The sequence below is a fragment of the Streptomyces sp. NPDC104761 genome, assembly GCF_055583445.1.
In genome coordinates this window covers 1-57671 of sequence record NZ_JBVJNZ010000008.1, presented here as the reverse complement: position 1 = coordinate 57671, position 57671 = coordinate 1, and the positions used below count along the sequence as shown (strand labels likewise).

Genomic DNA, 57671 nt, shown 5'->3' with positions numbered 1-57671 from the left:
GGCCGGTGCCGGGTCGGGGGCGAGCAGCGCGCCGACGCCCTCGGCGGCCGCGATCTGCGCGGAGTTCGCGTGCACGCCGACGCCCTCGGCGACGACCCGCAGGCCGCGCGCGAGGTTCTCGGCGCTGGGGCGTTCGTCGGGGTTCTTGCGCAGGCAGCGTTCTATGACCGTCCACAGCGGGTCGGGGACGGTGGAGGGGCGGCGGGGCTCGGCGCTGAGGTGCTGGTGGAGGACTTCCAGGGCGCTGCCGCCGGAGAACGGCGGGCGGCCGGTGACCAGCTCGTACAGCAGGATGCCGGCGCCGTAGATGTCGACGGCGGAGGTCTGCGGGCGGCCCTCGGCGGACTCCGGGGCGACGTACGCGGGCGTGCCGACGAACTCCTGGGTGCGGGTCAGACCGGGGGAGTCGGCGAGGCGGGCGATGCCGAAGTCGGTCAGCATCGGGTGCATCTGGCCGTTGTACTGGGCGAGCAGCACGTTGGCGGGCTTCAGGTCGCGGTGCACCACGCCGTCGGCGTGGCTGGCGGCGAGCGCGTCGGCGACCTGGGCGGTGAGCAGGGCGGCGGCGACGGGTGTGAGGGGGCCGTTCTCGCGCAGGTAGCGGTGCAGGTCGGGGCCGTCGACGAGGTCCATGACCAGGGCGAGGAGATCGCCCTCCACGACGAGGTCCCGGACCCGGACGATGTTCGGGTGGGTGAGCCGGAGCAGGACCGAGCGCTCCCTGAGGAAGCGCATCACGATGTCGGGGTCGCTCGCGAGCTCTTCCTTGAGGACCTTGATGGCGACGGTCTCGCCGGGCTGGCCGGGCACGGCCGCCTCGGCGCCCGCGGTCTCCCGCTGGCGGGCACGCCAGACGGTACCGGTGGCGCCGCGTCCCAGCGGCTCCTCCAGGAGGTACTTGCTGCCTACCGGCCGCACGTCATGCGCTCCCTGCTGCTTGCTGAATGGCTGGCTGCTGAATGTCTCCGACCCATGTGTCCGACCCACTGTAGTGCCGTGGTGCCTGGGACCGGGCTGTCGTCCGGCTGTGCTTTCCCCTCCCCGGTAGGGGGGCGATAAGCGTTCCCGACGTATCCCCATACGTTGGCGTTCCGGCCTGCGTTCGATGGAAAGACGCTTGCTTCGGTCCGCCGGTTGCCGGGCTCGGACGTGACCGATCTCAAGTGATCGCGCGCACGGTATTGGTCAGGCACTTTTGGGGGCAGAGCTGACCAATCAAGATCACTTACCATCGGGGCGTGGGCGCGTTGTCAGTGGCAGGTGCGAGGATGCGCTTGACAGCAGAACTGGCCGACGTGCTCGTGGCGGTGGGGGGAATTCCGCGCCCGCGCAGAAGGGACCGCTGACGGCGATGCAGATCCGGCTGACCGTCGTAGACCCGCTGGGCCCTGCCGCGCAGCGGGGCCGGGCCGCGAGCCGGGACGTGCTGGTGACGGCGCCCTCGGGCACGGACCTGGCCGCGGTGGCGTCGGGGCTGGCCTCGGCGGTCACCGGGGACGGCAGCCTGGGCGGCCGGGAGCCGAGCGGCGCCCCGGTCGTGCTGTACGCAGGGACGGAGCGGCTGGACGCCCGCCGCCGCATCCTGGGCGAGCCCCCGCTGGTCGACGGCGCCGTGCTGTCCCTGGGAGCGCCCGCGGCCCCCGAGCCGCACCCCGAGCTGGACGACGCCCCGACCCAGCTGCACGTGATCGCCGGCCCGGACGCGGGCGGGGTGCACCTCCTGCACGGCGGCCAGATCACCATCGGCCGCTCCGCCGACGCCGACGTCCCGCTCGACGACCCCGACGTCTCCCGGCTGCACTGCGCGGTCACCGTCGCCGCCGACGGCCGCGTCTCGGTCGCCGACCTGCACTCCACCAACGGCACCGTCCTGGACGGCACCCGCGTCACCGACCGCCCGGTCCGCCTCACCCCGGGCTCGCTCCTGCGCATCGGGGAATCGGCCCTGCGGCTGACGCCGTCCGGGGGACCCGGGGCCCGCGTGGGGACGGCACCCGACGGAGACGGGTGCGTGCGGGTGCTGACGGACGGCGGGGAGACCCACGGCGACGGTTCCGCCGCCGCAGGGAGCGTTGCGCCCGCACCGGCCGGCCGTACCCACCACGCCTACGGCACGGCGGGCTGGGGAGCCGCGGGTGCAGCGGCCGGCGGCCAGGATCACGGCCTGGCGGAGCCGCCGGTCGTACCGGCTCAGGGGGACGCGCCGAGGATCGAGAGCCGGGGCGGGCAGCAGCCGTCGGCCGGCCGTGCCGACGGGCCGCCTCGGAGCGGACGGGCAGGCGGGGCCGAGGCCGGCGGGCACGCGGGCGGGTTCCCGCCGTCCGCAGGGCAGCGGACCGAGCCACCGCCGGCCGACCGCGGGTACGACGGCGACCCGCACGGACACCCGTCGACCGGAAACCGCGGCACGCTGCCGGGCCCGCGCGGCGCTGCCGCCGCCGCATACGACTCGGGCACCGCGCCGCACCGATCCGAGGCCGCCTACGGCGCCGGTGCGCCCCACGGACCGGGAACCGCGTACAGCGCCGGTGCGCCCCTCGGAGCAGGCGCCGCGTACGGCCCCGACGCGGCGCAGGGCCCCGGCACCGCACCCGGCTCCCCCGTCAGGCACGGCGTGGGCGACACGCACGCCGGCCGAGCCGGAGTGCTGGGCGACCGCCCGGGCCCCTCCGACCCCTCCGACAGTGCCGGAGACGTCGGAAGCAGCCGAAGCTCCACAGGCGCGGGAAGCACCGCCCCCCGCCCCACGACCCCCGACCCCGTCGACGGCAGCACTCTCGCCTCCGACCCCGCCGACGCCCCGGCCCCCGCCGGCAGGCGCAAGGGCACCCCCCTCCGCGGTACCGAGGCCCCCGCCCTGCCCGGCGCCCGCAGGCGCGGCGGGCTCGGCGCCTGGGCGCGGCGGCTGGCCGGCGGCCGCGGTGAGCCCCCGTCGGCCGCCGACGGCGAGACGGCGCCGCAGGACGGCACCGCAGCGTCCACCGGTGTGCCCGACCGGCCCGAGACCTGGCCCGACCCCGCCGCCCTGCTGCTGACCGCGCTCGGCCCCGGCCCCCGCCTCTGGGAGCGCGGCCCCGGCCACCCGGAGGCGCTCACCGTCCGGCTCGGCACGGCGGACCGCCCGGCGCCCGACGGCTCGGGCCTGCTCCCCGCCGTCCCGGTCACCGCCGACCTGCGCGAGGCCGGCGCCCTTGGCCTCGCCGGTCCGCGCGCCCGCCTGGCCGGCCTGGCCCGCGCGGTCCTGGCCCAGCTCGCCGCGCTGCACTCGCCCGACCTGCTGGAGATCGTCCTGATCAGCGCGGACCGGGCCCGCCCCGTGGAGGAGCGCACGGCCGAGTGGTCCTGGCTCGGCTGGCTCCCGCACGTCCGCCCTGGGCACGGCCAGGACTGCCGCCTGCTGCTGGCCTACGACCGTGAACAGGCGGCGGCCCGCGTGGAGGAGCTGCTGCGGCGGACGGAGGAGCTGCCCGCCGCCCGCAGAACGGCCACCCCGTCCGACCGCCCCGCACCCGCGCCGGTCCCCGCCCCGGCCCGTACGGCGGCGGACGGCGCGTCCCCCGAAGCCGCCAAGGGCCCCTCCTGGGCCCGCCACGACCTGGGCGCCGACGACGGCAGGGGCGGTTTCCCGGGCCCGTACACGGTCGTCGTCGTGGACGGCGATCCCGGTGGCTCCGCGCTCCGCGAGGCGGTGGCACGGCTGACCGTGGCCGGACCGCGGGCCGGAGTGCACGTCGTCTGCCTGGCGGAGACGGCCCCCACCTCGCCCACCTCCCCGGTCGACCGGACCTACGAGGAGGCGTGCGCGGTGACGCCGACGTTCCGGGAGTGCGGGGCGGTGGCCCTGCTGAGCGGCGACGTGGCGACGGCGCTGCACCTCCTGCGGGTCTCCGCCGCCGGCCGCACCGGCCAGGCCGGTCCCGCCGGCCCGGTCGGCCCCGGCACCCTGGCCGCGGTGGACGCGGTCTCCCCCGCCTGGGCCGAGCGGTTCGCGAGGGCGCTGGCCCCGCTGCGCCCCGACGGCCCCGGCGCCGACCGGCACCCGCGCATGGCCGCCCCGCTCCCCCAGTCCGCCCGGCTCCTTGACGAGTTGGGGCTGGCGCGGGCCACCCCGGCCTCGCTGATGGCCCGTTGGGCGGACGCGGCCGACGACACCGAGTCGCTGGGCGGCCGGGCCCGGGCGGTGCTCGGCGCCGGACCGCGCGGCCCGCTCACCGCCGACCTGGTGACAGAGGGACCGCATCTGCTGATCGAGGGCCCGCCCGGCAGCGGCCGTACGGAACTGCTGCGGGCGGTGGTCGCCTCGCTGGCCGCCGCCGAGCGCCCCGACCGGCTCGGGATCGTCCTCATAGACGGCCGCGACGGCGTCGGGACGGGCGCCGGGCACGGCGAGGGCCTGCGGGTCTGCACGGACATACCGCATGTCACGACCCACCTGACCGCCAACGACCCGGTGCGGATGCGGGAGCTGGCGCAGTCCCTGAGCGCCGAGCTGAAGCGGCGGGCCGAGTTGCTGGGCCGTGCCGGCTTCACCGACTGGCACGCGCAGCGGGAGATCTCCGGCCGTATCGTCCCGCAGCGCGCCCGGCCGGCCGCCTCGGGCGCCGCGGACATAGAGGCTCCGCCGAGTTCGACGCTCCGGCTGCGACCGGCGGCCGGTGCCGCGGCCCGTGGCCGTACGGAGGCGCCGCCGCCCCCGCTCCCCCGGCTCGTGGTGGTGGTCGACGACCTGGACGCCCTGGTCTCCCCGGCGCTCGGTTCACCGGGCCGCCCGGCCGCGGGCTCCGTGATGCGGGCGCTGGAGGCGGTGGCGAAGGAGGGCGAGCGGCTCGGCGTCCACCTGGTCGCGGCGGCCGGCACCGGCGGCCGTACCGCGGAGACGGAACCGGCCAGGCAGGCCACCCTGCGCATCGCCCTGGACACCCCGGCCGAGGGGCCCGAGGAACCGGCGCCGGGCCGTGGCCGTCTGACCACCCCGGACGGCCGCACCACGGCGTTCCAGACGGGCCGTGTCACGGGCCGCATCCCCCGCACGGCGACCCAGCGCCCCACCGTGGTCCCCCTCGACTGGCAGCGGATGGGCGACCCCCCGACCCGCCGCCCCGTCCGCGAACTCGGCAACGGCCCGACCGACCTGGCCCTGCTGGCAAGCGCGGTGGAGCGGGCGGCCAAGGAGGTTTCCGCGGCGGAGGTCCCTTCGCTCTTGTGACCGGGGGCACAATCCCGGGTCGCTGATCACAACGTGATCACGATCCCCCGCGCTGACCTGTCGGCACACTTGCCGCGTGCGCGGCCCCCGCGTACACCGGAGCGCACGGGACAGAGTTCTGACGTTCAACGAAGAACGACGAACGGGGAAGTGATGCGCGCTAACAGCAGCACCATCCGGACACACAGGGCCATCGCCACACTCGCCGCCCTGCTCGCGGGATCCCTCGCACTGGCCGCGTGCGGAAGCAACGACAAGAAGTCCGACGGCGGCACCGGCACCGGCGCCACCCAGTCCAGCACCCTCAGCCTCCCGAAGCTCGACGGCACCACCCTCGAAGTGGCCGCCGTCTGGACCGGGCAGGAGCAGAAGAACTTCAAGCAGGTGCTCGCGGAGTTCGAGAAGCGCACCGGCGCGAAGGTCACCTTCGTGCCCGCCCAGGATCCGATCATCAACTTCCTGGGGTCGAAGATCGCGGGCGGCCAGCCGCCGGACATCGCGCTGCTGCCGCAGCCCGGCGCGATCAAGCAGGCCGTGCAGAAGGGCTGGGCGAAGCCGCTGAGCGCCGACACGGTCACGGAAGTGCAGAAGAACTACTCGCAGGGCTGGCAGGACATCGGCAAGGTCGGCGGCAAGCAGTACGGCGTCTATTACAAGGCCGCCAACAAGTCGCTGATCTGGTACAACGCGAAGGTCTTCGAGAACGCGGGCGCCAAGGAGCCCAAGACCTGGCAGGACCTGCTGACGACGGCGCAGGCGGTGTACGACTCGGGCGTCACCCCGTTCTCGGTCGGCGGCGCCGACGGCTGGACGCTGACCGACTGGTTCGAGAACGTCTATCTCTCCCAGGCGGGCCCGGAGAAGTACGACCAGCTCGCCCAGCACAAGATCAAGTGGACCGACCCGTCGGTGAAGCAGGCGCTGACCACACTGGCCCAGGTCTGGGGCAAGAAGGGGTACGTCGCGGGCAACGCGTCCGGCGCGCTGCAGACGGAGTTCCCGGCCTCGGTCACCCAGACCTTCACCGGCGGCGACCAGCCGAAGGCGGCCATGGTGTACGAGGGCGACTTCGTGCAGGTCAACATCGGCGAGACCAAGGCGAAGGTGGGCACGGACGCCAAGGTGTTCCCGTTCCCGTCGGTCGGCTCCACGGCCCCCGTGGTCTCCGGCGGTGACGCGGCGGTGATCTTCAAGGACTCCAAGGGCGCCCAGGCGCTGGCGAAGTTCCTGGCCTCCCCGGACGCGGCGACGATCCAGGCGAAGCTCGGCGGCTACCTCTCGCCCAACAAGAGCGTGCCGAACTCGGCGTACCCGAACGAGGTGCAGCGCACGATCGCCAAGTCGCTGATCGCGTCCGGTGACGACTTCCGCTTCGACATGTCCGACCAGGCCCCGCAGGCGTTCGGCGGCACCCCGGGCAAGGGCGAGTGGAAGGACCTCCAGGACTTCCTGCAGAACCCGACGGACGTCGCGGGCACCCAGGCGAAACTGGAGAAGGACGCGGCGGCCGCCTACGGCAGCGGAAGCTGACCCGGCGATGGCCGCACCCTCGACCACGGCCCCCGCTCCACCGGGCCGCCGCAGAAGCGTGACCGGCACCCGCAGGAGCGTGGCGGTTCTCTTCCTCCTGCCCGCCCTGGTGCTGCTCGGCGCGCTCGTGGTCTACCCGATCGGGTACTCGCTGATCCGCAGCTTCTACAACGCGAACGGGGACGGGTTCGCCGGCTTCGACAACTACAAGGCGATCTTCACGGACGACGGCATCCGCACCGCCCTGAAGAACAACGTCATCTGGGTGGTGTTCGCGCCGACCGTCTCCACGGCCCTCGGCCTGATCTTCGCGGTGCTGACCGAACGGGTCCGCTGGGGCACGGCGTTCAAGCTGGTCGTCTTCATGCCGATGGCGATCTCGATGCTGGCCGCCGGGATCATCTTCCGCCTCGTCTACGACCAGGACCCGGACAAGGGCGTCGCCAACGCGGTCTGGGTCGGTGTCCACGACACCTTCGCCCAGTCCTCCGCGTTCCCGAACGCCCACCCCGGCCGCGAGTCACCCCTCAAGCCGGACCGGGGCGGCTTCATCACGGCGGCGACCGTCCACACCGGGCAGGCCGTCACCCTCCCGCTCGTCGGCGTCGCCCCCGACCAGATGCCCGACGGCGCGAAGAAGGCCGTGGCGGCGAAGGCCGACCCGGGGAAGATCACCGGCACCGCCTGGCAGGACTTCACCCGCGGCAAGGGCGTCGGCACCCTCGGCGCCCCCGACCCGTCCGAACTCGGCTACGACGGGATGCGGATCGAGGCGGTGAAGAACGGCAAGGTGGTGGCGTCGACGAAGGCGGCGGCCGACGGCACCTTCACGCTGCCCGCGGCGGCCGACGGGGCACAGCTACGGCTGCCCGCGAGCAACTTCAAACAGCCCTACAACGGCGTCGACTGGCTCGGCCCGTCCCTCGTCACCCCGGCCATCATCGGGTCGTACGTGTGGATGTGGGCCGGCTTCGCGATGGTGCTGATCGCGGCCGGTCTGGCCGGGGTGCCCCGGGAGCTCCTGGAGGCCGCGCGGGTCGACGGGGCGACGGAGTGGCAGGTGTTCCGCAAGGTCACCGTGCCGCTGCTCGCACCGGTCCTGGCGGTGGTCACCGTCACCCTGATGATCAACGTGCTGAAGGTCTTCGACCTCGTGTACATCATCGCGCCGGGCTCCTCGCAGGACGACGCGAACGTGCTGGCCCTGGAGCTGTACCGCAAGGGCTTCTCGGAGGGCCAGCCGGGCATCGCGAGCGCGATCGCGGTGTTCCTGCTGCTGCTCGTGATCCCGGTGATGTGGTTCAACGTGCGCAGGCTGCGGCGGGAGGAGCGGCGATGAGCTGGCTGCTGGACAAGATCAACGGCGGTCTGGTGCGCGTCTTCCTGATCGTCGTCGCGCTGTTCTGGCTGGTGCCGACGATCGGGTTGCTCGCCTCCTCGCTCCGGTCTCCGGACGACATGAGTGCGAGCGGCTGGTGGCACGTCTTCAGCAAGCCGTCCCAGCTGACGTTCGACAGCTACCAGAAGCTCCTGGAGAACAGTGACATCACCAGCTCCCTCTGGAACACGGTCCTGATCACCGTCCCGGCGACGGTCCTGGTCGTGATCATCGGGGCGCTGGCCGGTTACGCGTTCGCGTGGATGGAGTTCCCGGGCCGGGACTGGTGGTTCCTGGTCGTGGTCAGTCTCCTGGTCGTGCCCGTCCAGGTCGCGCTGATCCCGATCGCCGAACTCTTCGGGAAGATCGGCCTGTTCGGGACGATCTTCGGGGTGATCCTCTTCCACGTCGGCTTCGGGCTGCCGTTCGCGGTGTTCCTGCTGCGGAACTTCTTCGCGGAGATCCCGCGCGAGCTGCTGGAGGCGGCCCGCCTCGACGGCGCCGGTGAACTGCGGCTGTTCACACGGGTGGTGATGCCGCTCGGCGGGCCGGCGATCGCGAGTCTGGGCATCTTCCAGTTCCTGTGGGTGTGGAACGACATGCTGGTCGCGCTGGTGTTCACCAAGTCGGGCACCCAGCCGATCACGGTCGCGCTGCAGACCCAGGTGCGCCAGTTCGGCAACAACGTCGACGTCCTCGCGCCCGGTGCCTTCATCTCCATGGTGATCCCGCTGGCGGTGTTCTTCGCGTTCCAGCGGCAGTTCGTGTCCGGGGTGATGGCGGGCGCGGTCAAATAACCGCACAAAGGGTCGTCAGCAGGGGCGGGCCGGCCACCGGCTCGCCCCCGCCCGTTCACGGAACGTAACCCACATGACGTAACGAACCGTAACCAAATCATTCCATTGGCCGTTCCCGGGCAGAACGCCCGCGCCGACCGACCCATGGATGCCCCTTGCCCAGGTTCAGTGTCATTGTCCCCGCGTACCAGGTCCAGGCGTATCTGCCCGAGTGCCTGGACTCGGTGCTCTCGCAGTCGTACCCCGATCTGGAACTGATCGCCGTGGACGACTGCTCGCCGGACGCCTGCGGCACGATCATCGACGAGTACGCGGCCCGGGACGCGCGCGTGCAGGCCCTGCACCTGCCGGAGAACCAGGGCCTGGGCGGGGCCCGCAACGCCGGGACGGCTCGGGCGCGCGGCGACTACCTGCTCTTCCTGGACGGCGACGACACACTGACGCCGGACGCGCTGCGGGCGATCGCCGACCGGATCAAGGAGACGGGTGATCCGGACCTGCTCGTGTACGACTACGCGCGGACGTTCTGGACCGGCCGGGCGGAGCGCAACAAGCTCGCGGCGCAGCTGGCCGAGGAGGGTCCGGCGCCCTTCCGGCTCGCGGACCGGCCCGGTCTGCTCCGCGTGCTCATGGTGGCCTGGAACAAGGCGTACCGGCGGGAGTTCGTCGAGGAGAACGACCTGGTCTTCCCGCCCGGCTTCTACGAGGACACGCCGTGGACCTACCCGGCCCTGCTGACCGCGAGGTCGATCGCGACCCTCGACCGGGTCTGTGTGCACTACCGGCAGCGGCGCCAGGGCAGCATCCTCGGCACCACCAGCCGCAGGCACTTCGACATCTTCGAACAGTACGACCGGGTCTTCGCGTTCCTCGCCGAGCGGCCCGAACTTGCGAGCTGGCAGCCGGTGTTGTTCCGCCGCATGGTCGACCACTTCACCACGGTGTTCACCAGCCGGAACCGGCTTCCGAAGGGCAGCCGCGGGGAGTTCCTGCGCACGGCCCGCGCCCACTACCGGCGTTACCGGACGGGCGGCTCGAACGTCCCGCTCCGCACCCGGCTCCGCCACGGCCTCGTCCACTACGGCCTGCACCGCACCTACGGCGCCCTGCAGGGGGCGATGTCCGCCCGCCGCCGTGCGGTCAAGGCCGGCGTGAAGTCCCTCCGCGGTCTGCGCTCGGCCCTGCTCCAGCTGCACTACCGGATCCAGCTGCGTCTCCCGCTGCGTGCCGACCGCGCGGTCTTCGCCGCCTACTGGAACCGTGGGCACGGCTGCAATCCGGGTGCGCTGGAGGCGGCGTTCCGCGCCCACGCCCCGCACGTCCGCACGGCCTGGATCGCCCGCCCTGAACACCACCACACGATCCCGCCGGGCCCGCGCCGGCTGCGGCCGGGCACCTTCGCCTACTGGACGGCGCTGGCCCGCTCCAAGTACCTGGTCAACAACGTCAACTTCGACCGGCGGCTGAAGAAGCGCCCGGGCCAGGTGTTCGTGCAGACCCAGCACGGCACCCCGCTCAAGCACATGGGCCTCGACCTCCAGGAACGCCCGGCGGCGGCCGCGGGCATGGACTTCGAGGAGTTGCTCCGGGGCGTCGACAAGTGGGACTACGTCCTGTCCGCCAACCGCCACACCACCCTGACCTGGGAGCGCGTCTATCCCGGCGGATACCGGACCCTCGAATTCGGCTACCCGCGCAACGACGTCTTCCAGTCGGCCACCTCGGCCGACGTCACCCGGATCCGGGAGTCGCTCGGCGTCCCCGAGGGCGCGGTCGCCCTCCTGTACGCCCCCACCCACCGCGACTACCGGCGCACCCAGCGGCCGGCCCTCGACCTGGACCGGATCGTGCGCCGCCTCGGCCCGCGCTTCGTGATCCTGGCCCGCGCCCACTACTGGAACGGCGGCCAGTTCGCGTCCGGGACCCGGGTGATCGACGTCAGCGACCACCCCAGCGTGGAGTCGCTCTGCCTGGCCGCGGACGCGCTGGTCACCGACTACTCCTCCCTGATGTTCGACTACGCCAACCTGGACCGGCCGATCGTCGTGCACACCGAGGACTGGGACGCCTACAGCGCGGCCCGCGGCACCTACTTCGACCTGCGCTCCAGCCCGCCGGGTGCGGTCGCCCGCACCGAGGACGAGCTGATCGACATCTTCGCCAGCGGCCACTGGCGCGGCTCCCGCTCCGCCCAGCTGCGCGCCGCGTTCCGCGAGCGGTTCTGCCCGTACGACGACGGGCGGGCCGCCGAGCGGGTCGTACGGCACGTGGTGCTCGGGGAGACGGCCGGGCTGCCGGAGTTCGTCCCGCTGGCGGACCGGCACCCGGTGCCCTCGGCGGCCGCGGGGCTCGCCCACCCCCCGCTGGCCACCGTTCCGCAACCTTCCGGACATCTGCCCGTCACCGAGAGCCGTTGATCGCCGTTTGCCTTGCAGGGAGCTCTCTCATGCCCCCCAACACCTCGCGGCCCACCCCGTCCCGGCCGTCCACCTGGCGGCCGACGGGAAGGCCGGGCCGCATGCACCCCTGAGAAAGAGCAGCATGCCCCGCTTCAGCATCATCGTCCCGTCCCACGGGGTCGCCGGCCGGCTGTCCCAGGCACTGGACTCTGTCCTCGCCCAGTCCTTCGGCGACCTGGAGCTGATCCCGGTCTGCGACGCGCCCGACGCCCCGGCCGCCTCGGTCGCCGCCGCCTACGCCGAACGGGACTCCCGGGTGACCCCGGTGCACTCCCCGCCCTCCGCCGGGCTGAGCGGGGCCCGGAACACCGGGATGCGGGCGGCGCACGGCACGTACCTGCTCTTCCTCGACGGCGACGACGTCCTGGTCCCGGGCGCGCTGGCGCTGCTGGACGCCCGGCTCGCCGAGACCGGTGACGTGGACGTCCTGTACGCCGAGCACGAGCGCGCCCCCTGGTGGGAGGGCGAGCCGGGCAACCCCGCGGCGCCCTTGCTGGCGGGCGTCCCGAGCGGCGCGTTCGCCCCGGACCGGGCGCCGCGGCTGACCGGCGTGGCCCTGCCGGCCTGGAGCGCGGTCTACCGCCGGTCCTTCCTCACCGAGCGGCGGCTGAGCTTTCCGGACGGGCACTTCACGGACCTCGGCTGGGGCGGGCTGACCACCGTCGCCGCCGAGCGGATCGCGGTGCTGCGCTCGGTGGTCGTACGGCACCGGCTGCGCCGGCAGGGCAGCCGGCTCAACCTGCCGGGGCCGCACCAGCACGAACTCCTCGACCAGGCGGAGCTGGTCCTCGAGCGCGCCGCCGCACTGCGGGGCGACCGGGCACGGGCGTTGTTCGAGCAGGTCTTCGCGGTGGTGCTGCGGACGGCCGCGCGGCCTGAGCGGATGCCGTCCGGGCACCGGGCGTTCTTCCGGCGGGCGGCCCGGCTGCACCGCGCGCACCGCCCCGAGGGGTTCCGGATGCCCGGCGGGAGCGTGGGTGTCCAGCACCGGCTGCTCGCGGCGGGCGCGTACACGGCGTTCCGCGCGCTGCGCGGCGCCAACCGGATCGCGGCCGGCGCCGCCGGACGGCTGCCGCGCCCGCACCTGCCGCTCACCCGGCTGCGGTACGCCCTCGATCTGCGCCGCCCGCTGGACCCGAACCTCGCCGTGTACTGCGCGTACTGGGGGCGCGGCTACGTCTGCAACCCGGCCGCGATCCACGCCGTGGCCCGCGAACTCGCCCCGCACCTCCACTCGGTGTTCCTGGTCGAGGCCGGCCAGGAACACAGCGTGCCGGACGACGTCGAGTCCGTGGTGATCGGCAGCCGCCGGTACTGGGAGGTGCTGGCCCGCGCCAAGTACCTGGTCAACAACGCCAACTTCGCCGAAGGCGTCGTCAAACGGCCCGGCAGCGTCCACGTGCAGACGCAGCACGGCACCCCGCTGAAGAAGATGGGCGTCGACCAGTCGACGTACCCGGTGGTCGCGGCACAGACCGGCAGCTTCACCAAGCTGCTGGGCCGCGTCGACCGCTGGGACTTCAACCTCTCCTCCAACCGCCACTCCACCCAGACCTGGGAACGCGCCTTCCCCGGCTCCTACCAGACCCTGGAGTACGGCTATCCGCGCAACGACGTCTACTACACGGCCTCCGGTCACGACGTGGTCCGGGCCCGCCGCAGGCTGGGTGTCCCCGACGGCAGGACGGCCGTGCTGTACGCCCCCACCCACCGCGACCACCACACCGGCTTCGAACCCGGCCTCGACCTGGAGGCGTTCTGCGAGGCGGCCGGCGAGGACGTCGTCGTGCTGCTGCGCGCGCACTACTTCTACGACCGGGGCCGTGCGGCGGGCACCGGCCGGGTCATCGACGTCACCGCGCACCGCTGTGCCGAGGACGTCTGCCTGGCCGCGGACGCGCTGATCACCGACTACTCCTCCATCATGTTCGACTACGCCAACCTGGACCGGCCGATCGTGATCTACGCCGACGACTGGGAGGTCTACCGGCAGACCCGGGGCGTCTGCTTCGACCTGATGGCCGAGCCGCCGGGCCCGGTCGCCCACACCCCCGAGGAACTGGCCCGGATCTTCCGCGACGGCTCCTACCGGGGCCCGGAGTCCCGGCGGCTGCGCGCCGAGTTCCGTTCCCGGTACTGCCAGTTCGACGACGGCCTGGCCGCCGAGCGGGTGGTACGGCGGGTGTTCCTCGGCCGGCCGCCGGAGGAGATCCCGAAGGTGATCCCGCTCGCCGAACGCCTGCCCGCCCCGGCCGTGACCCTCGTCAGGAGCTGACCGTGCCCCGACTCAGTGTGATCGTCCCCTGTTTCAAGGTGCAGGGCTTCCTCCGCGAGTGCCTCGACTCGGTCCTGGAGCAGTCCTTCCACGACATCGAGGTGATCGCCGTCGACGACCGCTCCCCGGACGGCAGCGGTGCGATCCTCGACGAGTACGCGGCCCGCGACCCGCGCCTGAGGGTCCTGCACCTGCCCGAGAACGTCGGCCTCGGCCGCGCCCGCAACGCCGCGCTCCCGTACGCCACCGGTGACTTCCTCCTCTTCCTCGACAGTGACGACACCCTCACGCCGGGCGCGCTGCACGCGGTGGCCGACCGGCTGGCGGAGGCCGGCGACCCGGACGTGCTGGTCTTCGACTACGCGCGCACCTACTGGTGGGGCGGGACCCGGCGCAACGCCCTGGCGGAGGTGCTCGGTGCCACCGACGGCGTCTTCACGGCGGCCGAACGTCCTGAGATCCTCGATCTGTTGATGGTGGTGTGGAACAAGGCCTACCGGCGTGACTTCGTCGAGGAGAACGGCTTCCGGTTCCCGCCGGGCTACTACGAGGACACCCCCTGGACCTTCCCGGTCATGCTCAGCGCGGGCCGGATCGCCACCCTCGACCGGATCTGCGTCAACTACCGCCAGCGCCGGCAGGGCAGCATCCTGTCCACCACCAGCCGCAAGCACTTCGACGTCCACGAGCAGTACAAGCGGGTCTTCGCCTTCGTCGACGCCCACCCCGAGCTGGCCGGCTGGCGGCCCTGCCTGCACCGGAGGATGGGCGAGCACTGCCTGGACATCCTCGCCAAGCCGGACCGGCTGCCGCCCGCCGCCAGGGCCGAGTTCTTCCGGCGGACGGCGGAGCTGTACCGGGCGTTCCGGCCGGTGGGGGCCGTTGCCGGTGACCTCGGTGACCTTGACGCGCTGACGGGGTCGTACGCGTCGTACCGGCTGCGGGAGCAGGCCGGGCGGGCCGGACGGGCGGCCGGCAGGCAGGCGCTGCGGGTGCGGCGGGCGGCGGCGGTCCGGGCCCGGCGGGCGCTGACCGGGCTCCGCGGCCGAGGCCCGCTGGACGAGGACCTGGTCCTGTACTCGGCGGCCTCGCACCAGGGGCTGCGCGGCGACCCGGCGGCGGTGTACCGGGCGGCCCTGGAGATCGCCCCGCGGCTGCGCGGCGTCTGGGTGGTGCGGGACGCACAGGTCGCGGCGGAGCTGCCGGCCGGCGTCGACCACGTACTGCTGGACTCCCCGGAGTACCTGCGGCTGACCGCCCGCGCGAAGTTCTTCGTCAACGACGTCAACTGGCCCGGCACGCTGGTGAAACGGCCCGGCAGCGTGCACGTCCACACCCACCGGGGCACCCCGCTCAAGTACCTGGGCGCCGACCTGCTGGGCAAGCCCGGCGCCCGGCTCGGTCTCGACGTGCCGCAGATGCTGCGCCGGGCCGACCGCTGGGACCACAGCCTGGTCGCCAACCGCCACTCGGAGCTGGTGTGGGAGCGGGCCTACCCCTGTCACTTCGCCTCGGCCCGCACCGGCAGCCCGCGCAACGACGTCCTGGTTGCGGGCGGCCCGACGGAGTTCCGGGCCCGGCACGGCATTCCGGCCGACCACACCGTGGTGCTCTACGCGCCGACCCGCCGCGACTACGTCCGGGGCGGCCACGTCGACCGGATCGACCTGGCCCGGTTCGCCGCCGACCTCGGGGAGGGGCACACGCTGGTGGTCCGGCTGCATCCGGCCCTCGCCACCGGTCCGGCGCGCGGGCTGGGCCTGGCCGAACTGCACCGGCGCGGCATCGTGGTCGACGCGACCGGCGAACCGCACGCCGAGGAGGTCATGCTGGCCTCGGACGTACTGGTCACCGACTACTCGTCGATCATGTTCGACTACGCCAACCTGGACCGGCCGATCGTCGTGCACGCCGACGACTGGCCCACGTTCACCGCGAGCCGGGGCGCCTATCTCGACATCACCGCCGAGGCGCCGGGCCATGTCTCGCGCTCCTACCGGGAGCTGGCGTGGCTGTTCGCCTCGGGCGGCTGGCGGGACGAGGAGTCGGCGCGGCTGCGGGCCGACTTCCGGTCCCGGTTCTGCGAGTTCGACGACGGCAGGGCCGCCGAACGGGTCGTACGGACGCTGCTGCTCGGCGAGGCGATGCCGGAGCCGCCGGGCCGGGTGCCCGGTCCGGCCGGTGCGCGTGACCTGCTGGCGTCGACGTGAGACCGCGCACCTGGGTGCTGGTGCTGGCCGCCGTCTTCGCCCTGCTGCAACTCGCCGATGTCACCGGCCGGGACACGCCGGACTCCAAGAACTACGTGTCGTACGCGCTGACCCTCGCCGGGGCGGGCCAGCGGGAGGCGGCGGCCCGGACGGTGGACTGGGTGTGCGCCGGCAAGGCGTCGGCGGCGGAGCGCGCGCGGCGCGTGGACGTGCTGCGCTTCCACGCGCCGAGTCCGGCGGGCCGGGTGTTCGCCGCGTGCCGGGCCGGTGAACTGCGCCGGGTGGAGCGGCGGTTGCGGGCCGGGGGTGCGCAGACGGACGGGCACGTCGTGCCGTTCGTGGCCCCCCGGCTGCGGCGGATCTTCGAGGTGCGGCCGGGGTATCCGGTGTTCCTGGTGCCGTTCGTCACCGCGTTCGGGGTGACGTGGGGGGTGTGGCTGGCGAGTGTGCTGGTCGCGGGCGCGGGCGGGGTGCTGGCGTTCCTGGTGCTGCGGACGGTGTCCGTGCCGGTGCCGCTCGCGCTGACCGGGCAGGGCCTGTACTACGTCCTGCCGGTCGGCACGACCGCGATGCGGCCGATGGCGGAGGGCCTGATGCTGGCCCTGACCCTGACGGCGCTGTGGGGGTGCGCGCTGGTCCTGACCGGGCGGGTGAAGGCGGGGACGGCGTCGGCGGCGGGCGCGTTGCTCGCGCTGTTCGCCGTGAAGCACTCGCAGGCGCTCTTTCTCGGTGCGTGCCTGGCCGGGGCCGCGGCGGTGGTCGCGTTGTGGCGGCGCCGCGGGCACGCGCGCAGTCCCGGCGGCGGACGGAGTCCCGGGCGCGGGGTGGCCGCGATCGCGGTGGTGGGGTGCGGGGCGGTGGCGGGCACCCTGCTCCTGGCCCGGCTGCTGCGCTACCCCTCCGAGGCGGAGAGCGTGCAGGACCTGCTGACCGGCCACTACACCCACCCGGACCGGGCCCACCCGTGGCGGGAGTTCCTCCATCTGGAGTTCGGCTTCTGGGTGGAGTGGCTGCGGCGGCAGCTGACGGAGCCGCTGTTCCCGGCCCTGCTGGCGGCCGGGGCGTGGGGAGCGCGACGGCGGCCCGCCTTCGGTGTCTTCCTGCTGGCGGCCGCCGGAACCGGCATCCTCACCCAGGCCGCGCACCCCGACATCACCGTCTTCGGCGACCGGATGATCGTGCTGGCGTGGCTGCTGCCCGTGGTGGGCGTGCCGCTGCTCCTCGAGCCGCTGGTGCGCAGGCCGGTCCCGGTTCCCGTGCAGGGGCCGGCCAGGGCGGTCGGTGTCACTCGATGAGGTGATGGACGGCAGCGCGGCCGGGGCGGACGGGAACACTTGGCAAATGGTCCGTCCCGTCCGTTTCCTCCGGTGAGCACCGGCGCCCTGCTCCGGCGCGCCACGCCCGGCTGCGCCGCCCTGCGCGGCGGCCGCGCCCGCAGGCTCACCCCGTACCAGGTCTTCGGCTTGCTGTTCTGGCTGCTGATGACCCTGGCGTACTGGCGGGTGCCGCCCTGCTGCGAGGCCGGACTGCACGCGGCGGCGGTGGCCCGGCTGCGGGCCGGCCTGACGGACACCGCCGTCTCCCCCTACGTCCTGGCCCAGGGCGCGCTCGCCCGGCTGACCGGGCTGACGGGGTGGCAGCTGCTGCGGGTGTGCGGTCCGCTCCATCTGCTGGTCCTGCTGACGGGCCTCGGCCGGCTGGTCCGCGTCCTCACCCCGCGCCCGTGGGCGCCGGTGCTGGCGCTGGGCTTCGTGTCCGTGCTGTGGGGCACGCGGCCGGCGTGGGGCGGCGGCTCGCTGGCCCTGCTGCCGCTGACCGGCAGCCTCGGCTACCCGTCCGCGTTCGCCCTCGGCCTGACCCTGTGGGCCTGGGCCCTGACCGGTGCCCGCGCCCGCGATCTGCGCCGGGTGCGCTATGTCGGCCCGAGCGGCCTGCGCAGCCTGTCCGGCTACGCGGCGCTCGGCCTGCTGTACGGGACGGTGGCGCTGGTCGACCCGGTGACCGGGGTGGGCGCGGCGGCCGGGGCGGTGGCGTTCGTGGCGGGCTGGCAGCGGGGGTGGCGGGCCGCGGTGTGGGGACGGTGGGCGCTGTTGTGCGCGGTGGCGGCGGCCGTGCTCGCCTTGGGGACGCACGCGCGCGTGCTGCCGCCGTCGGCGTACGGGTCGTACACCGGCCTGGGCGGGTGGGCCGGCCAGTGCTGGCTGGCGCTGCTCGGGCTCCCGGCGCTGTGGCTGCGGGCCCGGCGGGCGGGCGGGCCGGTGGGCCGGGGGGCGGGTCCCGCGGCCTGGCGTGACCCGCTCGTGCTGCTGTTCGCCCTGGAGTGCCTGGTGCTGGTGTGCGGGCGGCTCGCCGGGCTGCTCGGGCTCGTTCTGCTGGCGCCGCAGTGCGCGCTCGCCCAGGAGCTGGCGGCGGAGCGGCCCTGGTGCGGGTGGCGGTGGATGCTGGGCTGGGCCGCGGCCGGCGGGGTCTGCCTGGGCTTTCTGGGCGCGCAGGCCGGGGCGGTCGTACCGCGCTCGGTGGACCCGGTCGGCTTCGTGCAGCCGCCGCGCTGGCCGTCGTACGACTGGGCGGCCCGGCACATCGGCCCGGGGGAAGCGGTGGTCACGGACGCCTACTACGCCGTGCGGCTGCTCCCCGGGTACGGCATCGCCCTGACCGACGGCCACGACCACCGCCCCCGGGTGCGCTGGCTGCTGCTGACGCGGCAGGAGCGGCTGCCCGCGGGGGCGGTGGTCGTGGACTGGAGCCGGCGAACCGGGGAGGTGCTCGCGCGGCTCACCCGAACGGGTGCGGCGTCGCGGGTACCGCTGGTCACCCGATCGGTTACTCGATGACGAGCTCGACCGGGATGTTGCCCTTGGTGGCCTTGGAGTAGGGGCAGAAGGCGTGGGCCTGGTGGACCAGCTTCTCGCCGGTCTCGTTGGCGAGCGCCTCCGGCAGCTCGACGCGCAGGGTGACCTTGAGCGCGAAGCCGCCGTCGGACTCGTCCTTGCCGATGCCGACCTCGGCGGTGACGGAGATCTCGCCGGTGTCGACCTTGGCCTGGCGGCCGATGGCGCCGAGGGCGCTGGCGAAACAGGCGGCGTAGCCCGCGGCGAAGAGCTGCTCGGGGTTGGTGCCCTGGCCGTTGCCGCCCAGCGCGGGCGGGAACGCCAGCGTGAGGTCCAGCTGGCCGTCCGAGCTGACCGCCCGTCCTTCCCGGCCGGTGGCGGTGGCGGCTGCGGTGTAGATGGCGTCCATCGAAGACCATCCCTCTCGAATTACTCGACGTATCGGTGTCCGGCGGCTCCCGTTCCCGCCGCCCTCACGACCTCAAGTAGAGCACACAATTCAATTGCACACAACTAAATGACCCGCGAGCGCTACGCTTGAGCCATGACCGCGACGACCTCGACCCCCGGCCCCGCCCCGAGCCCCGCCCCGAGCCCCGCCCCCGAGGTGGAGTGGCTCCGCCTGGACCGCCAGATCTGCTTCTCCCTGCACGCGGCCTCCCGCGCCTTCAACGGCGTCTACCGCGTGATCCTCAAGGACCTCGGGCTCACCTACCCGCAGTACCTGGTGATGCTGGTGCTGTGGGAACAGGGCGACCTCCCGGTCAAGAAGCTCGGCGAACACCTGCGTCTCGACTCCGGCACCCTGTCCCCGCTGCTCAAGCGCCTGGAGACGGCGGGCCTGGTGCGCCGCGAACGCAGCACGCACGACGAACGCTCGGTGGAGGTTCGCCTGACGGAGGAGGGCACCGCGCTACGCGAACGGGCCCTGGAGGTGCCGCGGCGGATCGTGGCGGCGACGGGCTTCGACGTGGAGGAGATCCGGAACCTGAAGGAGCGCCTGGACCAGCTGACGGGGACCCTGGACGCGGCGGCCGCCGAGGCGGCCCTCTAGGGGAGCGGGGCTGTCGCCGATGTGCGGCTGCCGCCGCGTGGGCGCGACCAGCCCCCACCGGCCTGCAGTGCGGACTCGGATGCACCCACCCGGATCGGCCGCACGTACAACCGCAGCGCGATCCGGTCGATCACCATCTCCTCCCGCAACACGAACTGCTGGTTGAGCACGGCCCACTTGGCCCGCTCCGTCGGAAGCCGCGGCCGGTACCCGCTCACCAGCGCGTACTTCTCCATCACGGCCCACACCTCGTCGGCCCCCGCCAACCGGCGCCGCAGCGTCCCCGCCCCCACCTCACGCCCGTACAACGTCCCCGACACCGGCCCCGGCTCGGCCAGTGCCACGTCCCTCGTGGACTTGAAGTCGGCGGGGTACGCGAGTTCCGCCCCGCGCGCGTGGGCCGGCAGGAACAGCACGGGGTCGCCGGGCCGCAGCACGCGGGCCACGGCCGCCGCGACCGCCCCGAGGTCGTCGGGACGGGTGCCCGGCACCCGGTCCGCCCGCAGCAGCGGCACCTGGTGGGTGAAGGCGAGGAGCACCGCCAGGACCCCGGCCAGGGTGAGCGCGGGCGACCGGAGCACCGGCTGTGTGCGGCGGGACCAGAGCCGGCCGAGCACCCGGGCGACCTGGTCCGCGCCGAGCGCCACCAGCAACGGCGCCCCGGCCAGCGCGTACAGCACGTACCGGTCGACGTACAGCGGGGTGAACTGCGAGGCCAGCATCAGGGCCACCGGCGGCAGCACCGCGAGCGGCAGCGCGACCGCCGCGAGGGTCACCTCGCCGCGCCGGCCCACCAGCCGCGTCAGCCCCAGCAGTCCGAGCGCCAGGCACGCCCAGTACACCCGGTCGGTCGGTCCGAGGTACTGGCGCAGCAACTCCTGGGCGGTCTCCACGTCCGGCTCCCGCAGCCAGGCCACCTGGGCCGACTGCCCGCGCGAGACCACGACCATCGGAAGCAGCGACAGCGCCACGCCCCCGGCCGCGCAGCCCCACCTGCGCCACACCCTTCCCGACGAACGGGCCAGCGCCAGGGTTCCCGCGTGCGCGAGCAGCAGCAGGACGGCGAACTCGTGCAGCCAGCAGGTGAGTCCGAGGACGGCGCCGTACCACCACCAGAGCCGGCGCCCCTCCTCCCGCACCGCCCGGACGAGGAGCAGCGTCGCGCCGGTGGCGCCCGCGGCGACCAGGGCGTACGAGCGGCCCTCCTGCGCGTAGTGGCCGACCAGCGGGGTGACCGCGTACAGCAGCCCGGCCCACAGACCGACGCGCGGCCGGGCCAGCCGCATGCCGAGGGCGGCGACCAGGCCCGCGGTGCAGGCCGCCGCGCACACCGAGGGCAGCCGGAGGACGACCTCGCCGGGGTGGCCGGGGTCGGCGGCGAGGACGACGTGCATCAGCAGGTAGTACAGGCCGTGCACGGCGTCGACCTCGTGCAGCAGCCGCCAGATCTGCGGCACCGTGCGCCGGGCGACCTGGTAGGTGACGGCCTCGTCGCGCCACATGCCGCCGCGGTGCAGCCCCCAGCACCCGACGGCGAGCATCACCGCGACCGGGGCGGCCACGGCGAGGAAGCGGGCGGCCCGCGGCCACCGGGGCGGACCGCCGAACGGGCGCGGCCGACTCCGTGGAGCCGGCCGGCTGTCGTCTTCTGTTCGTGTCATAAGCGGATGTGCTTTTACGAGAGGCCCGATACTCACCACGGCCCGATCTTTTGCGATTAGCCAACCTTTGCCGGGTATTGACGGCGTATCGGCATGGATACACCATCCGCGCGGCTTACGCTCGCGGTCGATGAATCGCCACCCGTACACTCCGCTTCCGCGCGTCCCGTTCGCCTCTCCTGTTCGACTCCCGCGTCTGCGCCGCCCGTCCGGCGCCTCGCGTCTCGCCCCGCGGCTCCCCCCGCGCGTCCCGCCGCTCCTCCGCCTCGCCGTCGCCTGGGCCGCCACGCGCGCGCTGATGCTGTGGCTCCTCGCCCACAACAACGAGCGAAGCCTGGGACACGGATCGGTCGCGCGCGAAGTGTGGCGGCTCTACTTCCACTGGTACGGCGTGCTGTCGCACGGCGCGTTCCCGGCGCACGACACGCTGTGGCAGTACCCGCCGGGTGCGGGCGCGGTGCTGCTGGCGCCGGGGCTGGTGCCGGAACTGAGCTACTTCCAGGCGTTCGTGGCGCTCACCCTGGCCACCGACGCCCTGGTCACGGCGGCACTCGCCCGCGCGGGCAGGCGTCCCGGCCGCACCCTGCTCGGTGCGGCCCTGTGGACCGGCGGCCTGCCGCTGCTGCTGCACCTTCCGCTGGCCCGCTACGACGTGGAGGTCACCGCCTTCGCCGTGCTCTCCCTGCTGGCGCTGCAGCGCTCCACGCGCGCGTGCGGTGCGCTCGCGGCTCTGGGCGCGCTGGTGAAGGTGTGGCCGACGCTGGTGCTGCTGGGCCTGGAGCGCGGGCGCCCCACCCGCAGGGCGTGGCTGACCGCGGCCCTGACGGGGACCGTGACCCTGGCCGTCTTCGTGGTGTCGTTCCGCAACCCGCTCGCGTTCCTCCGCCAGCAGGGCGGCCGGGGGGTTCAGATCGAGTCGCTCGGCGGGACCGCGCTGAGCCTCGCGCGGCACGCCGGCTGGCCGGGCACCTCCCGCTACCAGTACGGCGCCATCGAGCTGGTAGGCCCGCACGTGCACGCGGTCGCGACCGCGTCCCTCGCGCTCACCGCGGCCGCCTTCGCACTGCTGCTCGTGTGGCGGATCCGGGCCCGGCACTGGACGCCGGCCACCCCGTACGACGCGGCGCTGAGCGCCGTGCTCCTGTTCACCGTCACCAGCCGGGTGATCAGCCCGCAGTACATGATCTGGCTGCTGGGCCTGGCCGCCGTCTGCCTGACCTCACGGCACACCACCCAGCGCCCGGTCGCCGCGCTGGTCCTGGCGGCGACCGCGCTCAGTGCCGTCGCCTACCCCGCGTTCTACGCCGAGGTCGTCCACTGCACCTGGACCGGCTGCCTGCTGATGCTGGCCCGCAACGGCCTGCTGGCCACCGCCGCCGTACTCTCCCTGACCCGGCTGTGGCGCGCCACCCGCCGCCGCGAGGACACTGCGGGTGTCCGCATGACCGCGGTGCGTCAGGTGGCCCGTCCGCGGATGTCGGCGGCACCTGGTTCACTGAGGAGTGACCGCGGCTGACGAACCCGCGGCGGACGAACACCACGGGCCAACTCACGGAGGGGACGGCCACACATGACCTGGCTGATCACCGGCGGCGCCGGTTACATCGGGGCGCATGTCGTACGCGCGATGGCGGAGGCGGGCGAGCGGACGGTGGTCTACGACGACCTGTCCACCGGCATCGCCGAGCGCCTGCCGGAGGACGTGCCGCTGGTGACGGGCTCCACACTCGACGGTGAGAAGGTCGCGCGGGTCCTGGCCGAGCACGAGGTCACCGGCGTCGTGCACCTGGCGGCGAGGAAGCAGGTCGGCGAGTCGGTGGAGCGCCCGCTGCACTACTACCACGAGAACGTCGAAGGCCTGCGCGTCCTGCTGCAGGCCGTGACCGAGGCCCGGGTCCCGTCCTTCGTGTTCTCCTCCTCCGCGGCCGTCTACGGCATGCCGGACGTCGAGCTGGTGACGGAGGAGACGCCGTGCGTGCCGATGTCGCCGTACGGCGAGACGAAGCTGGCGGGCGAGTGGCTGGTCCGCGCGACGGGCCGGGCCACCGGCCTCGCCACGGCCTCGCTCCGCTACTTCAACGTGGCCGGCGCGGCCCGCCCCGAGCTCGCCGACGTCGGCGTCTACAACCTCGTCCCGATGGTCTTCGAGAAGCTCACGGAGAACGCCCCGCCGCGCATCTTCGGCGCCGACTACCCGACCCCGGACGGCACCTGCGTCCGCGACTACATCCACGTGGTGGACCTCGCCGAGGCCCACGTGGCCGCGGCCCGCGCCCTCCAGGCCGAGCCGGGCCGCGCGCTCACCCTCAACATCGGCCGCGGCGAGGGCGTCTCGGTCCGCGAGATGATCGACCGCATCAACGCCGTCACCGGCTACGACCTCCCCCCGGCCGTCACCGCCCGCCGCCCGGGCGACCCGGCCCGCGTCGTCGCCTCGGCCGACCGCATCACCACCGAACTCGGCTGGAAGGCCAAACACGACGTCCACGACATGATCACCTCAGCCTGGTCCGGCTGGCTCCGCCTGCATCCGGAGGCGGGCCGGGGCTGACCCCGCGTACCCTGCGGGGATGTCCCGCCTGTCCCGCCTCGACCGCGTCCTGGGCGCCGTCATCGGTTCCGCCGTCGGCGACGCCCTGGGCGCGCCCTTCGAGTTCGGCCCCGAGGGGGCCTTCTCCGCGCGGTTCCCGAGGGCGGGCCACGGGGGTGAGATGTGCGGAGGCGGCGGATGGGAGCCCGGCGAGGCGACCGACGACACGCAGATGGCCGTGCTGGTCGGGGAGTCCCTGGTAGAGCGGGGCGGGCTCGAACTCCCGGACGTCTTCCGGCGGTTCCAGCGGTGGGCGGCGGCCGAGCCGAAGGACATAGGGCTGCAGACCGAGGCCGTGCTGGGCAGCGGAGACCCGTGGGACCTCGCCGCCGCCGTGCACTTCCAGACCAGCCAACGCGCCGCGGGCAACGGGGCGTTGATGCGTGCCGCGACGTCGGGGGTGTACTTCGCGCCCCTGGGCCGGGACGGCACGATGGACGCCGGCCGCCGGCTGGCCGCGCTCACCCACGGAGACCGGGCTGCCTGGGAGGGCACCGCCATCCTGCACGAGCTGCTGCGGGTCGCCCTGTCCGGGGACGACCCGCTGGCCGCCGTTCCGGAATCGCTGGCGGCGGTTCACCCCGGCCACCGGGACCGCTACGCCACCGTCCTCGGTCCCAGCTGGCACCCCGACCTCGCGACCGAGTTCAACGGCGCAGTGTGGCCCTGCCTCGGCTCCGCGGTCTGGGCGCTGCGGACGGCCTCCTCCTACGAGGAGGCCGTCCGGGCAGCCGTCGACCTGGGCGGCGACACGGACACCGTCGCGGCGGTCACCGGCGCCCTGGCCGGTGCCGTTTACGGCGTCGGGGCCGTACCGGAGCGGTGGACGGACGTCCTGCACGTGCCGCTGCCCGGGTTCGGCGACCGGGTGCTGCGGGCGCCGGACCTGTCGGCACTGGCCCTTCGCCTCGGATCGTGAAAGCCCGTCAGTCCGCTGCCCTGCGGGCCTGTTTGAGTTCCTCGGAGATGGCCCAGGCGTCGGCCACGGGGCCCATGTGGGCCAGTTTGTCGGGGTTGAGGACGAGGCGGATGGTCTGGATGCGGCCGTCGAGGATGTCGAGGGAGAAGGTCTGAAGGACCTTGCCGTGGCGGTCGTGGAGGATCGCGCCGGGCTGGCCGTTGACCTCGTGGCGTTCGGCGGTCACCTCGATGCGGGCCAGCGCCGGGAAGACGGCGGCGAGGAGGCGGGCCACGTTCTGGGCGCCCAGGACCGCGCGGGCGAGCTGCGGGGCCTTGCCGCCGCCGTCGCCGACCAGCGACACGTCGGCGGCGAGCAGGTCCTGGAGGGCGGCGACATCGCCCTCGTGGAGGGCCTCGAAGAAGCGCGCGGCCAGTTCCTCGCGTTCCCTGCGGTCCGCCTCGAAGCGGGGGCGGCCCTCGGCCATGTGGCGCCGGGCCCGCACCGCCAGCTGGCGGCAGGCCGACTCCGAGCGGCCCACCACCGACGCGACCTCGGGGAAGCCGAAGTCGAACACCTCGCGCAGGACGAAGACCGCGCGCTCCAGGGGGCTGAGCCGTTCCAGGAGCAGCAGGGCCGCCATCGACACCGAGTCGGCCAGCTCCGCCGACCTGACCGGGTCCTCGTAGGGGTCGGCGAGCAGCGGCTCGGGGAACCAGGGGCCGACGTACTGCTCGCGCCGGACCCGGGCCGAGCGCAGTACGTCGATCGAGATCCGGGTCACGGCGGCCGACAGGAAGGCCTTCGGCGACCTGATCTCCGTCGTTGAGCCGGCGAAGCGCAGCCAGGCCTCCTGGACGGCGTCCTCGGCCTCGGCGACGCTGCCCAGCAGCCGGTACGCGATCGAGAACAGCAGCGGCCGCAACTCCTGGAACTCCTCGGTCCTGGTCTTCATGTCCGCTCCCCCATGCCCCATGCCCCACGCCCCCATGTCCCGTCGAAGGTGCCAGAAGTGCCTGAAGTTCAGAAGGAGCCCGGGCCGAACCGGCCCGCCGCGACGACCAGCGCGAGGGCCAGGTAGAAGAGGTTCAGCGCCACGAACGCCCGCTCCCCCCGCCGGCCGTGGGTGATCATCGCACCGGCCATCAGCAGGACCCAGGCCGTAGCGGTCACCGGCACCAGTACCGGCGCGACGCCGGTCACGGCGGGCAGGACCAGGCCCGCCGCGGCCAGGAGTTCGAGGACGCCGAGCGTCCGCACGAAACCGTCGCCGACGTCACCGGTCCAGCCGCCCCCGTGCGCCGCGGCCAGCTTCTCCCTCGGCACGAACGTCTTGCTGATCCCGCCGGCCAGTGCCACCGCGGCGAGCAGCCCGGCGGTGATCCACAGCGCGAGGTTCATCGTCCACTCCCTGTTCGAGGATGCCTGCGCCCTCTACGACGAGACGGCCGCGCGGCCTGTGACATCCCCGGCCCGAGTGGTCACAGCGCCTTGAGCGCCTCCGTGGTCCCGCGGGCCAGCGCCGCCAGATACCCCTTCGGCAGCTTGGGGGTGCGGATCACCACCGAGCGCCAGTACAGCGGGCCGGAGATCAGATCCATCGCAAGGTCGTCGTCGAGGCCCTCGGCGAGTTCACCCCGCCGCTGCGCCGCCTCGATGATCTTGCTGGCGACGCCCTCCTGGCCCTCGCGCAGCGTCTTCTGCATGGCCTCGGCGATGTCGGGGTTGCGAGCCGCCTCGGCCTGCAGGTCCGGGATGATCTGGGAGGCGACCGGATGGCGCAGCGCACGGCTCGTGACCTCGTACAGCAGCCGCAGGTCGCCCTCCAGGGAGCCGGTGTCGGGCACCGGCAGGCCCATCACGGCGAGGGCGGAGACGACGTCGAGGACCAGGTGCAGCTTGGAGCGCCAGCGGCGGTAGACGGCGGTCTTGCCGACGCCGGCGCGGCGCGCGATGCCCTCGATGGACATCCGGGCATACCCGACCGCCGCGAGCTCCTCGAAGACGGCGGCCCGGATGGCCTCGGTCACGTCCTCGCGGAGGACGGCCGCCCCGGCGGGGGCTCGTCGGCGCGGACGCGTCTGGGACTCCTCGGCGTTCGTCGTCATGTGTCCCAGCATAGGGGCGTAACGACGAAACGGTTGCGTTCCGACGACGCACCGACACCGGGCCGCCACCCGAACGCCACAACGCGGCCGCGACCCGGTCCGGCTGAACTCGCCCCAGCTCACCGCCGTACCGAACGCGCGTCCGCAGCACGCCACAACGAATCGGTCGCGCCCTCACCACGAAAGTGTTACGGCGCACAGCCGTCCGTGACGACGAAACGGTTGCGTTCCGACGCCAACTCGGCCTACGCTCCCGTTGCGACGATACGGTCCCGTTCCGACGTGAGAAAACGTAAAGAGAAGCGTAAGGAAACGCCGGATGACGGGCCCGGCGCCCAGCCGGGCGCCGCACCCCCACCCCCGAGTGAAAGCAGCGGATGTGACCCAGGTTCTCCACACACCGCCCCCGGCCCCGGTCACGGCCGAGGACGACCTCGCGGCGCTCGCCGCCCGGCATGGTCTCTCGGTCAGCGGCGCCCGTCCCTCCCTGCCCCAGTACATCCGCCAGCTGTGGGAGCGACGGCACTTCATCGTCGCGTTCGCCACCGCCAAGCTCACCGCCCAGTACGCGCAGGCGAAGCTCGGCCAGGTCTGGCAGGTCATGACCCCGCTGCTGAACGCGGCTGTGTACTACTTCATCTTCGGTGTGCTGCTCGGCACCAAGCGCGGCGTGCCGGACTACATCCCGTTCCTGGTCACGGGCGTGTTCATCTGGACGTTCACGCAGAGCTCGATCATGGTCGGCACCCGCGCGATCTCCGGCAACCTGGGCCTCGTCCGCGCCCTGCACTTCCCGCGCGCCGCGCTGCCCATCTCCTTCTGCCTCCAGCAGCTCCAGCAGCTGCTGTTCTCGATGGCCGCCCTGGTCGTCATCCTGCTCTGCTTCGGCGTTCCGGTGTCCGCCTCCTGGCTGCTGGCGATCCCCGCGCTGATCCTGCAGTTCACCTTCAACGCCGGCTTCGCGATGATCATGGCCCGGTGGGGTGCCAAGACCCCGGACATCGCCCAGCTGATGCCGTTCATCCTGCGCACCTGGATGTACATCTCCGGCGTCATGTGGAACATCGACAAGCTGACCAAGAACCACCACGGCCTGCCGAGCTGGGTGAACCCGGTCCTCAAGGACAACCCGGCCGCCGTCTACATCGACCTGATGCGCTTCTCCCTGATCGACAGCTTCCACGCCAGCCAGCTGCCGCCGCACGTGTGGATCGTCGCGACCGGCTGGGCCCTGGTCTTCGGCGTCGGCGGGTTCATCTACTTCTGGAAGGCTGAGGAGACGTACGGCCGTGGCTGAGAACGTGAGCGACACCCCCAGCATGAGCGACACCCCCGCCACCGTGCGTGAGTCCCGCACCGTGAGCGACGTCCCCACCGTCGTCTGCGACAGCGTCGACATCGTCTACCGGGTCAACGGCACCGGCGCCGGACGGGGCTCCGCCACCGCCGCCCTCAACCGCATGCTGCGCCGCAAGCAGGCGGAGCAGGCGGCCGGCGTCCGCAAGGTGCACGCGGTCAAGAACGTCTCCTTCGTCGCCTACAAGGGCGAGGCGATCGGCCTGATCGGCACCAACGGCTCCGGCAAGTCGACCCTGCTCAAGGCGGTCGCCGGCCTGCTCCCGGTGGAGAACGGCGCCATCTACACCGACGGCCAGCCCTCCCTCCTCGGCGTCAACGCGGCCCTGATGGGCGACCTGACCGGCGAGAAGAACGTCTACCTCGGCGGACTCGCCATGGGCATGTCCCGCGAGGAGATCAAGGAGCGCTACCAGGACATCGTCGACTTCTCAGGCATCAACGAGAAGGGCGACTTCATCACCCTCCCGATGCGCACCTACTCCTCCGGCATGGGCGCCCGGCTCCGCTTCTCCATCGCCGCCGCCAAGGACCACGACGTCCTCCTCATCGACGAGGCCCTGGCCACCGGTGACGCGTCCTTCCGCATGCGGTCCGAGGAGCGGATCCGCGAGCTGCGCCAGCACGCGGGCACGGTCTTCCTGGTCAGCCACAACAACAAGTCCATCCGCGACACCTGCGAGCGGGTGCTGTGGCTGGAGCGCGGTGTGCTGCGCATGGACGGGCCCACCGAGGAGGTCCTCGCCGAGTACGAGGCCTTCACCGGCGACAAGTCCGACAAGACCAAGGCGAAGCCCAAACCGCAGCCGAAGGCCGCCGCCCAGCCTTCCTGAAGCAGGTCCCGTTCCGGGCCACCGCCATGAGTTCCCGGACACCGACGACCTGAGTTCCCGGACACCGACATGAAAGGCGCCCCGAGCCGTCACCGGCTCGGGGCGCCTTTCATGTCGTACGGGTACGGCTACGGCTGCGCTCCTACGAATGCGTGCGCAGCAGCGTCCGCATCGTCCGCATGGCCACCGAGAGGTTGGCCAGGTCGAAGGAGTCCGAGCTGCGGATCTCCTCCAGGGTGGTGCGGGCCCGGCCCAGGATCGCGGCGTTCTTCTGCTCCCAGGCCTGGTAGCGCTGCTCGGGCGTCGACGTGCCGTTGCCCGCGGCGAGCACGTCGGCGGTGAGCAGCGCGTGGGCCGCGTACAGGTCCTCGCGGATGGAGGCGCGGGCCATCGACTGCCAGCGGTCGGCGCGCGGGAGCTCGATGATGCGGTCCATCAGCTGGGTGACGCCGAGCCGGTCGGCGAGGTCGTAGTAGACCTCGGCGACGTCCAGCGGCTCCTTGCCCGTGCGGTCGGCCACCGAGACGATGTCCAGCGCCGGGAAGGCGGAGGAGAAGCCGGCCACGCGGGTGGCGAGTTCGGCGGGCACGCCGGAGCCGGAGAGCTCGTCGTACACGTGCTGGTACCACTCCAGGTCCGCGCCGCGCAGCAGCTTCGGCAGCTGCTGCCAGACCTGCTCGACCCGCTCGGAGAAGAAGTCGACGGTCTCCAGGAGCTGGAGCGGCTGCGGCCGGTTGTTGAGCAGCCAGCGGGTGCCGCGCTCCACCAGGCGGCGGGAGTGCAGCCGGATCCGGGTCTGGACGGCGGCGTCGACCTTGTTGTCCAGTTCCTCGACCGCGTCCCACACCGGGGCCGAGCGGAAGATCGCGCGGGCCGCGGTCTGCGCCCGGACGATCTCCTCCAGGGAGGCCCCGGTCTCCTCGCGCAGCCGGTGCAGGTAGGTCGTACCACCGGTGTTGACCGTGTCGTTGACCAGCACCGTGGTGGTGATCTCGCGGCGCAGCGGGTGGGTGGCGAGCGCGGCGGCGAACCGGTCGCGCAGGGCCGTCGGGAAGTACGCGTGCAGCAGGCCGCTCAGGTACGGGTCGTCCGGCAGCGTGGTGGCCAGCAGCTCGTCGGCGACCGTGATCTTCGTGTACGCCAGCAGCACGGCCGTCTCCGGGCCGGTCAGACCCTGCCCGGTGCCGATGCGCTCGCGGATCTGGCGGTCGGTGGGCAGGAACTCCAGGGCCCGGTCGAGGTGGCCCTCCCTGACCAGGTGGCGCAGGTAGCGCTGCTGGGCGTGGAGCATGTCCCCGGACTGGGCGAGCGCGTTGGCGATCGCCACGTTCTGCGCGTAGTTGTTGCGCAGCACCAGGGCGCCGACCTCGTCGGTCATCTCGGCGAGCAGCTTGTTGCGCTGCTTGACCGTCATGTCGCCGTCCGCGACCACGCCGTTGAGCAGGATCTTGATGTTCACCTCGTGGTCGGAGGTGTCCACGCCGGCGCTGTTGTCGATCGCGTCGGTGTTGATCTTGCCGCCCTGGCGGGCGAACTCGATCCGGCCCAGCTGGGTCAGGCCCAGGTTGCCGCCCTCGCCGACGACCTTGACGCGCAGGTCGGCGCCGTCGACACGGATGGCGTCGTTGGCCTTGTCGCCGACGTCCGCGTTGGACTCGGTCGACGCCTTCACGTAGGTGCCGATACCGCCGTTCCACAGCAGGTCGACCGGTGCTCCGAGGATCGCCTTCATCAGGTCGGCCGGGGTCAGCTTGGTGACCTTCTCCTCGATGCCGAGGGCCTCGCGGATGTGGCTGTTGACCGGGATGGCCTTGGCGCTGCGCGGGAAGATCCCGCCGCCCGCCGAGAGCAGGTCGGTGTCGTAGTCCCCCCAGCTGGAGCGGGGCAGGTCGAACAGGCGGCGGCGCTCGGCGTAGGAGGTGGCCGCGTCCGGGTTCGGGTCGATGAAGATGTGCCGGTGGTCGAAGGCGGCGACCAGGCGGATGTGCTCGCTGAGCAGCATGCCGTTGCCGAACACGTCACCGGACATGTCACCGATGCCGACGACCGTGAAGTCCTCGGTCTGGGTGTCGACGCCCAGCTCCCGGAAGTGCCGCTTCACGGACTCCCAGGCGCCGCGCGCGGTGATGCCCATGCCCTTGTGGTCGTAGCCCGCGCTGCCGCCGGAGGCGAAGGCGTCGCCGAGCCAGAAGTTGTAGCTGCCGGCGACCTCGTTGGCGATGTCGGAGAACGTCGCGGTGCCCTTGTCGGCCGCGACCACCAGGTAGGTGTCGTCCTCGTCGTGCCGGACCACGTCCTGCGGGGGCACGACGTCGCCGGCCACCATGTTGTCGGTGATGTCGAGCAGCGCCGAGATGAACGTCTTGTAGCTGGCGATGCCCTCGGCGAGCCACGCGTCGCGGTCCACGCCCGGGTCGGGCAGCTGCTTGGCGACGAAGCCGCCCTTGGCACCGACCGGCACGATGACGGTGTTCTTCACCATCTGCGCCTTGACCAGGCCGAGGATCTCGGTGCGGAAGTCCTCACGCCGGTCGGACCAGCGCAGACCGCCACGCGCGACCTTGCCGAAGCGCAGGTGCACGCCCTCGACACGCGGCGAGTACACCCAGATCTCGAACGCCGGGCGGGGCGCTGGGAGGTCCGGGATGGCCTGCGGGTCGAACTTCATGGAGACGTAGGAGTGCGGCTTGCCGTCGACCGTCTCCTGGAAGAAGTTGGTGCGCAGCGTCGCCTTGATGACGGTCAGGAAGGAACGCAGGATGCGGTCCTCGTCGAGGCTCGCCACCTGGTCGAGGGCCGCGTCCAGCTCCTCCAGGAGGGCGTCGGTGATCTCCAGGCCGGCCTTCTGCCGGTCCGGCGACATCCGCGCCTCGAACAGGGAGACGAGCAGCCGGGTGGTGTGGACGTTGTTGCGAAGGGTGGTCTCCATGTAGTCCTGGGAGAACGTGGAGCCGGCCTGCCGCAGGTACTTCGCGTACGCCCGCAGCACCATCGCCTGCCGCCAGCTCAGCCCGGCGCTCAGCACCAGCGCGTTGAAGCCGTCGTTCTCCGCGAGGCCGGTCCACGTCGCCGCGAACGCGTCCTGGAAGCGCTCACGGCCGTCGTCGCCCAGGTAGTCGCCGTTGCCGCCGCCGGACACCTTCGGCATGCGCAGCCCGAAGTCGTAGATCCACGCGGTCGTCCGGTCCGCGCAGCGCAGCTCGTAGGGCCGCTCGTCGATCACCTCGACGCCCAGCCGGTTCAGGACCGGCAGCACGGCCGACAGGGAGATCGCCGCGCCCTTGCGGTAGATCTTGAAGCGGCGCTCGCCCGGGGCGGCGCCGACCGGCTCGTAGAGGCTGAGAGCGAAGTCGTTGCCCGGTTCCTCGGTGAGCCGCTCCAGGTGGACCAGGTCGGCGACCGCCGCGCGCGGGGTGTGGTCGGCCTTGTAGCCCTCGGGGAAGGAGTTGGTGTAGCGGCGCTGCAGTTCGGCCGCGCGCTCCTCGCCGCACTCGGCGTTGAGCGCCTCGGCGAAGGCGTCGGCCCAGGAGCGGGCCGCCTCGACCAGGCGGGCCTCGATGCGGTCCTTGTCGGCGTCGGACAGCTCGGGCAGCTCGGTGCCCTGCGGGACACGGACGACGAAGTGCAGCCGGGAAAGGATCGACTCGGTGTTCCAGGCCGTGAAGTCGACGCTGATGCCGCCGAGCTCCTCCTTCAGGATGTCGATGATCCGCAGCCGGACGCCGGTGGTGTAGCGGTCACGCGGGAGGTAGACGAGGGCCGAGTAGTAGCGGCCGTACTCGTCCTGGCGCAGGTACAGCCGCAGCCGGCGGCGCTCCTGGAGGTACAGGACGGACGTGACGATCGACTCCAGCTCCGGGACCGGGGTCTGGAACATGTCGTCGCGCGGGTACGTCTCCATGATCTGCATCAGGTCGCGGCCGTCGTGGCTGTTGGGCGAGAAGCCCGCCCGCTCCAGCACGGCGTCGACCTTGCGGCGGATGACCGGCACCCGGCGCACCGACTCGGTGTAGGCGGCGGACGAGAACAGCCCCAGGAAGCGCCGCTCACCCACCACGTTGCCGTCCGCGTCGAACTTCTTGACGCCGATGTAGTCCAGGTACGACGGCCGGTGCACGGTCGCCCGGCTGTTCGCCTTGGTCAGGACGAGGAGCTTGTGCTCGCGGGCCTTGGCACGCGCGTCGGCCGGGAGCCGCTCGAAGGAGGGGCTGACCGGGTGGCCCTCGTCGGCCGAGTGGTGTGGGTCGGAGCGCAGGATGCCGAGGCCGGTGCCGGGCACGGCGGCCAGCGAGTCGTCCTCGCGCAGCTGGTACTCGCGGAAGCCGAGGAAGGTGAAGTGGTCGGCGGCCAGCCAGCGCAGCAGCTCGCGGGCCTCCTCGACCTCGGGGCGCGGCAGGTCGGCCGGGACCGGCTCCTCGCCGAGGTTCTCGGCGACGCGGACGGCCGCCTCCCGCATCTTCTCCCAGTCCTCGACGGCCTCACGGACGTCGGAGAGCACGCGCAGCAGGTCGGCGGTGATCTGCTTGAGGTCGGAGCGGTCGGTCTCGCGGTCGATCTCGACGTGGATCCAGGACTCGGTGTACGCGTCGTGCGGCAGTTCCTCGCCGACGGCCGGGGTGGGCAGCACCTCGATCATCTTGCCGGTGAGGTCGCGGCGGACCGCGATCTGGGGGTGGATGACGACGTGGATCCCGCGCCCCTGCCGGGTCAGCTCATTGGTGACCGAGTCCACGAGGAAGGGCATGTCGTCGGTGACGACCTCCACCACGGTGTGGGTGCAGGTCCACCCGTTCTCCTCGACGGTCGGGGTGTGCACCCGGACGTTCGCGGTGCCCTGGGGGCGGGTCTCGGCGAGGCGGTAGTGCGAGACGGCCGCGCCGAAGACGTCGACCGGGTCGCGGTCGGCCAGGTCCTCCGGTGCGGTGTGCAGGTAGTAGCGCTGGAGGAACGCGGCGACGGACTCCTGATCCGCCTCTCCCGTCGTCCCAGTCGGTAGGTGCCCCCCGGCCGGGCTGTTCTCAGCTACCCGGGCGGCCCGATCGAGCAGCTCGGCCTTGGCTTCGTCCAGCTTGGTCTGCATTGTCCTCTGGCTCCTGTCGCGCGCCATTGCGTGACGTAGAAGGAAGTACGGGCTCTTCCCCCTGCGGCTCGACGCCACGGCCGGGTTCTCCGGTCCGCTCCGACGCTATGCCGCAAGGTGAGACGAGCGGGGGGTATTGAGCCATATTTGAGCTGCTCCGCAGGTGTGATACTGCTCTCGGCAGCGCTCCTGCCTGGGCCGCCTTCGGCGCCCTCCGCCCGGGAAGACCAGCGACCGCCACCCGGTCACGGAGGTGTTCCGTGCTCACCGGGCGCAGGGCAGGGGCACCGATGCCCCCGCGAACTATCGCGCTGATCACGCCACCAAGGCTATCGCTCCCGACCGGGGGGCCGTCATGAGCCGTATGTGTACAAAACAGGGGGTGGAACTTTGACGTTCTGCACAGGGGCGCTGCGCTTGCCTGGCCGATGTGGGGGTTGGGGGTGGCTGAAAACCGGTGGTCATGGTGCGGGCGACGCGTGGGGGCTGGTCGCGCAGTTCCCCGCGCCCCTTACGGGGCGCTGCCGTCACGTCAGCTACATAGCTGCGGGCAGGCGTGCCGCAGGGCGGCACGGGTGGGCGCAGCGGCACCTGGCAGCGCCGGTAAGCGGCTCCGGCAGCCCCGGCCCACCTGCACGCGCTCACGCCACCAGGCGCTCCGCCTCCTCGACCGCCTCCGCCAGCGAGTCCACGACCGGCACCCCGGCCTCCTCCAGGCTCGCCCTGCCGTGCGACCCCCCGGTGTACAGCACCGCCTTCGCTCCCGCCGCCCGCGCCGCCACCGCGTCGTCCGCCGCGTCCCCGATCACCACGGTCCGCCCCGGCCGCACACCCGCCAGCTGCCGCAGATGCCGCACCATGTGCTCGGCCTTGCTGCCCCCCGACGGCCCGACCCGCCCGTCCACCCGTATGAAGTGCGGCTCGATCCCGAACCCGCGTACCAGCGGGACCAGTTCGTCATGCGCGTACATGCTCAGCAGCGACTGGCTGCGCCCCGCCGAACGCCACCCCGCCAGCAGCTCGGCCGCCCCCTCGGTCAGCGCGCACCTGACGCGGTGCTCGGCGTAGTACCGGTGGAAGATCACGTCCATGACCTCCCACTCGGCCTCCGTCGGCAGCCGCCCCATCAGCCGCTCGTAGAACTTCGGCACCGGCACGCAGTACAGCGCCCGGTACTGGTCCAGCGTGATCGGCGCCAGACCCAGCTCGGCCGAGGCCGCGTTCGTCGCCCCGATGATCGCGTCGTTGTCGTGGAACAGCGTCCCGTTCCAGTCCCAGACAATGTGCGCGCTTTCGTGCTTCCCCATGCCGAAAACGCTACCCGCCGCCACTGACAATCAAGACCCGTGGCCACATCACCGCAGGTCACAGGTGCCCCGCCGGGCCCTTTCGGCCCCGTCTCAGCCGTCGAGGCCCACCAGGCTCGGGATCTCCTGCGTGGCGTACCAGAGCAGTTCGTGGTCCTCGGCCCCGTCCACGACGAACTGCGCGTCGTCGTCACCGCCGTCCGCCGCCGCCAGCGCCCCGGCGGCCGCCGTCACGTCCTCCTCGGCGCCGTCGGAGTCGACGTGCACCGCGGCCGCCCTGGCCAGCGCCACCGTCCCGGTCACCCGGACCTCGCCCAGCGCCGCCGGGTCGAGCCCGCGGTCCGGGTCGGCCGCCGCCGTGCCGTCGGGCACGTCGACGGCGACCACGACCCGGCGCCGCATCGCGTCCGGGTCGGCGGCCAGCAGCCGCAGGGAGGCCAGCGCGGCGCGGTTGAGCGCGGCGTACTCGAGTTCCTCCATGTCGTCGGAGAGGTACCACTCGCGCAACGCGGGCGTGACGGCGTAGGCGACGAACGGACCGGTCCCCAGCTCGCCCGTCTTGTGCGCCTCGGCGAGCCCGGGAAGGGTCAGGGGGACGTAGACGCGCATGGCTGGGCCGCTCTCTTCCGGACTCTTCACTCTGCTTCGGCATGACCCCCGGAGGAGGCCTGGCGCCTTCCGGAGGGCCTTCAGGATACGTGCGGGCGTCCCCTTTCGGGTCCCGGGCGGTGACGTCGGGGGCGTCCACCCGGCGCCCCGGGATTCACCCGGCACTGCCGCCCGCCCGGTGGGTTTCCGGCACCCCCGACCACTCGGATAGGTGAACATTCCAGGACCCCCGACACGAACCGCCATCGCCTTGCTGTCGCCGTCCCGGCCCCCGTACAAGATCCGTAACCGAAAGTTACCGCCCGGTACCCGCCGGGCCCGCCGAACGGGGACCCCATGAACAAGGTCATGACCAGGACCGCCCAGCTCCGCCCGACCACCCGGCCCCCCGGCCGCCGCGACTCCCGCCGCCCCGGCGCCCCTTCCTCCCGCCGGCCGCTCACGCCTCCGGCGGCACCGCCGGGCCCCCGTCCCACCGACCTCTTCGCGGAGCGGCTGCTGGCCGTCCTGAGCGGCCGCCGCCCCGTCCACTGGATGCTCCGGCACACCGCGGGCCAGGCCTACGACGACCTGGCCCGCCTCGCCGAACACGGCCCCCTGCGCACCCGCGGCGCCGACCCCGTCGTCCGCGACATCGGCTACTACGTCCCCTGCTCGGGCGCCCTGGAGGTCTTCGCCCGCATCACCGCGGGCGACCGGCTGCGCGCGCTGGCCTTCCGCCTGGAGCAGGGCGCGGACCTGCGCTGGCGCTGCACGGCGGTGGAGATGGGCGGCCCACGCCCGTCGCACGGCCCCTGACGTCCGGCGCCCGGCCGGGCCGCCCGCCGCGAACACCCCATGCCGAAGGGCCGGCCCCCTCTCCAGGGTGACCGGCCCTCGCGAACGCTCGTCGGCGCCGGGCTACTTCCTGCGGCCGCGCCGGCTCTTCGCCTGCTTGCGGCGCTCGGCACGCGTCAGGCCGTCGGCCTCGGAGCGGGCCGGCTCATCGTCGTCGTAGTCGAAGTCGCCCTCGACGATGCCGCCCTCGCCGTCCACCGTGGCGGCCGAGAAGTGCATGCCCCGCCGCTGCGGCGCCTCGAGACCCTTCGCACGGATCTCGGGACGCGAGCCCGCCTGGGCCGGCACCGCGTCCTGGACGCCCGCCGCCGCCTCGGTGTCCTCGACCGGGACCTCCTCGACCTGCTGCTCGACCTGGACCTCCAGGTTGAACAGGTAGCCGACGGACTCCTCCTTGATGCCGTCCATCATCGCGGTGAACATGTCGAAGCCCTCGCGCTGGTACTCGACCAGCGGGTCCTTCTGGGCCATCGCGCGCAGGCCGATGCCCTCCTGGAGGTAGTCCATCTCGTAGAGGTGCTCGCGCCACTTGCGGTCCAGGACCGACAGCACGACCCGGCGCTCCAGCTCACGCATGATCTCGGAGCCCAGCTGCGCCTCGCGCGACGCGTACTGCTCGTGGATGTCGTCCTTGATGGACTCGGAGATGTACTCGGCGGTCAGGCCCGCACGGTCGCCGGCCGCCTCCTCCAGCTCCTCGACGGTGACCTTGACCGGGTAGAGCTGCTTGAAGGCGCCCCACAGACGGTCGAGGTCCCAGTCCTCCGGGAAACCCTCGGCGGTCTCCGCGCCGACGTACGCGTCGATCGTGTCGTCCATGAAGTGCTGGATCTGCTCCTGGAGGTCCTCGCCCTCCAGGACGCGGCGGCGCTCGCCGTAGATGACCTCGCGCTGGCGGTTGAGCACCTCGTCGTACTTCAGGACGTTCTTACGGGTCTCGAAGTTCTGCTGCTCGACCTGCGACTGCGCGGACGCGATCGCGCGGGTGACCATCTTGTTCTCGATCGGCACGTCGTCCGGCACGTTCGCCATGGACATCACGCGCTCGACCATCTGGGCCTTGAACAGGCGCATCAGGTCGTCGCCGAGGGAGAGGTAGAAGCGGGACTCGCCCGGGTCGCCCTGACGGCCGGAACGGCCGCGCAGCTGGTTGTCGATCCGGCGCGACTCGTGCCGCTCGGTGCCCAGGACGTAGAGTCCGCCGAGCTCCTTGACCTCCTCGAACTCCGCCTTGACGGCCTGCTCGGCCTTCTCCAGGGCGGCGGGAAGGGCCTGCGCCCACTCCTCGATGTGCTCCTCGGGGTCGAGGCCCCGCTGGCGCAGCTCCGCCTCGGCGAGGTCCTCGGGGTTGCCGCCGAGCTTGATGTCCGTACCGCGGCCGGCCATGTTGGTGGCCACCGTGACGGCGCCCTTGCGGCCGGCCTGGGCGACGATCGAGGCCTCGCGCTCGTGGTGCTTGGCGTTGAGGACCTCGTGCTGGATGCCGCGCTTGGAGAGCTGCTGCGAGAGGTACTCCGACTTCTCCACGGAGGTCGTGCCGACCAGGATCGGCTGGCCCTTCTCGTGCTTCTCCGCGATGTCGTCGACGACCGCCTCGAACTTGGCGACCTCGGTGCGGTAGATCAGGTCCGACTGGTCCTTGCGGATCATCGGCCGGTTCGTGGGGATCGGGACCACACCGAGCTTGTAGATCTGGTGGAACTCGGCGGCCTCGGTCATGGCCGTACCGGTCATGCCGGACAGGCCGGGCAGTTCCTTGCCGTTGTGGTCGTGGCGCTTGTAGAGGCGGAAGAAGTTCTGCAGGGTGATCGTGGCGAGCGTCTGGTTCTCGTCCTTGATGTCCACCCCTTCCTTCGCCTCGATCGCCTGGTGCATGCCCTCGTTGTAGCGGCGGCCGGCGAGGATACGGCCGGTGTGCTCGTCGACGATCATGACCTCGCCGTCGAGGACGACGTAGTCCTTGTCCCTCTTGAAGAGCTCCTTCGCCTTGATGGCGTTGTTCAGGTAGCCCACCAGAGGCGTGTTGACCGACTCGTAGAGGTTGTCGATGCCCAGCCAGTCCTCGACCTTGCTGACGCCGGACTCGTGGATGGCGACGGTGCGCTTCTTCTCGTCGACGTCGTAGTCGCCGGTCTCCTCCTGGCCCTTGAGCGGGTTGCCGGCCTCGCCCTTCTTCAGGCGCAGGACCAGCTTGGCGAAGTCGCCGTACCACTTGGTGGCCTGGTCGGCCGGGCCGGAGATGATCAGCGGCGTACGGGCCTCGTCGACCAGGATGGAGTCGACCTCGTCGACGATGGCGTAGTTGTGGCCGCGCTGGACGAGCTCGTCCTGGGCCCACGCCATGTTGTCGCGCAGGTAGTCGAAGCCGAACTCGTTGTTCGTGCCGTACGTGATGTCGCACGCGTACTGCTCGCGGCGCTGGGCCGGCGTCATGTTGGCGAGGATGCAGCCGACGGTCAGGCCCAGGAACTTGTGGACGCGGCCCATCATCTCGGAGTCGCGCTCGGCCAGGTAGTCGTTGACCGTGATGAGGTGGACGCCCTTGCCCGCCAGCGCGTTGAGGTACGCGGGCAGGGTGCCGACGAGGGTCTTGCCCTCACCGGTCTTCATCTCGGCCACGTAGCCGAGGTGGAGGGCCGCACCGCCCATGATCTGCACGTCGTAGTGGCGCTGGCCGAGGGCGCGCTTGGCGGCCTCGCGGACGGTGGCGAACGCCTCGGGGAGCAGGTCGTCGAGGCTCTCACCGTCGGCATAGCGCTGCTTGTACTCATCGGTGAGGGCCCGCAGCTCGGCGTCGGAGAGGTCGACGAAGTCCTCTTCGATGGAGTTGACCTGGTCCGCGATGCGGTGCAGCTTGCGCAGGATCTTGCCTTCGCCTGCACGCATGATCTTCGAGAGGACGGACACGGGGTTTAGTCTCCTTGCCGGTCGGGCCTGGGAGGGTCGGTTTCCATTTGACGTACTGAGCAACGGCCATCGTATGCGAGGACCCGGCCGTGTCGGGAGGCCTGTCGGCCCGACGGCCGTCCGCCGCTTTCCTGCGGGCCCTGCGAGCCCGTTTCACGCTTCACCCGGGACAACGGCCGGGGCACACGGATAGTGCCGCGCCGGAGCCAGGAATTGCGCGAAACGTGATCACTCGATCACGCAGAGCGAAATCGATGGCGTACCGGACGGCGGGGCGAGCAGAATCAGCCGATGGAACCCGTCACGCTCACCACCCCTCGTCTGCTGCTGCGCGCGGTCGGCCCGCAGGACACCGATGCGGTGTACGCGGCCGTCCAGGATCCCGACATCCAGCGCTGGACGACGATTCCCTCGCCCTACCTCGCCGAGCACGCCCGCAGCTTCACGGAGCAGATGGTCCCCGACGGCTGGTCCGAGGGCTCGATGTTCACCTTCGGCGTCTTCCTGCCGACGGGCGGGCTGGCCGGGATGCTCGCCCTGACCATGCGCTCCCTCGGCACGGCCGAGGTGGGTTTCTGGACCGCCAAGGAACACCGCGGCCACGGCTACACCGCCGAGGCCACCCTCGCGGCCACCCGCTGGGCGTTCACGCGGATGGCGATCGACCGCGTCGAATGGCGTGCCGAGGTCGGCAACCACGCCTCCCGCGCGGTCGCGGAACGCGCCGGCTTCACCGTCGAGGGCATCCTCCGCTCCTCCCTCAACAACAAGGGCGTACGACGCGACTGCTGGGTCGGCTCCCTGCTCCCCTCGGACCTGGGCCTGCCCTCCGCGGCGCCCTACCTGCCGGCCCCCTCGCAGGGCTGAAGCCCCAGCTCGTGCCGGACTGTCAGTGCCACGCTCTATCGTCCGAACCATGACGACCCTCCCGCGCCCCGCCGCCGCCCTCTCGGCGGACGAAGCCCGCCGTATCGCGCTGAAGGCACAGGGCTTCCTCGGCGCCCCCGACCGCCGTTCCGGCGTCCGGGGCGTGCTCCGCCACCTCGGCGCGGTCCAGCTCGACACCATCTCGGTCCTCGCCCGCTCGCACGAGCTGATCCCGTACGCCCGCCTCGGCCGGGTCGGCCGCCGGACGGTCGACGCCGCCTACTGGACGGACACACACGCCTTCGAGTACTGGTCGCACGCGGCCTGCATCCTCCCCATCGAGGAGTGGCCGCACTTCGCCTTCCGCCGCCGCGCCTACCGCGACCGCCCCCACTGGAGCCACGACCTCCCCGACGGCGTCTACGACCAGGTGATCAAGCAGCTGCGGAGCGAGGGCCCGCTGACCGCGACGGAGCTGGGCGGCGCGAAGAAGACCAGCGAGTGGTGGGACTGGTCCGGCACCAAGGTCGCCGTGGAGCGCGCCCTGATGTACGGCGAGGTGGTGTGCGTCGAGCGGCGCGGCTGGAAGCGGGTGTACGACCTGGCCGAGCGCGCGGTTCCGGCCACGCTGCTCCACGACGAGCTGGACGACGCCGAGTGCCTGCGCCGCCTGGTCCGGCTGGCCGGGCAGTCGCTGGGCGTCGGTACGCGCGCGGACATCGCCGACTACCACCGGCTCAAGGGTGAGCAGGTCGACGCGGTGATCGCCGACTCGGGTCTGGTCCCGGTGGAGGTGGAGGGCTGGGGCAAGCCCGCCTGGGCCGACCCGGCGGCCCTGGCCGCACCCCCGCGCGGCCGGCACCGTACGACGCTGCTCTCGCCGTTCGACTCGCTGATCTGGGACCGGGCGCGCACGGAGCGGATCTTCGGCTTCACCCACCGCCTGGAGGCCTACGTCCCGAAGCCGAAGCGGGTGTACGGCTACTACGCGATGCCGGTGCTGGCCGGCGGCCGGCTGGTGGGCCGGGTGGACCCGGCGCGCGAGGCGGGCGGCGTCCTGGTGGCCCGCCAGGTCACGCTGGACGGCCCGAAGGCGGTCCCCGCGGTGGCGGAGGCGCTGGTCGAGGCGGCGAGCTGGGTGGACTGCACGACGGTGCGCGTGGAGCGCGTGGATGCCCCCGAACTGCGCGAGCCGCTCCTCAAGGAAGTGACCCGCGCCCTGACCGCCGCGCTGCGCTGACCGTCGCCCGCGGCGAGGCCGGCTCCGGCGGCCTCAGCGGATTTCGAGGATCTTCTCCCGCATCGCGTAGACCACCGCCTCCATCCTGGAGTGCAGCTGCAGCTTCTCCAGGATGTTGCGCACGTGGTTCTTCACGGTGTTCTCGGAGATGAACAACTCCTTCGCGATGTCGCGGTTGTTCATCCCGGTGGCGACCAGCTTGAGTACTTCGAGTTCACGGTCGGTCAGCCGCGGTGCCGGCACCAGCCGGCGCTCGTCGGTGCGCTGGATCATCGACTTGAACTCGGTGAGGAGTTTCGAGGCCATGGACGGGCTGATCTGCGACTGCCCGTCGGCCACCGCGCGAATGGCGGTGGCCACCTCGTCGGTGGAGATCTCCTTGAGGAGGTATCCGGTCGCGCCCGCTTTGATCGCGTCGTAGAGGTCGGCCTCCTCGTCGCTGATCGTCAGCATGATGATCTTCGCGCTGGGCGCCACCTCCTTGATGGAGGTGCAGGCCTCGATGCCGCCGCGCTTGGGCATCCGGACGTCCATCAGCACGATGTCGGGCAGCAGGTCGGCGGCCTTGTCGACGGCCTCCGCGCCGTCACCCGCCTCCCCGACGACCTGAATGTCCTCCTCGGCGGCGAGCACGATCTCCAGTCCACGGCGGAAGAGGGCATGGTCGTCGACGACAAGGACTCTGATCGGCTCCTTGCGCGGAGTACCGCCCGCGTCCGGGCCCATGCCGACGACGCCGCCGTCGGCATCACCGTCCCGCATCGGTCCGAAGCTGTCCGCCATCGTTCCTCCCCCTGAAGGCTGTGGCCTGTGGTGCTGTGCCATCCGCCAACCCAAGGCAGCGGCCCACCGGTTGGGTCGCCCTGGCCATGATTCCATGTCCGGGCGGCAACGGGGTGACCGAGCGGGGCGCGAAGTGGTCGCACACCGGTGCCCCTGGGGCGCACACGCGCTTCCAGGGGCACAGGCTCACCTGCCGGCCGGTCCGGTCAGCCGCCCAGCGTGCCTCCTGCCGCGGGCGGTTGCGCCTGGGCGACCATCGGGTCCGTGTTGAGGTGGATGACACCGTAGTCGTACGCGTGCCGCCGGTAGACGACACTCGGCTCCTTGGTCTCGGAGTCGATGAACAAGTAGAAGTCGTGTCCGACCAGTTCCATCTCGTAGAGAGCCTGGTCGAGGGTCATCGGGGCGGCGACATGCGTCTTCTCGCGGACGATGAGGGGGCCTTCGCCCTGCACCTCGAGGGAGCCCATCTTCTTGGTGGGCACTCCGTCCGCGTCCTCGGGGTGGACGGGGCTGCCGTTCCCGTTGAGCGTCGCCGCGCCCGGGACGTGGTCGGGGACCTCGGCCGCCGAGATCCGCCGCGCGCCGCGGCGGGAGAACCGCTTGTCGTGCTGCTTGCGCAGCCGCGCGTCCAGCTTCTCCGCCGCCAGGTCGAGCGCCGCGTACGGGTCACTGGCCGCTGCCTCCGCCCGGATCACCGGCCCGCGGGAGCGGAGCGTGATCTCCACCCGGTCGCAACGGTCGGCCTGTCGGGGGTTGGGCTCCTTGGACACCTCGACGTCGAGGCTGATCACCTTGCCGTCGAGCTTCTGGATCTTCTCCAGCTTCAGCTTCTCGGCCACGTGCTTGCGGAACCGCTCGGGCACCTCGGTCTTGCGGCCCTTGACGACGATGTCCACGCAGAACTCCGTTCCCGGATCACTCCGCTGCACTGCGGAGCATCTCCCTTTTTGCACCCAGCTCCGGTGAACCCCGGAGCCTCGGACTCGGCGACTTCACCTCCTCCTCCCCCATGGGCAAGATCTGCACCCCAGCACCGCGATGATTGCGGAAAACCCGCGGCACGGCATTCGGATTGGGGAGACATGGCCTGCGGCTTTCTCCCTCACAACCGAACATATCTCGCCCGGACGGATGTCGTCACCCTCTACTGATGCGTACCTCCATTCAGGTGAATTGACCCCGTCACTACCTGCAACGATGTACGTTCACGGTCAGTTCCGGTTCATTTCGAAAGAATCCGGTGAGGCCGCGACCACAGCGGCACGGACGGGCCCTGCGAGGCCGTTCACCTCGGTGATTCCCGATGCGTTCCGTGCCCACTTCGCCCGCTCTTCCTCCGGTCCGGCCTTCCGTTCCTCCCTTCCTTCCCAGGCCGCGCGCCGATACACAGCCCTTGTCGCCTCTCCTGCCCCTTCGGCCCTCACCGTCTCCCGCACCGCACGCGCCGCCTCCGCGAGGGTGGCGCCCGTGGTGACGAGGTCGTCGACGAGGACGACCCGGCCCCCGGCCAGCAGCCGGGCACCGCCCGCGGTCACCTCCAGCGCGCCCGCGAGATTCGCGTACCGCTGCCGGGCGTTGAGCCCCGACTGGTCGGCGACGGCCCGCCGCTGCCGCAGCACCGGAACCACCCGGGCCGGGTTCCCGGCCCGCCGCAGCTCCGCAGCCGCCGCGAGGGTGATCCGCCGCACCGGATCATGGCCTCGTGCCCGCACGGCCCACGGCGCGGACGGCACGGGGACGAGCAGCACGGGCCGGGACGCGCCGGCGCCACCCGTCGCCGTACCGTGCCACGAGGTGACGATGCGTACCGCCCGGCCGTCCCGAAGCCCGGCCGGGCCGTCCTGGCACCCGTCCCGCAGCCCGGCTCGCACGGCTCCCGCCAGCGCCGCGCCCAGCGCTCCGGCGAGCGCCAGCGCACCGCGCTCCTTGTGGGCGAGGAGAACCGCCCGTACCTCGTCCGCGTAAGGCGCCGCCGCGTACACCGCCGGCAGTCCGGACGGCTCCGGCACCGGTCGCACCCGGCGCGGTACGGCCCCGCTCAGGGCGGCACGGCACCCGTCGCAGAGCACCGTGCGAGGCATCGCGCAGCCTCCGCACTCGGCCGGCAGCACCAGGTCGGTGAGGTCCTGCCACCACCCCCGCATGTGCCCACTGTGCCAACGACCGGTCCGACCGGCCACCCCTGTGGACAACTGCCTGTGGACAACCCCGCGAGACACGCACAGCCCGTCACCCACACGGGTGAGAAGGGCGTTGCCGTGCCGAAGAACGGTTGCCCGGGGCGTCCAACGACTTTCGTCCGCGCCCAGGGAAACGGCCGCCCCGCCGGCTCCATGCCGGAACGGGACGGCCGCTGACCGGTGCCGGAACGGGACGGCCGCTGACCGGTGCCGCGGGGCTCAGCCCGGATAGACCGGCCCCGACCCGTCCTTGACCACCTTCTGCCACTGGTCCCCGGACGGCAGCCGGACGATCCCGTCGTCCTTCGAGCGGGCCACCAGCGGCACCCGGTCGTCCTCGGACGCGGCGATCGCCAGGACACCCGTGAGCGCCGCGGGCGCGGGCCCGTCCGGCGTCGAACCGTCGACCTGGACGTACCGCGTCTGCTGCACGCCGCCCTGCTCGCGCCCGACCACCACGAGCCTGCTGTCCCCGGCCCAGGACATCGCGGTGACCTCCTCGGATCCGGGGGTCGCGGAGCGCAGTTCGAGGACCGAGACCTCCTGCTGGTCGTCGGACTTGGTGCGCTCGACCCGTCCGACGAGCAACGACTGCTTGCCGTCCTTCTCGACGACGAGCGCGATCCGCACCCCGTCCGCGGCGACCCGCACGTCCTTGACACGGCCGTCCAGTTCGGGCACCTGCACGGCCACAGGCCGGCCCACGCCCTGCGCCAGCATGTACAGCTGCGGCTTGGCGGGATCGCGGTCGGCCACCCACAGGTCGCCGCGGGCGTCCCAGCTCGGCGCCGTCAGCCGGTCGTCCTCGGTCGCACCGTGACTGGTCAGCACGGCGTCGCCCAGCGAACCGTCCGACGTCAGCGAGCTGACGTACAGGTACCTGCCGTCGCCGGTGACCCCGGCCGCCGTCCGCTCGTCACGGGCGACCGCCACCGACCGCAGCAGCTTGGTGCCCGCGCCGAACGGACCCGGCACCGCGACCGCGCCGGTGCCGGTGCCGCCGCTCGCCATCCGCACCAGCCGGTGCTTGCCGTCGAGGAAGTACAGGTAGTCGGGGCGCTTGGTGGAGGCACGCCAGGCGGTCGCCTCGGCCTGCTTCTCGGAGACGTCGCACATGTGGGCGCCGTTGACGGACTGCAGCGCGACCGAGTCCACGGTGGGCGTCAGGTTGCGCAGCGTGAAGAGCAACTGGGTCGCCATCTCGCCGCACTTGACGGAGCCGATCCGGGACGCCTTGACGTTGAGCGGCACCGTGAGCCGGTTCTGGTCGTCCGGCGTCAGCCCGGACACGCCCTTCTTCAGCGCCGTACCGGTCGGGAAACTCGACCGGACCACCGGGCCGAGCCAGGTGGTGGGACCGCTGAGCAGCGAACGCACCAGCTGGGTCGTCGGATCCACCCGGCTGCGCACGAAGACGGGATCCGCGACGGCCACCGGCTGCCCGGTCTCCCCCGCCGACGTGTCCGAGGCGAAGTAGTACTTGTCGACCGACGTGTAGTTGCGCTGGAAGTCGGACCTGCCCATCACGACACCCTGCGGCAGCGAGTCGATGCGCCACTGCCCGCTCTTGGCGTCCCTCGTCAGATGCACGGTCCTGCGGTACGACCCGTCCGCGGGCGTGTACGCCTGCTGCGCGTCGACGGTGGCCACCCGGCTGCCCTGGAGCGTGTAGGTGATGCTGCTCGTGCCCTCGCGCCCGGCCGGGCGCGGGTCCGTCTGAATGCTCGGCCCGTTCGCCAGCACCATGGCCTGCGACTCCGGCTGCCAGGTCTTCGCGGCGGCCTTGGTCAGGTACTTGCGTGCCGTGTCGTAGTTCGGATCGTCACTGGTCAGGGCCTCCAGAAAGCCCTGCACGATCTCCGTGGACGAGGCGTCCTGCTGCGGCGGCATGGCGAAGACCCGCACCTGGGTGTCCTGCCGGGGCGTCGACTCGACGTCCCGCAGGTCGCCGCTGTCCGGCATGGAGGCACAGCCCGCCAGAACCACGGCCCCGCAGGCGGCGTACGCCACCGCGCGCGCCGGCCTGCGCCGGGCGCTCCCCTCGCGGTCAGCGCCCACGAAATGCCTCCCCTGGCTTGTTCGACTCGTCCGCCCCGTCGCCCTGACCCGCCTCGGGCCGGCCCTCCTGACGCCGGACGCCCTGGGCCGGCCGGGGCACCACGCGCGCGCCGTTGCCGGGCAGCGCGGTCGGGTCGGCGGTGGGGGCCACGGCGGCCGTCCGCTGCGTCATCGGGGCGAGCGACGACGCATGGCCACCACCGGGCTGCACCGGCACGGTGGCCCGCTTGTCCTCGCCGCTCGGCAGGCCGGCCTCGCCGAGCCCCCGGTTGCGCCGGGAGTCCTTGGGCTCCAGGGGTATCGGCGAGCCCCGCAACGGCTCGTCCGCCGTCCTGGGGAGCGTCAGCCGGAACTGCGAGCCGCCGCCCGGTTCCCCCCACGCCTGCAGCCAGCCGCCGTGCAGCCGCGCGTCCTCCAGGGCGATCGACAGCCCCAGGCCCGTACCGCCGGTGGTACGCGCGCGTGCCGGGTCGGCCCGCCAGAAGCGGCTGAAGACCCGGGTCGCCTCGCCGGGCTTGAGCCCGACACCGTAGTCGCGCACCGCGATCGCGACCGCCCCGCCGGCCGAGGCCAGCTTGACGACGACGTCCTTGCCCTCGCCGTGCTCGACGGCGTTGACGACCAGGTTGCGCAGCACCCGCTCCACGCGCCGGGCATCCGCCTCGGCCACCACCGGCTGCAGGTCGCCGAGCACGCGTATGTGCGTGCCCTTGCGCTCCGCGAGCGGCGCGGCCCCGCTGACCACCCGCCGTACGACCTCCCTGAGGTCTATCGGCTCCGCCTCCAGCGCCGCCGCGCCCGCGTCGAAGCGGCTGATCTCCAGCAGGTCGGCGAGGAGCGACTCGAACCGGTCCAGCTGGTCGGCGAGGAGCTCCGCGGACCGCGCGGTCACCGGGTCGAAGTCCTCGCGGGCCTCGTGGATGACGTCGGCCGCCATCCGGACGGTCGTCAACGGCGTCCGCAGCTCGTGCGAGACGTCCGACACGAACCGGCGCTGCATCCGCGACAGGTCCTCCAGCTGCTGGATCTTCAGCTGGAGGTTCTGCGCCATCTTGTTGAAGGCCTCGCCGAGCCGCGCGATGTCGTCCTCGCCGGTGACCTTCATCCGCTCCTGGAGCCGCCCGGCCGACAGCCGCTCGGCGATCCCGGCCGCCATCCGCACCGGCGTGACGACCTGCCGTACGACGAGCCAGGCGATGGCCCCGAGGAGCACGACGACGAACAGCCCGGCGGTCGCCAGCGTGCCCTTCACCAGGCTGAGGGACTTCTCCTCCTGGGTGAGCGGGAAGAGGTAGTACAGCTCGTACGGGTCGTTGTTCGGATCGCTGACCTGCTTGCCGATGACCAGCGCGGGCTGCGACTCCTTGTCGTCCGTGTAGATGATCCGGGTGTAGCTCTGTGCGGCCGTCGTGTTGCCGTTGATCCGCGTGCGCAGGTCGTCGGGCACGCTGGCCGTCGGGTCGACCTGCCCGGAGGCGCGGGTGCGCCCGCCGCCGCTGTTGTTGTCACCCGCAGGCAGCGTGACCACGTCGAAGGCGCCCTGGCCGCCGCTGGAGAGGGACTCGACGAGGTCGCTCATCCACGAGGTGACGTTCTGCGACTGCCGGCCGTCCGGTGACACCGCGGTGTCGCCGGTGCCGGTCGCGGCCTCGTCGGCCTTCTGCTTGGCCACCGCGAACCCACCGGTGGCCTGGCTCTGCGAGGCCTTCACCTTGGCGTCCAGCAGGCCGTTGCGCACCTGCCCGATGACGACGAAGCCGAGCAGCAGGACGACGCCCAGCGACATCAGCAGGGTCGTGACGACGACCTTGAGCTGGATGTTGCGCCGCCACAGCCGCATGACCGGCAGCAGCGGCCGCCGTACCCAGCGCATGAACAGGCGCAGCACCGGACTGCCCTGAACCCCGCCCTGGAGCAGTCCGCCCTCGAAGAGCAGCCGCCAGCGCGCACCGAACCGCTTCCCGCCGACAGGCCGCTCCGGACGGTCCCCGGACCGGCCGGGGGCCGAAGCGGCACTGTCACCGGACATGTCAGCTCGGTCCCGCCTTGTATCCGACACCACGGACGGTCACCACGATCTCCGGCCGCTCCGGGTCCTTCTCGACCTTGGAACGCAGCCGCTGGACGTGAACATTGACGAGGCGGGTGTCCGCCGCGTGCCGGTAGCCCCAGACCTGCTCCAGGAGCACCTCGCGCGTGAACACCTGCCACGGCTTGCGGGCGAGCGCGACCAGCAGGTCGAACTCCAGCGGCGTCAGCGCGATCGACTGCCCGTCCCGCTTCACCGAGTGCCCGGCCACGTCGATGACCAGGTCACCTATGGCGAGCTGTTCCGGCGCCGGCTCCTCCGACCTCCGCAGCCGGGCCCGGATCCGGGCGACCAGCTCCTTCGGCTTGAACGGCTTCACGATGTAGTCGTCCGCGCCCGACTCCAGGCCCACGACCACGTCGACGGTGTCGCTCTTCGCCGTGAGCATCACGATCGGCACCCCGGACTCCGCCCTGATCAGGCGGCACACCTCAATACCGTCCCGACCGGGCAGCATCAGGTCCAGGAGCACCAGGTCGGGCTTGGTCTCACGGAAAGCGGCCAGCGCCTTGTCGCCGTCGGCTACGAAAGACGGCTCAAAACCTTCACCACGCAGCACGATGCCGAGCATCTCGGCCAGTGCGGTGTCGTCGTCGACGACAAGGACTCGTCCCTTCATAAACGACATCATCCCATTCTCATAACAGTGAAGGTTGCGCAGGTGACCAGGCTCACCGGCCAGTGACCCTAGTCGCTGGGGACCGTCACTGTCTGCCCCCGTCCGCCGACGTCGATGTCAGCCATGGATGCCGGTCCTGACCGAGCCCGCGGCGGAGGATCACATCGTCGCTACGACTCGTCGTGCGACCTGTCCGTGCGCGTCAGAATTCCTGGACAGTCCGGATCGATCTCGCCCGTGTAGTGGTCCCGCCAGAAGTAGCGCTCGGTGCGGGGCAGCGGCACCTCCACAAGTCGGCCGTCATACAACATCCACAGGCCGAAGCACTCGTCCTCCTCGTCGTGGATCAGGACCTGCACGGAGTGTGGCGACGGCCAAGGCAACGACGAGAGGTGGTCCAGCAGTCCGACCCATCGACTCCGTCGCGTGAACTCGATGGCCCAGCCGCCGAACATGCCATGCCCGATATCGGTGAAGTGGCCGGCCCACCCCCGACTGTCGTCCGGCCGGGTCAGCGGTTCCATGATCTCTGCTGCGTCGCTGGCCAACACGATGACCTCGGCAATTCTGCTCACGGGCGAATATCACCAGCCGCATGCGAGGAACTGCAATCGAGATTCGCCCTTGGAGTCCGGATCGTCCTGGACCCTGTGAGGCCGTTGGACGGCACGGCCCCCCGGCCCGCGAAATCGCCGCAGGTGGAGGGGCCGTTGCCGTCGGTCGAGCCGACATCATCCCGTCGGCTAGATCGTCACCTGGCGCGACCTGGCGCACAGCTCCGCGAGAGCCTCGGCCGTCACGGGCGAAACGGCGCCTTCCTCGGTGACGATCGCCGTCACCAACTCGGGCGGCGTCACGTCGAACGCCGGGTTGTACGCCTGGGTCCCCAGGGGTGCCACCGGAATCCCGCCTCCGGCTCCCGCCACCGGCACCTGCGGTGCCGTGAGCTCGGTCACCTCGTATCCGGGGCGCTGCTCGACCTCGATGGAGGCCCCGTCCGGTGTCTCCGGATCCACCGTCGTCAACGGCGCCACCACGATGAACGGCACATGGTGGTACCGCGCGAGCACCGCGAGCGGATAGCTCCCCACCTTGTTCGCCACCGATCCGTCGGCCGCGATCCGGTCCGCCCCGACCAGCACCGCGTCCACCTCCCCCGCCGCGAACAGCGAACCGGCCGCGTTGTCGGTGAGCAGGGTGTACGCCATGCCGCTGCGAGCCGCCTCGTATGCGGTCAGGCGAGCACCTTGCAGCAACGGACGCGTCTCGTCCACCCAGAGCCGCCGCAGCCGCCCCGCCCGGTGCGCCCTGAGGGCCACCGCGAACGCCGTGCCCTCCCCGCCGGACACCAGCGAACCAGTGTTGCAGTGGGTGAGGATCCGATGCCCTCCGCCGGGCAGCAGTTCCTCCAGCAGCGCCAGCCCGTGCCCGGCCATCCGGGCGCTGGCCTCGGCATCCTCCCGGTGCAGCGCCCGCGCCGCCTCCAGCGCCGCCGCGGCCGCCGCTCCGCCGTCCCCGCTCCCGGCCAGGGCCGACCGGTACGCCGACGCTGCCCTGTGCACCCCGACGGACAGGTTCACGGCCGTCGGCCGGGCACCCGACAGCGCCGCCGCGGCCTCGTCCACGTCGAAGCCCCGCGCGGCGGCGAGTGCAACGCCGTACGCCCCCGCTATCCCGAGCACCGGCGCACCGCGCACCGCGAGGGAACGGATAGCCTCGACCAGCGCCGACGCGTCCGTGCACACCAGCTCGACCTCCTCCGCCGGCAGTCTGGTCTGGTCGAGAAGGACCACCACGGGACCTTCGGGCGGCTCCTCCCACCGGATCACTGGTATTCCCGTCGGCCGCTTGTCCTCGCCGGTTTGCGCGTACTGATCAGCCATGCGCTCAGTCTGCCCCGTATCCGGCGGACCATTGAAGGTGCGCAGCCTCTACCGCGGCCGGTCACTGGGCGCCCACCCCATGGCACGATGGCAGCCAACCTGCCGCCGCGCTCGCGGACGGGCACCGTGAAGGAGCTTCGATGAACGACACTCCGGGCTGGGCCTCGCCCGGATCCGCCCCGTCCGACGGGCGGGAACCCGGCGCGTCCGCCCCTGCCGACCGCCCCGTCCCCGCAGGGCCTGCCGGACCGCCCGCCGATCAGCCGGGCACGGATCCACAGGGCGCCGGCTCGCAGTGGTCCAAGGAACAACCGCCGCCCGGCCAGTGGTCCACGCCCACCGGCGCCCCGGCACCAGGCCAGGCACCGCCGCCCCCACCCCCGGGCCCCGGCTGGGGCGGCCGGCCCCCCGGCGGCGGTCACGGAGGCTACGGAGGGCCCGGTGGCTACGGCGGCCCCGGCGGCTACGGCCCGCCCGGGGGCTACGGCGCCTGGGGCGGCGGCTGGGGTGGTCCCCCGCCCGCGGCCAAGCCCGGCGTGATCCCGCTGCGCCCGCTCGGCGTGGGCGAGATCCTCGACGGCGCCGTCTCCACCATGCGCACCTACTGGCGCACGGTCCTCGGCATCTCGCTGACGGTCGCCGTCATCACCGAGGTCGCGGTGATCCTGCTCCAGGGCCTCGTCCTGAACGACACCGAGACCACCGACGCCCTCAACGACCCGAGCGCCTCCCTCACGGAGATCAGCCGCGCCGCGGGCGAGGTCGTGCTCAGCTCGGGCGCGGTCCTGCTGATCACCCTGGTCGGCACCATCATCGCGACAGCCCTGCTGACGACCGTCACCAGCCGCGCCGTGCTCGGTAAGTCCGTCACCATCGGCGAGGCCTGGCGCGACGCCCGCCCACAGGTCTTCAGGCTGTTCGGCCTCATCCTCCTCACCGGGCTCATCGCGGTCGGTGTCCTGCTCGTCGGCGCACTGCCCGGCATCGTCGTCGCGCTCGCCGGCGGCCCAGGCGGCGCCATCGCCGCCCTGCTCGTCCTCGGCATCCTCGCCGGTGTCGTCGTCACCGTGTGGCTGATGGTCCGCTTCTCGCTGGCCTCGCCCGCCCTGATGCTGGAGAAGCAGGGCATCACCAAGTCCCTGGGCCGCTCCACCAAACTGGTCCGCGGCTCCTGGTGGCGGGTCTTCGGCATCCAGTTCCTCGCCTCGATCATCGCCAACATCGTCTCGTCGCTCGCCGTGGTCCCCTTCACCCTGATCGGGGCCTACGCCGGCGGCAACGGCCTGACCGGCTTCCTGGAGAGCACCAACGACAACTACGGCTGGACGTTCCTCGTCATCAGCGGCATCGGTTCGGTGATCGGCTCCATGCTCACCTTCCCGATCAACGCGGGCGTCACCGTGCTCCTCTACATCGACCAGCGCATCCGCCGCGAGGCCCTCGACCTCGAACTGGCCCGCGCCGCAGGCGTCGAGAACTACGGCGCCGGCACCCCCGGCACCGTCCCGGGGAGCTGATGCGGTGAGCCTGACGGGGGGAGTCCTCGCAGCGGTGCCCGCAGCTCTGCCGCGCACCGCAGGCGAGGCCGTACGAGGCTTGTCGCGAGCCCGGCACACGGCGCTGTCGGCGCTGACCGGCTCGGACGACCAACCACCCGTGACCATCCCGCGCGATCCCGCACGGGAGGCGGCACGGCGTGAACTGTCCAAGCGGATGTACCACGAGAACGACCCGGGGCTCGTCCAGCGCGCCCTGAACGCCGTCCTGGACTGGGTCGACCGCGTGCTCTCCGCCGCCGCGTCCGCGACGCCCGGAGGCGCACTGGGCCTGGTCGTCGTGGTCCTGGCCGTCATCGCCGTCGCAGGCGCCCTGTGGTGGCGCCTGGGCACCCCCCGCCGGCAGCCCGTCTCCGCCGCCACCCTGTTCGACGACCGCCCCCGCAGCGCCGCCGAACACCGCGCGGCCGCGGAGGCACACGCCGCCCAGGGCCACTGGAGCCAGGCCCTCCAGGAACGCATGCGCGCCGTCGTCCGCGCCCTGGAGGAACGCGCGCTGCTCGACGTCCGCCCCGGCCGTACCGCCGACGAGGCCGCCGCCGAAGCGGGCCGCGCCCTGCCCGCCCACAGCGACCGGCTGCGCGCCGCCGCCCGGGAGTTCGACGACGTGACGTACGGCGGCCGCCGGGCGACCCAGGCGTCGTACGACCGCATCGCCGCACTGGACCACGAGCTGGAACGCACCAAGCCGGTCCTCACCGGCAGCGCCAACAGCTCCAGCAACGCCCACAGTGCGGCCCACAGCACCCGCCAGGGGGCCGCCGAATGACCACCGGCACAGTCTTCCCGGCCACCTCCACCGCGCCCACCACCCGCCAGGTGTGGACCCGCACCAGGGGCATCGTCCTCGCCCTGGTACTCGTCCTCGCCGGAGCCGTGGCCATCGCCGTGATCCGCTCCGACACCCGGCACGGCGACCTCGACCCACGCTCCGCCGACCCCTACGGCAGCCGCGCCGTCGCCGAACTCCTCGCCGACCGGGACGTGGACACCCGTGTGGTCACCACCCTGGCCGAAGCCCGCACCGCGGCCGGCCCCGACACCACCCTTCTCGTCGCCGTCCCCGACCTGCTGACCCCGCACCAGCAGTCCCTGTTGCAGAAGTCGACGGCCCGGTCGGGCGGCCGCACCGTACTGGTCGCGGCCGGCAGCACGTCGGTCGAACGACTCGCCCCCGGCGTCACCGCCGACCCCGCCAACAGCGTCCGGTCCACGCTCGACCCCCACTGCACGCTGGCCGCGGCCCGGCGAGCGGGCAGCGCCGACACCGGTGGCATCCGCTACACCACCACCCACCTCGACGCGAACACCTGCTACCCCAGCCAGCGCCTGGCCACGCTCCTCCGCATTCCCGCGGCCTCCGGAAACGGAGACACCGTCGTCCTCGGCGCGCCCGACATCCTGCTCAACGACCGCCTCGACAAGCAGGGCAACGCCTCGCTCGCCCTCCAACTCCTCGGCTCCCGCCCCCATCTGGTCTGGTACCTCCCCTCGCTCTCCGACGCCACGGCCACCGGTACCGGCGACCAGAAATCCCTGTTCGACCTGCTCCCCTCCGGCTGGCTCTGGGGCACGCTCCAGCTCTTCATCGCCGCCGCCCTCGCCGCCTTCTGGCGGGCACGCCGACTCGGCCCCCTCGTGCCCGAGAAACTCCCCGTGGCGATCCGCGCCTCCGAAACCGTCGAAGGCCGCGCCCGCCTCTACCGCAAGGCCAGCGCCCGCGACCGCGCGGCCGCCGCTCTTCGCTCCACCGCCCGCACCCGTCTCGCCCCCCTCGTAGGCGTCCCCGTCTCCCAGGCGCACGCGCCCGAGGCCCTGCTCCCCGCCCTCTCCGCACACCTGCACGGTGACGGACAGGCCCTGCAATCAGTGCTCTTCGGACCGCCGCCCGGCGACGACGCGGCCCTCATCAACCTCACCGACCAGCTCGACGCCCTCGAAAGAGAGGTACGCCGTCCATGATGGACCCGACCACTGACAACGCCGGGAGCACCGGGAACCCGGCCGACGCCCGGGCCTCCCTGGAGGCCCTGCGCGCGGAGATCGCCAAAGCCGTGGTCGGCCAGGACCCCGCCGTGACCGGCCTCGTCGTCGCTCTCCTGTGCCGCGGACACGTTCTCCTCGAAGGAGTCCCCGGAGTCGCCAAAACGTTGCTCGTCCGCGCCCTCGCATCCGCGCTCGAACTGGAGACCAAGCGCGTCCAGTTCACCCCCGACCTCATGCCGAGCGACGTCACGGGCTCCCTCGTCTACGACGCCCGCACCGCCGAGTTCTCCTTCCAGGCCGGCCCGGTCTTCACCAACCTGCTCCTCGCGGACGAGATCAACCGCACTCCGCCCAAGACCCAGTCGTCCCTCCTCGAAGCCATGGAGGAACGTCAGGTCACCGTCGACGGCGTACCGCGTCTCCTCCCCGACCCGTTCCTGGTCGCCGCGACCCAGAACCCTGTCGAGTACGAGGGCACGTATCCCCTTCCCGAAGCCCAGCTGGACCGCTTCCTCCTCAAACTGACGATTCCTCTCCCCTCCCGCCAGGACGAGATCGACGTCCTCACCCGCCACGCCGAGGGCTTCAACCCGCGCGACCTGCGTGCCGCCGGCGTACGCCCCGTCGCGGGCCCCGCCGACCTCGAAGCCGCCCGCGCTGCGGTCGCCAAGACGAACGTCTCCCCCGAGATCACCGCGTACGTGGTCGACATCTGCCGCGCGACCCGCGAGTCGCCGTCCCTCACCCTCGGCGTCTCCCCGCGCGGCGCCACCGCCCTCCTGGCCACCTCACGCGCCTGGGCCTGGCTGACCGGCCGCGACTACGTCATCCCCGACGACGTCAAGGCCCTCGCCCTGCCCACCCTTCGCCACCGCGTCCAGCTCCGCCCCGAGGCCGAGATGGAAGGCGTGACCGCCGACTCCGTCATCAACGCGATCCTCGCCCACGTCCCGGTCCCGCGCTGATGCCCCTCACCGGACGCGCCGCCCTCATCGCGGCCATCGGATCGATCCCGATCGGCATCTGGGGACCGAGCTGGACGGGCATCCTCGCCGTCGACGGCCCACTGGCACTGGCCTGCGCCTGCGACTTCGCCCTCGCGGCTCCGGTACGACGCCTCGTGCTCGACCGCTCCGGCGACACGTCCGCCCGCCTGGGCGAGACGGCGGACGTCACCCTGACGGTGACCAACCCGTCCGGGCGACCCCTCCGGGCCCGGCTCAGGGACGGCTGGCCGCCGAGCAGTTGGCAGCCCGGCACCGAGGTCGAGGCCTCACGCCACGAACTGACCGTCCCCCCGGGTGAACGTCGGCGCGTCACGACCCGCCTGCGCCCCACCCGCCGCGGCGACCGCCAGGCGGACCGCGTCACGATCCGCTCCTACGGACCCCTCGGCCTGTTCTCCCGCCAGGGCGGCCACCGGGTGCCCTGGACGGTACGGGTTCTGCCCCCCTTCACCAGCCGCAAGCATCTGCCGTCGAAACTCGCCCGACTGCGTGAACTCGACGGCCGCACCAGCGTGCTGACCCGCGGCGAGGGCACGGAATTCGACAGCCTTCGTGAGTACGTTCCCGGCGACGACACCCGCTCCATCGACTGGCGGGCGACGGCCAGGCAGTCTGCGGTCGCGGTACGCACCTGGCGTCCTGAGCGCGACCGGCACATCCTTCTCGTACTCGACACCGGACGCACCTCCGCCGGCCGAGTCGGCGACGCGCCCCGCCTGGACGCCTCCATGGACGCGGCCCTTCTCCTCGCCGCCCTCGCCTCGCGTGCGGGCGACCGGGTGGACCTCCTCGCCTACGACCGCAGGGTCCGCGCTCTGGTCCAGGGCCGCGCCGCAGGCGACGTCCTCCCCTCCCTGGTCAACGCGATGGCCACGCTGGAGCCCGAGCTCGTCGAAACGGATGCCCGCGGCCTCACCGCCACGGCGCTCCGTACGGCTCCACGGCGTTCCCTGATCGTCCTGCTCACGACGCTGGACACCGCTCCGGTCGAGCAGGGGCTGCTGCCCGTGCTCTCCCAACTGACCCAACGGCACACGGTTCTCCTCGCGTCAGTGGCCGATCCGCACATCGCCCGCATGGCGACGGCTCGTGGAAACACCGACGCGGTGTACGAGGCAGCGGCGGCCGCACAGGCCCAGAGCGAACGGCACCGGACCGCAGAGCAACTCCGCCGGCACGGTGTGACGGTCGTGGACGCGACACCCGATGACCTCGCTCCAGCGTTGGCGGACGCGTATCTGGCATTGAAAGCAGCGGGCCGGCTCTGATTCTCCGATGACAGGAGCTGACCGCAGCTCCTGTCATTTCTCGCCGGGCTCCCGAAAGTCCTTAAACAGCCCTCAAACGCGAAAGAGCCCCACACCGTGAGGTGTGGGGCTCTTTCCCAATATTTGTTCGGCGGTGTCCTACTCTCCCACAGGGTCCCCCCTGCAGTACCATCGGCGCTGTAAGGCTTAGCTTCCGGGTTCGGAAT

Annotated in this window: 41 protein-coding genes and 1 rRNA gene (1 of these 42 running past the window's edge); 23 read left to right on the top strand and 19 right to left on the bottom strand. The window is 72.3% G+C overall.

The window, feature by feature from the left end; all coding sequences use genetic code 11:
• Nucleotides 1-918, bottom strand: partial view of a serine/threonine-protein kinase gene (locus ACZ63F_RS22180; protein ID WP_469713145.1) — the 5' portion only. The gene continues 798 nt to the left of window position 1, outside the view; 918 of the gene's 1716 nt are visible here — the first part of the coding sequence; its start codon is at nt 916-918; its stop codon lies off the left edge, out of view.
• A gap of 433 nt (nt 919-1351) precedes the next feature.
• On the opposite strand from ACZ63F_RS22180, the gene ACZ63F_RS22175 reads away from it, so the two are divergent.
• The 9 genes from ACZ63F_RS22175 (at nt 1352) to ACZ63F_RS22135 (ending at nt 18689) form a co-directional block, all read left to right on the top strand.
• Nucleotides 1352-5206, top strand: coding sequence for an FHA domain-containing protein (locus ACZ63F_RS22175; protein WP_469713143.1), 3855 nt, complete (start codon nt 1352-1354; stop codon nt 5204-5206).
• Between the two features lie 153 nt (nt 5207-5359).
• On the top strand, nt 5360-6736 hold the full coding sequence (locus ACZ63F_RS22170; protein ID WP_469713142.1) for an ABC transporter substrate-binding protein: 1377 nt from the start codon (nt 5360-5362) through the stop codon (nt 6734-6736).
• A gap of 7 nt (nt 6737-6743) precedes the next feature.
• Nucleotides 6744-8075: a carbohydrate ABC transporter permease gene (locus tag ACZ63F_RS22165; RefSeq protein WP_469713140.1), complete on the top strand. Its 1332-nt coding sequence runs from the start codon at nt 6744-6746 to the stop codon at nt 8073-8075.
• A complete protein-coding gene (locus ACZ63F_RS22160) occupies nt 8072-8911 on the top strand; it encodes a carbohydrate ABC transporter permease (protein WP_352365169.1) in 840 nt (279 codons plus the stop codon). The genes ACZ63F_RS22165 and ACZ63F_RS22160 overlap by 4 nt, the downstream gene beginning before the upstream one ends.
• 155 nt (nt 8912-9066) lie before the next feature.
• Nucleotides 9067-11328: a bifunctional glycosyltransferase/CDP-glycerol:glycerophosphate glycerophosphotransferase gene (locus ACZ63F_RS22155; protein WP_469713138.1), complete on the top strand. Its 2262-nt coding sequence runs from the start codon at nt 9067-9069 to the stop codon at nt 11326-11328.
• Nucleotides 11329-11452: 124 nt separating this feature from the next.
• Nucleotides 11453-13645 carry a bifunctional glycosyltransferase family 2 protein/CDP-glycerol:glycerophosphate glycerophosphotransferase gene (locus ACZ63F_RS22150; protein WP_469713136.1) on the top strand — a complete coding sequence of 731 codons (2193 nt, stop codon included), beginning with the start codon at nt 11453-11455 and terminating at the stop codon, nt 13643-13645.
• Nucleotides 13646-13647: 2 nt separating this feature from the next.
• Nucleotides 13648-15855 (top strand): bifunctional glycosyltransferase/CDP-glycerol:glycerophosphate glycerophosphotransferase, encoded by a 2208-nt coding sequence (locus ACZ63F_RS22145; protein ID WP_469713134.1) that lies wholly within the window; start codon nt 13648-13650, stop codon nt 15853-15855.
• Nucleotides 15852-17150, top strand: a complete 1299-nt coding sequence (locus ACZ63F_RS22140) for a hypothetical protein (protein ID WP_469713131.1) — start codon at nt 15852-15854, stop codon at nt 17148-17150. The genes ACZ63F_RS22145 and ACZ63F_RS22140 overlap by 4 nt, the downstream gene beginning before the upstream one ends.
• Before the next feature lie 72 nt (nt 17151-17222).
• Complete coding sequence (locus tag ACZ63F_RS22135; protein WP_469713130.1) at nt 17223-18689, top strand: hypothetical protein; 1467 nt, start codon at nt 17223-17225, stop codon at nt 18687-18689.
• Here ACZ63F_RS22135 and ACZ63F_RS22130 read toward each other — a convergent pair.
• Nucleotides 18679-19095 carry an organic hydroperoxide resistance protein gene (locus tag ACZ63F_RS22130; RefSeq protein WP_362586111.1) on the bottom strand — a complete coding sequence of 139 codons (417 nt, stop codon included), beginning with the start codon at nt 19093-19095 and terminating at the stop codon, nt 18679-18681. The two genes, ACZ63F_RS22135 and ACZ63F_RS22130, sit on opposite strands and share 11 nt — an antisense overlap.
• Before the next feature lie 135 nt (nt 19096-19230).
• Between ACZ63F_RS22130 and ACZ63F_RS22125 the strand changes: the two genes are divergently transcribed.
• Complete coding sequence (locus ACZ63F_RS22125) at nt 19231-19740, top strand: MarR family winged helix-turn-helix transcriptional regulator (RefSeq protein ID WP_469713129.1); 510 nt, start codon at nt 19231-19233, stop codon at nt 19738-19740.
• Here the strand turns inward: ACZ63F_RS22125 and ACZ63F_RS22120 are convergent.
• Nucleotides 19737-21302, bottom strand: a complete 1566-nt coding sequence (locus tag ACZ63F_RS22120; RefSeq protein ID WP_469713128.1) for a glycosyltransferase family 39 protein — start codon at nt 21300-21302, stop codon at nt 19737-19739. The genes ACZ63F_RS22125 and ACZ63F_RS22120 overlap by 4 nt on opposite strands.
• 397 nt (nt 21303-21699) lie before the next feature.
• Here ACZ63F_RS22120 and ACZ63F_RS22115 point away from each other — a divergent pair, with 397 nt between their 5' ends.
• The 3 genes from ACZ63F_RS22115 to ACZ63F_RS22105 are packed head-to-tail and all read left to right on the top strand — an operon-like array spanning nt 21700 to nt 24910.
• Nucleotides 21700-22917 (top strand): glycosyltransferase 87 family protein, encoded by a 1218-nt coding sequence (locus ACZ63F_RS22115; RefSeq protein ID WP_469713559.1) that lies wholly within the window; start codon nt 21700-21702, stop codon nt 22915-22917.
• Between the two features lie 54 nt (nt 22918-22971).
• Nucleotides 22972-23952, top strand: coding sequence for a UDP-glucose 4-epimerase GalE (gene galE / locus ACZ63F_RS22110; RefSeq protein WP_469713126.1), 981 nt, complete (start codon nt 22972-22974; stop codon nt 23950-23952).
• 19 nt (nt 23953-23971) lie between these two features.
• Entirely contained in the window at nt 23972-24910 is a 939-nt protein-coding gene (locus ACZ63F_RS22105; RefSeq protein ID WP_469713125.1) for an ADP-ribosylglycohydrolase family protein, read from the top strand.
• Between the two features lie 7 nt (nt 24911-24917).
• Here the strand turns inward: ACZ63F_RS22105 and ACZ63F_RS22100 are convergent, their stop codons facing one another.
• The 3 genes from ACZ63F_RS22100 to ACZ63F_RS22090 form a co-directional block, all read right to left on the bottom strand.
• Nucleotides 24918-25844 carry an RNA polymerase sigma-70 factor gene (locus ACZ63F_RS22100; protein WP_469713123.1) on the bottom strand — a complete coding sequence of 309 codons (927 nt, stop codon included), beginning with the start codon at nt 25842-25844 and terminating at the stop codon, nt 24918-24920.
• A 68-nt stretch (nt 25845-25912) separates the two neighbouring features.
• Nucleotides 25913-26290 carry a DoxX family protein gene (locus ACZ63F_RS22095; RefSeq protein ID WP_469713122.1) on the bottom strand — a complete coding sequence of 126 codons (378 nt, stop codon included), beginning with the start codon at nt 26288-26290 and terminating at the stop codon, nt 25913-25915.
• 80 nt (nt 26291-26370) lie between these two features.
• Complete coding sequence (locus ACZ63F_RS22090; RefSeq protein ID WP_352365145.1) at nt 26371-27009, bottom strand: TetR/AcrR family transcriptional regulator; 639 nt, start codon at nt 27007-27009, stop codon at nt 26371-26373.
• 367 nt (nt 27010-27376) lie between these two features.
• Between ACZ63F_RS22090 and ACZ63F_RS22085 the strand changes: the two genes are divergently transcribed.
• Complete coding sequence (locus ACZ63F_RS22085) at nt 27377-28294, top strand: ABC transporter permease (RefSeq protein WP_469713120.1); 918 nt, start codon at nt 27377-27379, stop codon at nt 28292-28294.
• Nucleotides 28295-28316: 22 nt separating this feature from the next.
• Nucleotides 28317-29186: an ABC transporter ATP-binding protein gene (locus tag ACZ63F_RS22080; protein ID WP_469713557.1), complete on the top strand. Its 870-nt coding sequence runs from the start codon at nt 28317-28319 to the stop codon at nt 29184-29186.
• A gap of 142 nt (nt 29187-29328) precedes the next feature.
• Here the strand turns inward: ACZ63F_RS22080 and ACZ63F_RS22075 are convergent, their stop codons facing one another.
• The 3 genes from ACZ63F_RS22075 to ACZ63F_RS22065 all read right to left on the bottom strand — a co-directional run bounded on the left by ACZ63F_RS22075 (nt 29329) and on the right by ACZ63F_RS22065 (nt 36182).
• Nucleotides 29329-34266, bottom strand: a complete 4938-nt coding sequence (locus ACZ63F_RS22075; RefSeq protein ID WP_469713118.1) for an NAD-glutamate dehydrogenase — start codon at nt 34264-34266, stop codon at nt 29329-29331.
• A gap of 641 nt (nt 34267-34907) precedes the next feature.
• Complete coding sequence (locus ACZ63F_RS22070) at nt 34908-35573, bottom strand: HAD family hydrolase (RefSeq protein WP_469713116.1); 666 nt, start codon at nt 35571-35573, stop codon at nt 34908-34910.
• A 93-nt stretch (nt 35574-35666) separates the two neighbouring features.
• Nucleotides 35667-36182, bottom strand: a complete 516-nt coding sequence (locus tag ACZ63F_RS22065; RefSeq protein WP_469713115.1) for a DUF6912 family protein — start codon at nt 36180-36182, stop codon at nt 35667-35669.
• 336 nt (nt 36183-36518) lie between these two features.
• On the opposite strand from ACZ63F_RS22065, the gene ACZ63F_RS22060 reads away from it, so the two are divergent.
• On the top strand, nt 36519-36980 hold the full coding sequence (locus ACZ63F_RS22060) for an Rv3235 family protein (RefSeq protein WP_469713113.1): 462 nt from the start codon (nt 36519-36521) through the stop codon (nt 36978-36980).
• Nucleotides 36981-37082: 102 nt separating this feature from the next.
• Here ACZ63F_RS22060 and secA read toward each other — a convergent pair whose 3' ends face one another.
• Nucleotides 37083-39926 (bottom strand): preprotein translocase subunit SecA, encoded by a 2844-nt coding sequence (secA, locus tag ACZ63F_RS22055; RefSeq protein ID WP_469713111.1) that lies wholly within the window; start codon nt 39924-39926, stop codon nt 37083-37085.
• A gap of 291 nt (nt 39927-40217) precedes the next feature.
• On the opposite strand from secA, the gene ACZ63F_RS22050 reads away from it, so the two are divergent.
• Together ACZ63F_RS22050 and ACZ63F_RS22045 are read left to right on the top strand one after the other, a co-directional pair.
• On the top strand, nt 40218-40793 hold the full coding sequence (locus ACZ63F_RS22050; protein ID WP_469713110.1) for a GNAT family N-acetyltransferase: 576 nt from the start codon (nt 40218-40220) through the stop codon (nt 40791-40793).
• Nucleotides 40794-40842: 49 nt separating this feature from the next.
• The gene (locus tag ACZ63F_RS22045) at nt 40843-42033 is read left to right on the top strand and encodes a winged helix-turn-helix domain-containing protein (RefSeq protein ID WP_469713109.1); all 1191 of its coding nucleotides are present in this window, start codon (nt 40843-40845) and stop codon (nt 42031-42033) included.
• 33 nt (nt 42034-42066) lie between these two features.
• Here the strand turns inward: ACZ63F_RS22045 and ACZ63F_RS22040 are convergent, their stop codons facing one another.
• From ACZ63F_RS22040 to mtnA, 8 genes are all read right to left on the bottom strand, one after another.
• On the bottom strand, nt 42067-42816 hold the full coding sequence (locus tag ACZ63F_RS22040; protein ID WP_351958284.1) for a response regulator transcription factor: 750 nt from the start codon (nt 42814-42816) through the stop codon (nt 42067-42069).
• A gap of 206 nt (nt 42817-43022) precedes the next feature.
• Complete coding sequence (gene hpf / locus ACZ63F_RS22035) at nt 43023-43715, bottom strand: ribosome hibernation-promoting factor, HPF/YfiA family (RefSeq protein ID WP_457701375.1); 693 nt, start codon at nt 43713-43715, stop codon at nt 43023-43025.
• Nucleotides 43716-44030: 315 nt separating this feature from the next.
• Nucleotides 44031-44963 (bottom strand): ComF family protein, encoded by a 933-nt coding sequence (locus ACZ63F_RS22030; protein WP_469713107.1) that lies wholly within the window; start codon nt 44961-44963, stop codon nt 44031-44033.
• Between the two features lie 255 nt (nt 44964-45218).
• Nucleotides 45219-47057, bottom strand: a complete 1839-nt coding sequence (locus tag ACZ63F_RS22025; RefSeq protein ID WP_469713106.1) for an LpqB family beta-propeller domain-containing protein — start codon at nt 47055-47057, stop codon at nt 45219-45221.
• Complete coding sequence (gene mtrB, locus ACZ63F_RS22020; RefSeq protein WP_352365121.1) at nt 47047-49086, bottom strand: MtrAB system histidine kinase MtrB; 2040 nt, start codon at nt 49084-49086, stop codon at nt 47047-47049. The genes ACZ63F_RS22025 and mtrB overlap by 11 nt, the downstream gene beginning before the upstream one ends.
• A 1-nt stretch (nt 49087) precedes the next feature.
• Nucleotides 49088-49777: a two-component system response regulator MtrA gene (gene mtrA, locus ACZ63F_RS22015; protein WP_015659998.1), complete on the bottom strand. Its 690-nt coding sequence runs from the start codon at nt 49775-49777 to the stop codon at nt 49088-49090.
• Between the two features lie 158 nt (nt 49778-49935).
• A complete protein-coding gene (locus ACZ63F_RS22010) occupies nt 49936-50340 on the bottom strand; it encodes a hypothetical protein (protein WP_469713105.1) in 405 nt (134 codons plus the stop codon).
• Between the two features lie 168 nt (nt 50341-50508).
• Nucleotides 50509-51648, bottom strand: coding sequence for an S-methyl-5-thioribose-1-phosphate isomerase (gene mtnA / locus ACZ63F_RS22005; RefSeq protein ID WP_469713103.1), 1140 nt, complete (start codon nt 51646-51648; stop codon nt 50509-50511).
• A 140-nt stretch (nt 51649-51788) separates the two neighbouring features.
• Here mtnA and ACZ63F_RS22000 point away from each other — a divergent pair, with 140 nt between their 5' ends.
• From ACZ63F_RS22000 to ACZ63F_RS21980, 5 genes are read left to right on the top strand one after another with little or no spacing between them, the layout of a single operon-like run.
• The gene (locus ACZ63F_RS22000; RefSeq protein WP_469713102.1) at nt 51789-53165 is read left to right on the top strand and encodes a DUF7847 domain-containing protein; all 1377 of its coding nucleotides are present in this window, start codon (nt 51789-51791) and stop codon (nt 53163-53165) included.
• Nucleotides 53166-53169: 4 nt separating this feature from the next.
• Nucleotides 53170-53973: a DUF4129 domain-containing protein gene (locus ACZ63F_RS21995; RefSeq protein WP_469713101.1), complete on the top strand. Its 804-nt coding sequence runs from the start codon at nt 53170-53172 to the stop codon at nt 53971-53973.
• Nucleotides 53970-55166, top strand: coding sequence for a DUF4350 domain-containing protein (locus ACZ63F_RS21990; RefSeq protein ID WP_469713100.1), 1197 nt, complete (start codon nt 53970-53972; stop codon nt 55164-55166). The genes ACZ63F_RS21995 and ACZ63F_RS21990 overlap by 4 nt, the downstream gene beginning before the upstream one ends.
• The gene (locus ACZ63F_RS21985) at nt 55166-56155 is read left to right on the top strand and encodes an AAA family ATPase (protein ID WP_352365175.1); all 990 of its coding nucleotides are present in this window, start codon (nt 55166-55168) and stop codon (nt 56153-56155) included. Before ACZ63F_RS21990 ends, ACZ63F_RS21985 begins: the two co-directional genes overlap by 1 nt.
• Nucleotides 56155-57465 carry a DUF58 domain-containing protein gene (locus ACZ63F_RS21980; RefSeq protein WP_469713099.1) on the top strand — a complete coding sequence of 437 codons (1311 nt, stop codon included), beginning with the start codon at nt 56155-56157 and terminating at the stop codon, nt 57463-57465. The genes ACZ63F_RS21985 and ACZ63F_RS21980 overlap by 1 nt, the downstream gene beginning before the upstream one ends.
• A 125-nt stretch (nt 57466-57590) precedes the next feature.
• Here the strand turns inward: ACZ63F_RS21980 and rrf are convergent.
• Nucleotides 57591-57671 (bottom strand): 5S ribosomal RNA (gene rrf / locus ACZ63F_RS21975); the annotation flags it as partial.

Bases quoted from the DNA above. Each gene is read 5' to 3' on its own strand.
- ACZ63F_RS22175 (WP_469713143.1), top strand. From the start codon at position 1,352: ATGCAGATCCGGCTGACCGTCGTAGACCCGCTGGGCCCTGCCGCGCAG.
- ACZ63F_RS22170 (WP_469713142.1), top strand. From the start codon at position 5,360: ATGCGCGCTAACAGCAGCACCATCCGGACACACAGGGCCATCGCCACA.
- ACZ63F_RS22165 (WP_469713140.1), top strand. From the start codon at position 6,744: ATGGCCGCACCCTCGACCACGGCCCCCGCTCCACCGGGCCGCCGCAGA.
- ACZ63F_RS22160 (WP_352365169.1), top strand. From the start codon at position 8,072: ATGAGCTGGCTGCTGGACAAGATCAACGGCGGTCTGGTGCGCGTCTTC.
- ACZ63F_RS22150 (WP_469713136.1), top strand. From the start codon at position 11,453: ATGCCCCGCTTCAGCATCATCGTCCCGTCCCACGGGGTCGCCGGCCGG.
- ACZ63F_RS22130 (WP_362586111.1), bottom strand. From the start codon at position 19,095: ATGGACGCCATCTACACCGCAGCCGCCACCGCCACCGGCCGGGAAGGA.
- ACZ63F_RS22125 (WP_469713129.1), top strand. From the start codon at position 19,231: ATGACCGCGACGACCTCGACCCCCGGCCCCGCCCCGAGCCCCGCCCCG.
- ACZ63F_RS22115 (WP_469713559.1), top strand. From the start codon at position 21,700: ATGCTGTGGCTCCTCGCCCACAACAACGAGCGAAGCCTGGGACACGGA.
- galE (WP_469713126.1), top strand. From the start codon at position 22,972: ATGACCTGGCTGATCACCGGCGGCGCCGGTTACATCGGGGCGCATGTC.
- ACZ63F_RS22105 (WP_469713125.1), top strand. From the start codon at position 23,972: ATGTCCCGCCTGTCCCGCCTCGACCGCGTCCTGGGCGCCGTCATCGGT.
- ACZ63F_RS22100 (WP_469713123.1), bottom strand. From the start codon at position 25,844: ATGAAGACCAGGACCGAGGAGTTCCAGGAGTTGCGGCCGCTGCTGTTC.
- ACZ63F_RS22095 (WP_469713122.1), bottom strand. From the start codon at position 26,290: ATGAACCTCGCGCTGTGGATCACCGCCGGGCTGCTCGCCGCGGTGGCA.
- ACZ63F_RS22090 (WP_352365145.1), bottom strand. From the start codon at position 27,009: ATGCTGGGACACATGACGACGAACGCCGAGGAGTCCCAGACGCGTCCG.
- ACZ63F_RS22080 (WP_469713557.1), top strand. From the start codon at position 28,317: ATGAGCGACACCCCCGCCACCGTGCGTGAGTCCCGCACCGTGAGCGAC.
- ACZ63F_RS22075 (WP_469713118.1), bottom strand. From the start codon at position 34,266: ATGCAGACCAAGCTGGACGAAGCCAAGGCCGAGCTGCTCGATCGGGCC.
- ACZ63F_RS22070 (WP_469713116.1), bottom strand. From the start codon at position 35,573: ATGGGGAAGCACGAAAGCGCGCACATTGTCTGGGACTGGAACGGGACG.
- ACZ63F_RS22065 (WP_469713115.1), bottom strand. From the start codon at position 36,182: ATGCGCGTCTACGTCCCCCTGACCCTTCCCGGGCTCGCCGAGGCGCAC.
- ACZ63F_RS22060 (WP_469713113.1), top strand. From the start codon at position 36,519: ATGAACAAGGTCATGACCAGGACCGCCCAGCTCCGCCCGACCACCCGG.
- ACZ63F_RS22050 (WP_469713110.1), top strand. From the start codon at position 40,218: ATGGAACCCGTCACGCTCACCACCCCTCGTCTGCTGCTGCGCGCGGTC.
- ACZ63F_RS22045 (WP_469713109.1), top strand. From the start codon at position 40,843: ATGACGACCCTCCCGCGCCCCGCCGCCGCCCTCTCGGCGGACGAAGCC.
- ACZ63F_RS22040 (WP_351958284.1), bottom strand. From the start codon at position 42,816: ATGGCGGACAGCTTCGGACCGATGCGGGACGGTGATGCCGACGGCGGC.
- ACZ63F_RS22030 (WP_469713107.1), bottom strand. From the start codon at position 44,963: ATGCGGGGGTGGTGGCAGGACCTCACCGACCTGGTGCTGCCGGCCGAG.
- mtrB (WP_352365121.1), bottom strand. From the start codon at position 49,086: ATGTCCGGTGACAGTGCCGCTTCGGCCCCCGGCCGGTCCGGGGACCGT.
- mtrA (WP_015659998.1), bottom strand. From the start codon at position 49,777: ATGATGTCGTTTATGAAGGGACGAGTCCTTGTCGTCGACGACGACACC.
- mtnA (WP_469713103.1), bottom strand. From the start codon at position 51,648: ATGGCTGATCAGTACGCGCAAACCGGCGAGGACAAGCGGCCGACGGGA.
- ACZ63F_RS22000 (WP_469713102.1), top strand. From the start codon at position 51,789: ATGAACGACACTCCGGGCTGGGCCTCGCCCGGATCCGCCCCGTCCGAC.
- ACZ63F_RS21990 (WP_469713100.1), top strand. From the start codon at position 53,970: ATGACCACCGGCACAGTCTTCCCGGCCACCTCCACCGCGCCCACCACC.
- ACZ63F_RS21985 (WP_352365175.1), top strand. From the start codon at position 55,166: ATGGACCCGACCACTGACAACGCCGGGAGCACCGGGAACCCGGCCGAC.
- ACZ63F_RS21980 (WP_469713099.1), top strand. From the start codon at position 56,155: ATGCCCCTCACCGGACGCGCCGCCCTCATCGCGGCCATCGGATCGATC.